At 63.1% G+C, this 55,284-nt stretch carries 59 protein-coding genes and 1 pseudogene (2 of these 60 running past the window's edge); 25 read left to right on the plus strand and 35 right to left on the minus strand.

Features of this window, described 5'->3' with window-relative positions; genetic code table 11:
* The 6 genes from IVB22_RS20830 to IVB22_RS20855 form a co-directional block, all read right to left on the minus strand.
* Nucleotides 1–1,082 carry the 5' portion of an efflux RND transporter permease subunit gene (locus IVB22_RS20830; protein WP_247519155.1) on the minus strand. 2,059 nt of this gene lie to the left of the window's left edge, so 1,082 of the gene's 3,141 nt are visible here — the first part of the coding sequence; the start codon lies at nt 1,080–1,082; the stop codon falls past the left edge of the window.
* A gap of 145 nt (nt 1,083–1,227) precedes the next feature.
* Nucleotides 1,228–2,334, minus strand: coding sequence for an efflux RND transporter periplasmic adaptor subunit (locus IVB22_RS20835; protein ID WP_247519156.1), 1,107 nt, complete (start codon nt 2,332–2,334; stop codon nt 1,228–1,230).
* 239 nt (nt 2,335–2,573) lie between these two features.
* Nucleotides 2,574–2,999, minus strand: coding sequence for a hypothetical protein (locus tag IVB22_RS20840; RefSeq protein WP_247519157.1), 426 nt, complete (start codon nt 2,997–2,999; stop codon nt 2,574–2,576).
* A gap of 68 nt (nt 3,000–3,067) precedes the next feature.
* Nucleotides 3,068–4,240 carry a winged helix-turn-helix domain-containing protein gene (locus IVB22_RS20845; RefSeq protein ID WP_247519158.1) on the minus strand — a complete coding sequence of 391 codons (1,173 nt, stop codon included), beginning with the start codon at nt 4,238–4,240 and terminating at the stop codon, nt 3,068–3,070.
* 76 nt (nt 4,241–4,316) lie between these two features.
* Complete coding sequence (locus IVB22_RS20850) at nt 4,317–4,547, minus strand: hypothetical protein (RefSeq protein WP_247519159.1); 231 nt, start codon at nt 4,545–4,547, stop codon at nt 4,317–4,319.
* A 293-nt stretch (nt 4,548–4,840) separates the two neighbouring features.
* Nucleotides 4,841–5,035 carry a hypothetical protein gene (locus IVB22_RS20855; RefSeq protein ID WP_247519160.1) on the minus strand — a complete coding sequence of 65 codons (195 nt, stop codon included), beginning with the start codon at nt 5,033–5,035 and terminating at the stop codon, nt 4,841–4,843.
* A 278-nt stretch (nt 5,036–5,313) separates the two neighbouring features.
* On the opposite strand from IVB22_RS20855, the gene IVB22_RS20860 reads away from it, so the two are divergent.
* Nucleotides 5,314–5,946, plus strand: coding sequence for an OmpA family protein (locus IVB22_RS20860; RefSeq protein ID WP_247519161.1), 633 nt, complete (start codon nt 5,314–5,316; stop codon nt 5,944–5,946).
* A gap of 14 nt (nt 5,947–5,960) precedes the next feature.
* On the opposite strand, the gene IVB22_RS41975 is transcribed toward IVB22_RS20860, so the two are convergent.
* Nucleotides 5,961–6,680 (minus strand): hypothetical protein, encoded by a 720-nt coding sequence (locus tag IVB22_RS41975; protein WP_374207582.1) that lies wholly within the window; start codon nt 6,678–6,680, stop codon nt 5,961–5,963.
* Nucleotides 6,681–6,804: 124 nt separating this feature from the next.
* Nucleotides 6,805–8,067, minus strand: coding sequence for a phospholipid carrier-dependent glycosyltransferase (locus IVB22_RS20870; protein ID WP_247519269.1), 1,263 nt, complete (start codon nt 8,065–8,067; stop codon nt 6,805–6,807).
* Nucleotides 8,068–8,267: 200 nt separating this feature from the next.
* Between IVB22_RS20870 and IVB22_RS20875 the strand changes: the two genes are divergently transcribed.
* Entirely contained in the window at nt 8,268–9,032 is a 765-nt protein-coding gene (locus IVB22_RS20875) for a FecR domain-containing protein (RefSeq protein ID WP_374207583.1), read from the plus strand.
* A 2-nt stretch (nt 9,033–9,034) separates the two neighbouring features.
* Nucleotides 9,035–10,210, plus strand: coding sequence for a hypothetical protein (locus IVB22_RS20880; protein ID WP_247519163.1), 1,176 nt, complete (start codon nt 9,035–9,037; stop codon nt 10,208–10,210).
* A 114-nt stretch (nt 10,211–10,324) separates the two neighbouring features.
* On the opposite strand, the gene IVB22_RS20885 is transcribed toward IVB22_RS20880, so the two are convergent.
* The 8 genes from IVB22_RS20885 to ggt form a co-directional block, all read right to left on the minus strand.
* Complete coding sequence (locus IVB22_RS20885) at nt 10,325–10,813, minus strand: VOC family protein (protein WP_247519164.1); 489 nt, start codon at nt 10,811–10,813, stop codon at nt 10,325–10,327.
* 35 nt (nt 10,814–10,848) lie between these two features.
* A complete protein-coding gene (locus IVB22_RS20890) occupies nt 10,849–11,271 on the minus strand; it encodes a VOC family protein (protein ID WP_247519165.1) in 423 nt (140 codons plus the stop codon).
* 125 nt (nt 11,272–11,396) lie between these two features.
* Complete coding sequence (locus tag IVB22_RS20895; RefSeq protein WP_247519166.1) at nt 11,397–12,134, minus strand: enoyl-CoA hydratase/isomerase family protein; 738 nt, start codon at nt 12,132–12,134, stop codon at nt 11,397–11,399.
* Nucleotides 12,135–12,174: 40 nt separating this feature from the next.
* Nucleotides 12,175–12,699: a cupin domain-containing protein gene (locus tag IVB22_RS20900; RefSeq protein ID WP_212417726.1), complete on the minus strand. Its 525-nt coding sequence runs from the start codon at nt 12,697–12,699 to the stop codon at nt 12,175–12,177.
* 155 nt (nt 12,700–12,854) lie between these two features.
* Nucleotides 12,855–13,835, minus strand: coding sequence for a D-2-hydroxyacid dehydrogenase family protein (locus tag IVB22_RS20905; protein WP_247519167.1), 981 nt, complete (start codon nt 13,833–13,835; stop codon nt 12,855–12,857).
* Between the two features lie 25 nt (nt 13,836–13,860).
* Complete coding sequence (locus tag IVB22_RS20910) at nt 13,861–14,253, minus strand: FKBP-type peptidyl-prolyl cis-trans isomerase (RefSeq protein WP_247519168.1); 393 nt, start codon at nt 14,251–14,253, stop codon at nt 13,861–13,863.
* A gap of 134 nt (nt 14,254–14,387) precedes the next feature.
* Nucleotides 14,388–15,671, minus strand: coding sequence for an FAD-binding oxidoreductase (locus IVB22_RS20915; RefSeq protein ID WP_247519169.1), 1,284 nt, complete (start codon nt 15,669–15,671; stop codon nt 14,388–14,390).
* Nucleotides 15,672–15,743: 72 nt separating this feature from the next.
* Nucleotides 15,744–17,330 (minus strand): gamma-glutamyltransferase, encoded by a 1,587-nt coding sequence (gene ggt, locus IVB22_RS20920; RefSeq protein WP_247519170.1) that lies wholly within the window; start codon nt 17,328–17,330, stop codon nt 15,744–15,746.
* 204 nt (nt 17,331–17,534) lie between these two features.
* Here ggt and IVB22_RS20925 point away from each other — a divergent pair, with 204 nt between their 5' ends.
* Together IVB22_RS20925 and IVB22_RS20930 are read left to right on the plus strand one after the other, a co-directional pair.
* On the plus strand, nt 17,535–18,287 hold the full coding sequence (locus tag IVB22_RS20925; protein WP_247519171.1) for a rhodanese-related sulfurtransferase: 753 nt from the start codon (nt 17,535–17,537) through the stop codon (nt 18,285–18,287).
* The gene (locus tag IVB22_RS20930) at nt 18,280–18,495 is read left to right on the plus strand and encodes a SlyX family protein (RefSeq protein WP_247519172.1); all 216 of its coding nucleotides are present in this window, start codon (nt 18,280–18,282) and stop codon (nt 18,493–18,495) included. Before IVB22_RS20925 ends, IVB22_RS20930 begins: the two co-directional genes overlap by 8 nt.
* 81 nt (nt 18,496–18,576) lie before the next feature.
* Here the strand turns inward: IVB22_RS20930 and IVB22_RS20935 are convergent, their stop codons facing one another.
* A complete protein-coding gene (locus IVB22_RS20935; protein ID WP_247519173.1) occupies nt 18,577–18,798 on the minus strand; it encodes a hypothetical protein in 222 nt (73 codons plus the stop codon).
* Between the two features lie 199 nt (nt 18,799–18,997).
* On the opposite strand from IVB22_RS20935, the gene hemE reads away from it, so the two are divergent.
* Entirely contained in the window at nt 18,998–19,969 is a 972-nt protein-coding gene (gene hemE / locus IVB22_RS20940) for a uroporphyrinogen decarboxylase (protein WP_374207597.1), read from the plus strand.
* Between the two features lie 100 nt (nt 19,970–20,069).
* Here the strand turns inward: hemE and IVB22_RS20945 are convergent, their stop codons facing one another.
* The 3 genes from IVB22_RS20945 to IVB22_RS20955 all read right to left on the minus strand — a co-directional run bounded on the left by IVB22_RS20945 (nt 20,070) and on the right by IVB22_RS20955 (nt 22,990).
* Complete coding sequence (locus IVB22_RS20945) at nt 20,070–21,683, minus strand: GMC family oxidoreductase (protein ID WP_247519175.1); 1,614 nt, start codon at nt 21,681–21,683, stop codon at nt 20,070–20,072.
* 87 nt (nt 21,684–21,770) lie between these two features.
* Entirely contained in the window at nt 21,771–22,553 is a 783-nt protein-coding gene (locus tag IVB22_RS20950; protein WP_247519176.1) for an enoyl-CoA hydratase, read from the minus strand.
* Entirely contained in the window at nt 22,550–22,990 is a 441-nt protein-coding gene (locus IVB22_RS20955) for a MarR family winged helix-turn-helix transcriptional regulator (protein WP_247519177.1), read from the minus strand. The genes IVB22_RS20950 and IVB22_RS20955 overlap by 4 nt, the downstream gene beginning before the upstream one ends.
* A 210-nt stretch (nt 22,991–23,200) precedes the next feature.
* Between IVB22_RS20955 and IVB22_RS20960 the strand changes: the two genes are divergently transcribed.
* From IVB22_RS20960 to IVB22_RS20995, 8 genes are read left to right on the plus strand one after another with little or no spacing between them, the layout of a single operon-like run.
* Entirely contained in the window at nt 23,201–23,929 is a 729-nt protein-coding gene (locus IVB22_RS20960; RefSeq protein ID WP_247519178.1) for a GntR family transcriptional regulator, read from the plus strand.
* A gap of 52 nt (nt 23,930–23,981) precedes the next feature.
* Nucleotides 23,982–24,953 (plus strand): ABC transporter substrate-binding protein, encoded by a 972-nt coding sequence (locus IVB22_RS20965; RefSeq protein WP_247519179.1) that lies wholly within the window; start codon nt 23,982–23,984, stop codon nt 24,951–24,953.
* A 9-nt stretch (nt 24,954–24,962) separates the two neighbouring features.
* Complete coding sequence (locus IVB22_RS20970) at nt 24,963–25,715, plus strand: ABC transporter permease (RefSeq protein ID WP_247519180.1); 753 nt, start codon at nt 24,963–24,965, stop codon at nt 25,713–25,715.
* Nucleotides 25,694–26,491, plus strand: coding sequence for an ABC transporter ATP-binding protein (locus IVB22_RS20975; protein WP_247519181.1), 798 nt, complete (start codon nt 25,694–25,696; stop codon nt 26,489–26,491). The genes IVB22_RS20970 and IVB22_RS20975 overlap by 22 nt, the downstream gene beginning before the upstream one ends.
* Nucleotides 26,492–26,498: 7 nt before the next feature.
* A complete protein-coding gene (locus tag IVB22_RS20980) occupies nt 26,499–27,296 on the plus strand; it encodes an ABC transporter permease (RefSeq protein ID WP_247519182.1) in 798 nt (265 codons plus the stop codon).
* Between the two features lie 10 nt (nt 27,297–27,306).
* Nucleotides 27,307–27,972 (plus strand): polysaccharide deacetylase family protein, encoded by a 666-nt coding sequence (locus tag IVB22_RS20985; protein ID WP_247519183.1) that lies wholly within the window; start codon nt 27,307–27,309, stop codon nt 27,970–27,972.
* Nucleotides 27,969–28,841 (plus strand): fumarylacetoacetate hydrolase family protein, encoded by an 873-nt coding sequence (locus IVB22_RS20990; RefSeq protein ID WP_247519184.1) that lies wholly within the window; start codon nt 27,969–27,971, stop codon nt 28,839–28,841. The genes IVB22_RS20985 and IVB22_RS20990 overlap by 4 nt, the downstream gene beginning before the upstream one ends.
* A 35-nt stretch (nt 28,842–28,876) precedes the next feature.
* Nucleotides 28,877–29,917: a uroporphyrinogen decarboxylase family protein gene (locus IVB22_RS20995; protein ID WP_247519185.1), complete on the plus strand. Its 1,041-nt coding sequence runs from the start codon at nt 28,877–28,879 to the stop codon at nt 29,915–29,917.
* 7 nt (nt 29,918–29,924) lie between these two features.
* Here IVB22_RS20995 and IVB22_RS21000 read toward each other — a convergent pair whose 3' ends face one another.
* From IVB22_RS21000 to IVB22_RS21030, 7 genes are all read right to left on the minus strand, one after another.
* Nucleotides 29,925–30,536, minus strand: coding sequence for a nuclear transport factor 2 family protein (locus IVB22_RS21000; RefSeq protein ID WP_247519186.1), 612 nt, complete (start codon nt 30,534–30,536; stop codon nt 29,925–29,927).
* Between the two features lie 46 nt (nt 30,537–30,582).
* On the minus strand, nt 30,583–30,852 hold the full coding sequence (locus IVB22_RS21005) for a hypothetical protein (protein WP_247519187.1): 270 nt from the start codon (nt 30,850–30,852) through the stop codon (nt 30,583–30,585).
* Nucleotides 30,849–31,838: a DUF2778 domain-containing protein gene (locus IVB22_RS21010; RefSeq protein ID WP_247519188.1), complete on the minus strand. Its 990-nt coding sequence runs from the start codon at nt 31,836–31,838 to the stop codon at nt 30,849–30,851. The genes IVB22_RS21005 and IVB22_RS21010 overlap by 4 nt, the downstream gene beginning before the upstream one ends.
* Before the next feature lie 189 nt (nt 31,839–32,027).
* Complete coding sequence (locus IVB22_RS21015) at nt 32,028–32,453, minus strand: DOPA 4,5-dioxygenase family protein (RefSeq protein WP_247519189.1); 426 nt, start codon at nt 32,451–32,453, stop codon at nt 32,028–32,030.
* A 76-nt stretch (nt 32,454–32,529) separates the two neighbouring features.
* Entirely contained in the window at nt 32,530–33,090 is a 561-nt protein-coding gene (locus IVB22_RS21020; RefSeq protein WP_247519190.1) for a carboxymuconolactone decarboxylase family protein, read from the minus strand.
* Nucleotides 33,091–33,180: 90 nt separating this feature from the next.
* The gene (locus IVB22_RS21025; RefSeq protein WP_247519191.1) at nt 33,181–33,714 is read right to left on the minus strand and encodes a VOC family protein; all 534 of its coding nucleotides are present in this window, start codon (nt 33,712–33,714) and stop codon (nt 33,181–33,183) included.
* A gap of 65 nt (nt 33,715–33,779) precedes the next feature.
* A complete protein-coding gene (locus IVB22_RS21030) occupies nt 33,780–34,577 on the minus strand; it encodes an SDR family NAD(P)-dependent oxidoreductase (RefSeq protein WP_247519192.1) in 798 nt (265 codons plus the stop codon).
* Between the two features lie 224 nt (nt 34,578–34,801).
* On the opposite strand from IVB22_RS21030, the gene IVB22_RS21035 reads away from it, so the two are divergent.
* Nucleotides 34,802–35,833 (plus strand): LacI family DNA-binding transcriptional regulator, encoded by a 1,032-nt coding sequence (locus tag IVB22_RS21035; RefSeq protein WP_247519193.1) that lies wholly within the window; start codon nt 34,802–34,804, stop codon nt 35,831–35,833.
* A 97-nt stretch (nt 35,834–35,930) separates the two neighbouring features.
* Nucleotides 35,931–36,896, plus strand: a complete 966-nt coding sequence (locus IVB22_RS21040) for a tripartite tricarboxylate transporter substrate binding protein (RefSeq protein WP_247519194.1) — start codon at nt 35,931–35,933, stop codon at nt 36,894–36,896.
* 155 nt (nt 36,897–37,051) lie between these two features.
* Here IVB22_RS21040 and IVB22_RS21045 read toward each other — a convergent pair whose 3' ends face one another.
* Nucleotides 37,052–38,272, minus strand: coding sequence for a cytochrome P450 (locus IVB22_RS21045; RefSeq protein ID WP_247519195.1), 1,221 nt, complete (start codon nt 38,270–38,272; stop codon nt 37,052–37,054).
* Between the two features lie 63 nt (nt 38,273–38,335).
* Nucleotides 38,336–38,545 carry a ferredoxin gene (locus tag IVB22_RS21050; protein WP_247519196.1) on the minus strand — a complete coding sequence of 70 codons (210 nt, stop codon included), beginning with the start codon at nt 38,543–38,545 and terminating at the stop codon, nt 38,336–38,338.
* A gap of 151 nt (nt 38,546–38,696) precedes the next feature.
* Between IVB22_RS21050 and IVB22_RS21055 the strand changes: the two genes are divergently transcribed.
* The 3 genes from IVB22_RS21055 to IVB22_RS21065 all read left to right on the plus strand — a co-directional run bounded on the left by IVB22_RS21055 (nt 38,697) and on the right by IVB22_RS21065 (nt 41,570).
* On the plus strand, nt 38,697–39,335 hold the full coding sequence (locus IVB22_RS21055; protein WP_247519197.1) for a TetR/AcrR family transcriptional regulator: 639 nt from the start codon (nt 38,697–38,699) through the stop codon (nt 39,333–39,335).
* Nucleotides 39,332–40,522 carry a Na+/H+ antiporter NhaA gene (gene nhaA / locus IVB22_RS21060; protein ID WP_247519198.1) on the plus strand — a complete coding sequence of 397 codons (1,191 nt, stop codon included), beginning with the start codon at nt 39,332–39,334 and terminating at the stop codon, nt 40,520–40,522. Before IVB22_RS21055 ends, nhaA begins: the two co-directional genes overlap by 4 nt.
* Before the next feature lie 193 nt (nt 40,523–40,715).
* Nucleotides 40,716–41,570 carry a hypothetical protein gene (locus tag IVB22_RS21065; RefSeq protein WP_247519199.1) on the plus strand — a complete coding sequence of 285 codons (855 nt, stop codon included), beginning with the start codon at nt 40,716–40,718 and terminating at the stop codon, nt 41,568–41,570.
* 4 nt (nt 41,571–41,574) lie between these two features.
* Here the strand turns inward: IVB22_RS21065 and IVB22_RS21070 are convergent, their stop codons facing one another.
* The 4 genes from IVB22_RS21070 to IVB22_RS21085 all read right to left on the minus strand — a co-directional run bounded on the left by IVB22_RS21070 (nt 41,575) and on the right by IVB22_RS21085 (nt 47,670).
* Entirely contained in the window at nt 41,575–44,235 is a 2,661-nt protein-coding gene (locus tag IVB22_RS21070; protein ID WP_247519200.1) for a nitrate reductase, read from the minus strand.
* 12 nt (nt 44,236–44,247) lie between these two features.
* Nucleotides 44,248–44,583 carry a nitrite reductase small subunit NirD gene (gene nirD / locus IVB22_RS21075; RefSeq protein ID WP_247519201.1) on the minus strand — a complete coding sequence of 112 codons (336 nt, stop codon included), beginning with the start codon at nt 44,581–44,583 and terminating at the stop codon, nt 44,248–44,250.
* Entirely contained in the window at nt 44,580–47,039 is a 2,460-nt protein-coding gene (gene nirB, locus IVB22_RS21080) for a nitrite reductase large subunit NirB (RefSeq protein ID WP_247519202.1), read from the minus strand. The genes nirD and nirB overlap by 4 nt, the downstream gene beginning before the upstream one ends.
* Before the next feature lie 196 nt (nt 47,040–47,235).
* Nucleotides 47,236–47,670, minus strand: a complete 435-nt coding sequence (locus tag IVB22_RS21085; RefSeq protein ID WP_247519203.1) for a hypothetical protein — start codon at nt 47,668–47,670, stop codon at nt 47,236–47,238.
* A 23-nt stretch (nt 47,671–47,693) separates the two neighbouring features.
* On the opposite strand from IVB22_RS21085, the gene IVB22_RS21090 reads away from it, so the two are divergent.
* Both IVB22_RS21090 and IVB22_RS41640 read left to right on the plus strand, forming a co-directional pair.
* A complete protein-coding gene (locus IVB22_RS21090) occupies nt 47,694–48,953 on the plus strand; it encodes a NarK/NasA family nitrate transporter (protein ID WP_247519204.1) in 1,260 nt (419 codons plus the stop codon).
* Nucleotides 48,954–48,984: 31 nt separating this feature from the next.
* A complete protein-coding gene (locus IVB22_RS41640) occupies nt 48,985–50,697 on the plus strand; it encodes a bifunctional protein-serine/threonine kinase/phosphatase (protein ID WP_247519205.1) in 1,713 nt (570 codons plus the stop codon).
* Nucleotides 50,698–50,768: 71 nt separating this feature from the next.
* On the opposite strand, the gene IVB22_RS21100 is transcribed toward IVB22_RS41640, so the two are convergent.
* Nucleotides 50,769–52,205 carry an NAD-dependent succinate-semialdehyde dehydrogenase gene (locus tag IVB22_RS21100; RefSeq protein WP_247519206.1) on the minus strand — a complete coding sequence of 479 codons (1,437 nt, stop codon included), beginning with the start codon at nt 52,203–52,205 and terminating at the stop codon, nt 50,769–50,771.
* Between the two features lie 196 nt (nt 52,206–52,401).
* On the opposite strand from IVB22_RS21100, the gene IVB22_RS21105 reads away from it, so the two are divergent.
* Both IVB22_RS21105 and IVB22_RS21110 read left to right on the plus strand, forming a co-directional pair.
* Complete coding sequence (locus IVB22_RS21105) at nt 52,402–53,226, plus strand: SDR family NAD(P)-dependent oxidoreductase (protein ID WP_308200440.1); 825 nt, start codon at nt 52,402–52,404, stop codon at nt 53,224–53,226.
* 146 nt (nt 53,227–53,372) lie between these two features.
* Nucleotides 53,373–54,434 (plus strand): galactose oxidase, encoded by a 1,062-nt coding sequence (locus tag IVB22_RS21110; RefSeq protein WP_247519208.1) that lies wholly within the window; start codon nt 53,373–53,375, stop codon nt 54,432–54,434.
* Nucleotides 54,435–54,644: 210 nt separating this feature from the next.
* Here the strand turns inward: IVB22_RS21110 and IVB22_RS21115 are convergent.
* Nucleotides 54,645–54,958 (minus strand): annotated as a pseudogene (locus IVB22_RS21115) (N-carbamoyl-D-amino-acid hydrolase); the annotation flags it as partial.
* Between IVB22_RS21115 and IVB22_RS21120 the strand changes: the two are divergent.
* The gene (locus IVB22_RS21120; protein ID WP_247519209.1) at nt 54,957–55,121 is read left to right on the plus strand and encodes a hypothetical protein; all 165 of its coding nucleotides are present in this window, start codon (nt 54,957–54,959) and stop codon (nt 55,119–55,121) included. The pseudogene IVB22_RS21115 and the gene IVB22_RS21120 overlap by 2 nt on opposite strands.
* Nucleotides 55,122–55,170: 49 nt before the next feature.
* On the plus strand, nt 55,171–55,284 hold the 5' portion of the coding sequence (locus IVB22_RS21125) for a GTP cyclohydrolase II (protein WP_247519210.1). It continues 1,137 nt past the right edge of the window; 114 of the gene's 1,251 nt are visible here — the first part of the coding sequence; it begins with the start codon at nt 55,171–55,173; its stop codon lies beyond the right edge, outside the window.

Consider the following 55,284-nt stretch of genomic DNA (forward strand, 5'->3'; position numbering starts at 1 on the left):
CCGGTGCGCCAGCCAAGCGCCACGAAGGAGACGAACAGCACAATCGCCAAAGCCTCGATGAAGGAATGCACGAACTCGCCGACGGCGCGCTCGACCACCTTCGGCTGATCGGCGATCTGCTCGACATTGATACCCTGCGGCACGGCCTTCATGAAATCGGCGGTCGCCTTCTCGACCTCCTTGCCGAGTTCGAGGATGTTGGCGCCCTTGGCGGTGACCACGCCGATACCGAGCGCGGGCTTGCCTTCCTGACGGGCGACGAAAGTCGGGGGATCAACAAAACCGTGCGTGACGGTGGCGATGTCGCCGAGCCGGAACACGCGACCGTTGCTCTCGACCGGACTCTCCGCAACCGCCTTGACGCCATCGAGCGCGCCGGTGACGCGCAGCGGCACGCGCTGCGAGGAGGTTTCGACGGTGCCGGCCGGGGTGACGTTGTTCTGCTTGGCGAGCGAATCGAACAGCGCCTGCGGCGTGATGCCGAGCGTCGCCAGCTTGGCATGGGAGAACTCGACGAAGATGCGCTCGTCCTGCGCGCCGTAGAGATTGACCTTGGTGACGCCTTGCACCTTCAACAGCCGCTGCCGCATGCCTTCGGCAGCCTTCTTCAACTGCGCATAGTCGGCGCCGTCGCCGGTCATCATGTAGAGAATGGAATCGACGTCGGAGAATTCGTCGTTGACGGTCGGACCGAGCAAACCTGCGGGCAACTGGCCCTGCACGTCCACCAGCTTCTTGCGCAGCAGATAAAACAGGTAGGGCACGTCCTTGGGCGGGGTCGAATCCTTGAACGTGACCTGCATCGCCGTGAACGACGACTTGGAATAGGTCTGCACCTTCTCGAAGTACGGCAGCTCCTGCAGCTTCTTCTCGATCGGATCGGCGACCTGGGTCTGCATTTCCTGGGCGGTCGCGCCCGGCCAGATCGCCGAGACGTTCACCACCTTCACCGTAAAGAACGGATCCTCGGCGCGGCCGAGCGACTGGTAGGAGAAGAAACCGGCGGCGCCGAGCGCGATCATCAGGAACAGGATCAGGGTCGGATGGCTCACCGCCCAGCCCGAGAGATTGAAGCGCTTCATGTCACTCTCCAACATCCAAAATTGTTTGCAGCGTCATTGCGAGCGAAGCGAAGCAATCCATGCGACCACGGAAGAAAGATGGATTGCTTCGTCGCTTACGCTCCCTTGCGCAAACGCTTCGCGTTTGTCGTAGGCAATGACGAAACTAGAACGACAGCGACGAGACCACCCGGACCTTCTGGGCCGGATCGAGCTTCTGCACGCCGAGTGCGACCACCTTGGCGCCCTCGTTGACGCCGCCGGAGATCACGACGGAATTGCTGTCATAGGCTTTCACGATGACCGGCTTCAGCATCACCGCGCCGGAATCGTCGACGATGTAGAGCGAGGGATTGCTGCCCTGGCTGAACAGCGCCGACAGCGGCAGCTTTGCCACCCGCTCGGTGGCGGCGTCGGCCAGCGTCAGCGTCGCGGTCATGCCGAGCGAGACCTTGTCGTCGGCTTCCGGCAACGAGAATTTTGCAAGATAGGTCCGGGTCGCCGGATCGGCCGACGGCGCGATCTCGCGCAGCTTCGCGGCATATTTCTTTTCCGAATCCGACCACAGCGTCACGGTGGCTGTGCCTGATTTGGCGCGGCCGACCAACGTCTCGGGAATCGCGACCACGGCTTCCTTCTCGGCGAAGCGCGCGACGCGGATCGCGGTCTGGCCGGAGGCCACGACCTGGCCGGAATCGATCAGGGTCGCGGTGACGACGCCGCGGCTGTCGGCCAGCAGCGTTGCATAAGAGAGAGAATTCTTGGTGAGTTCGACCTGCCGCTCGGCGCGATTAAGGCGGGCGCGCGCTTCATCGGCGGCGGCGCGGCTCTGATCCATCTGGGCGTCGGTGGTCCAGCCCTTGGCGCGCAGATCCTTGGCGCGCTGCTCGGCGGCGCCGGCCTGCGCCAGCACGCCGGTGGCGGCGCGGAATTCGGCCTCCGCCTGCTCGGCCTGCAGCTTCAGATCGACCTCATCGAGAGTGGCGAGCGGCTGGCCGATATCGACGGTCTGGCCAACCTCGACCAGGCGCCTCGCGACCTTGCCGGGAACTCGGAAGCCCATGTCCGTCTCGATTCGGGGCCGGATGGTGCCGACAAAGCTGCGCTCCGGCGTCTCGGCCGCGTAATGGACGGTAGCGACCAGCACCGGGCGTCCAGGAGCGGCCGTTTCAGCGGCCTTTTCATTGCACCCAGTCAGCGCAAACACTGCAAAAGCCAACGAGGCTCCTGTCAAGAGCCTGTAATAGCTAGAGAAAATGGACCGGGCAAACATCGGGACTCTCCATCGCAGGACCTGATGAAGAGTATCGAATGCTCACTGATGAATGTCAACATTCGTCAGTAGTCATCATTTCGTGATGGGAAATGGGGTTAAGAGGTAATTGCTTTTCTTAGAACCTGGCGGCAGGACGGCTAAGCCGTGCCCGCCCCCAGTAAAAGTAGCTTGGATGGAGTGCGGCGAAATCCGGACTATGCGGCTACTTCGCTTAATCGGCCGAAACCCGCCATTGTTTATCGGGCGCGGCGAGCTTTCTTGCGCGTCTTCGCAGGAACACTCTTCTTGGCACTCCGCGCAGGACCGGACTTCTTGTTACTCGATTTCTTGCTGGCGGCCTTCCTGGCCATATTCTTCGAGCTCTTGGACTGCGTTGTCCTCGCCTTGGCCGCTCTGGCTTTTGTTGCCTTGGCTGCTGGCGCGCCGCGCCGCTTCTTCGCCGCACGCTTCCGCCGTTCAGAGGCGGCTGCAACCGGCGGCACCATCAGCGGATCGGAAACGAGGCCGTCGGCGGCGAGCGGCACATAGACCGCCGCGCGTTCGTCGGCCCTCAAGCCCGGCTCATCCGCCTTCAACGCCTGGCTTGTGGCTTCCGTCGCGGTGCTTGCGATGCCTTTCACCGTGGCTGTGAACTTTTCCAGAATCGATTTGTCTTTGGCCATGTCGTCTCCCTCAGCTTCCCGACATGGAACTAACCAACCCGGCGCCGCCGGGTTCCTGGACGGAAACCTCACTCCGCCAACTGAAACCGCTCAAAGCGATCAAGTTCTTCCTCGATGCGGCGCTTGTAGTCCTTGCGCGAGGCCCGCGCCGCGCCCTTGCCGACCCAGCTCCATTTCTGCATCAGGAGTTTCTTGTTCTGGCGGTCGGTCTTCAGATCAATGGCGGCGACGATGTCTTGGCCGACCAGGACCGGCAGCGCGAAATAGCCGAACAGGCGCTTCTCCTTCGGCACATAGGCCTCGAAGCGGTGGCCGTAATCGAAGAACAACTCGGTGCGCTTGCGCTGGATGACAAGTGGATCGAACGGCGAGAGAATGTGCACCGGACCATCGTCCGCGTCTGTCGGCGGGCCAGCCTCCAGCACTTCCGGCCGCGCCCAATGCTCCTGCTTGCCGGCGCCTTCAATTGCGATCGGCATCAATTCCTTGCGTCGCACCCGCGCCTCGATCAATCGCCGTACCGCCGCCTTGCTCGGCGCATCGAGATGGCAGATGGAATCGAGGCTGACGACACCTTGCGAACGCAACGCGCGGTCGAGCAGGTAGGCGGTGATTTCGGCCGACCTTGCCGGCTTCGGCGGCTTGTCCCAGCCGAAATGCCGCGTCATCAGTTCATAGGTCTTGAGCATGCCGGTGCGTTCGGAGATCGTCACCTCGCCGGTGTAGAAGGCAAGCTGCAGCGCCCGCTTCGAGGGTTTGCGGCTCTGCCAGAGATGTTCCTTCTCGGTCAGAACGTCGTCCTCGATGTCGCGGATGGTCAGCGCGCCTTCGCGCCGCAGCAGCCGCATCACCTTGCGGGTGTCCTCCGGCTTGACGGAAGCGAACCATCTATGGCCTTCGCGCCGGTGCTCTCGCATCGCCGGAACGAAATAGTGAAAGTCTTTCGCCGGCACATAGGACAGCGCATGTGTCCAGTATTCGAACACGCTCTTGTCGACGCTCTGCGCCTGCCGCAGGTCGGCGCGGGCGTAGCCCGGGATGCGGCTATAGAGAATGTGGTGATGGCAGCGCTCGATGACGTGGATGGTGTCGATCTGCACATAGCCGAGATGGTCCACCGCCGCAGCAACCGCCTGCGGTCCGGCGCCGAACGGCTCGCTGGTATCGAGCCGCTGGGCCTGCAGCCAGATTCGCCGGGCCTCGGTCTTGGTCAGGGGGCGGGGTTCAGTCGCGCGGGGCATCGCGCGGCAATGTAGCGAGATTCGCGCGTGGGGGGAGTCCCGGGTTCCACGATCGCCGGCTCGTGGCGAACTCGCCTCACCGCTTGTGCTGGTCCCCGACACTGCCGGTTGCAATCTCGGCCTCGCAGGAGGCGCGGCCGGGCTGGGGCGCACTGCATTTGTAGACATGGCCGGTGAGACGATCGACCAGCCACGCGCTCTCCTCTGTCGGGCTTTCGAACCCGACATAGCGGCTGCCAAGCGCGTTGATCAGCGTCGACAGCAAAATTGCAGCAGCGATCATCGCCGCGCCGATCAGTGTTGGCATTGAACTTCCGGAACCGGCAGGCTCCGATGCGCTGGCACGATAACCCTGGTACTCACGCTGACGCTTGACTGACTGTAACACCCGCCCCGCCCGTTTGGTTGCCCCGAACGAATTCTTCTTCAGATTTTTTTGTGAGTAGATTTGCTAGGCGCGCATCTGGCCGATTTGTTGTCCAGAGATCGGCGCTGGCGCGACGGCACACAGTTTTCTTTTCTGAAGTCAGCGGCGGGAAGTGATGCAGCGGTCGCTTATCCCCGCAAGACTACGGATGCCACCTTGCTCGCACCGTCCTGTCACCGCAGCGCGTTGTGCTGCGGGACATTGAGATCGTCGGGATCGCTGCGCTTCGGATCGCCGCACAGCGCGAGTAGCCTCCATCGAACTTGACGAAAGCCTGATGCCGAACTCGAGGCGGGCCAGCCGACGCCCGACGTCATGGCGGGGCTACGATCGAGGCCGAAGCGGTTCCTGCCTAGGTAGCGTCTCAAGAAGGTCGATGATCCATCCCGGTCGCCGATCGAAAGGTGATTCAGATCACGCGAGCAATGTTGGACGATCAATCCACCGACGACGTCCCGACACGCAAAATGACGGCTATGGGCTTCAAACACCCTGCGATGCCGGCTCAAAGCCAGCCCTAGTCGGAAAGCTGGCGTTATCAATGTGACTTGAATCACATTGCTCACTTTGAACCCGTCCTATCCTCGCAGCATCAAAACGTCATGCACGCCACCTTTGCAGGGCGTTAACAGTGAGGATTAAGACAATGACGCGCTTTCTTTCCATCATGACTATCGGCGCCACGCTGTCGATGACGACGGGCCTGGCTGTCGCCGGCGACACCGTCTCGGCCGACAAAATCCTGGACGCCCTGAAGCCGAAGCCGGGCGTGACCCGCGGCCTTTCGACCGGCGCGCAGCAGCCCGTGGACGCCGCCGTACAGGCCAAGGAAACCGGCTTCGTCAACACGTTGCGCAACCGCAAGACGCGGTCACTGTCGCTCGGCGAGCGCCAGGAAATTGCGGAACTTGCTGCGATCAAGCCGAAGATCGACCTCGAAATCCAGTTCGACTACAACTCGGCCGACATCAGCAAGGGCTCGGTGACTGCCGTGCAGGAACTCGGCAAGGCGCTCTCTGATTCGAGCCTGAAGGGTTCGACCTTCGTCGTTGCCGGTCATACCGACGCGATCGGCGGCGAGGCGTATAACCAGGATCTTTCCGAGCGCCGCGCCGACACGATCAAGAAGTACCTGACCGAGAAGTACGGCATCGTCGGTTCCAATCTCGTGACCGTCGGTTACGGCGAGAGCAAGCCGAAGGATCCGAATGCGCCGACGGACCCGACCAACCGCCGCGTTCAGGTCGTCAACATGGACACCAAGACCGCCTCGAAGTGAAGTCTTGAATGCGATCATCCGCCTGCCGCTTGCGGCAGGCGGATTTTGAGTTGTCGCAGCCGCGACGCGACGTGACACTCGCCGATCCGTCGCAATCTTAAGACTTGTCGAGAATTTCCCTGATCCTTGCCGCCAGCAAAACCTGGGTAACGGGCTTCTGGAGCAGTGACACGCCGGCATCCAGCCGGCCCTGATGCACGATCGCATCCCGCGAATACCCGGTCATGAACAAGACCCTGAGGCCGGACTGGCGATGATGCAGTTGATCGGCCAACTCGCGGCCGTTTAGGCATGTCCTCGGCCTCGCGCCGGTACATGCCTTCCTGCGCCAGGGCCACTTCAGCGGCACGAAGCTGCGACGGCGAGGGCAGCGCAAGCACCTTCGGCAACAGCGGCCACAGCATCGCCGCGGTCACGATCGACGACGCTGCGGTCATCGCCTTGACGATGCCTTCGATGCCATAGATCGGATACCAAAGCGTGATGATCGACATCACATGGCCGACGCCGCACGCCATGATGAAGAGCGCGAACGCCCAGAACACCCATCCGAAATCGACATCGCGGCGCTTCGAGACGAAGATCGACAGCGCAACCGGAATCGAAAAATAGGCGGAGGCAATGACGATATCCGACGCGACGTGCAGCCAGATCAGTTGCGGTTCCCACAGCAGGCATATTCCGTGCGGTGCGAACATCGATGAATCGAGCAGACGTTCGAAGAAGGCCCACATGCCGTCGTTCCTTAAAACGGGGATTCGAGCGACTCATACAGCGATGAATCTACGGCGAGCCCACAACCCGCACAAGTCGAGCCGCCCTTGGATTGCTCGCTGCGCGCTCGATGCGATGGCCGCGTCAAATCCAGTTCTGGAAGATCATCAGGCGGCTGAACGTCGCCATCGAAGTACCTATGAACGCGGCCGATATCGGCAACATTGCGGCAAAGCTGGCAAAACAGACCGCAACATAGGCCCATAGCAGCCAACCGGGCATGCTGCCGCGTTTCAAGGCATACACCAGCGCAAAACTCGCCGTGGTCGCCGCCGGAAGGTAGTAGTACATGAACCCGAGCGTTCGCGGCAGCAATGCCCATGCGAGGTATGGGCCGAAATAGAACGCCAGCACCAGGAAGGCGTCGACCCGCCGCGTCACGATCCAGTCGCGCAGACAGATCGCGACCGCAATCAGCGCCGGCCACAGGATCAGCGGGTTGCCGAGAAAGACGACGGCTGCGATCCGGTCGTCGCCGATCTTGTCGAAGAGATACCAGACCGGGCGCACCAGGAACGGCCAGGACGGCCACGAACTCATATAGGTGTGGCCGGCGATCGCGGTCGTGGTGTTATCGCTGAAGATCCGCCGTTGCGCTTGCAGAATATCCGGGAACGAAAAACCGTAGAGCGGAATGAACGTCGCGAGATAGACGGCGGCCGGAATGAGCACGAAGCAGAAGGCGAAATGCCACCACCTGAAATCGGGCCAGAGATCGGGCCGGTACCAATCTTCTGGCCGCGCGTCGGCGAACCGGGTACGCCAGCTCTGCAGCAGGCCGATCACGGCGACGATGACGATGCAGACCGCGAGCACGAACAGCCCGCTCCATTTGCAGCCGATCGACAGGCCGAAGCTGATCCCGGCAAGTGCGAACCAAAGATGCGGCCGCTCTTTTCGAAAGCCGTGCATGAACGCCGCGATCGCGAACAGGCTGAAGGTGAGCGCGAAAATATCCAGCATCGCGATACGCGATTGCACGAACAGCATCTGGTTGAAAAAGGCGAGCAGGCTCGCGGCAATGGCCGGTCCTTGCGCTGCGAACAGCGCCAGGCCGCACAGATACACCGCGACGATCGCGAGCGATCCGAACAGTACGCCCGGATAGCGCCAGCCCAGCGGCCCGTCGCCGAACGAATGGATCGACAGCGCGATGAACTGCTTGGCGAGCGGCGGATGCATCGGATTGGGCATCGGCTGTGGCATCACCGGCTCGAGCATCTGCCGCGCCGCCGGCACGTAATGCACCTCGTCGAAATAGAATTTCTCCGGCGTGGTAACGCCGATCAGCATCGCGAAATGCGCGAGAACAAAAAGCACTGCCGCGATGATGCCCGTGCGCAACATCGAATCGGGCAGAATAGAATGTGATGGGGCTGCTGGCTTCACGGACGATCCGACTCGGATTCAGGCACTAGATGACATTGCGGCAAAATTGAGTGTGATAGCTCCGGATTTTTATGTCCATCGCATTGAACGGATTTCGATTTCGCAATCACTAACCGACGGACGTGTAAGCCGCACGAGTGATAATTCTGCCACATCGCATGCGCGCGCGATCGGTACGATGTCGGGATAAATCGATCGGTTTTGAAATGAATTTCTGTAACTGCTTTTTTTCACTATCTGCAATTGGCCTGGTTTCTGTGTTGATGATTGCTCCCGCGCACGCGCAAACGCGCGTGGGCGAAGCGGCAGTCGTCAAGAATGAAGTGCTCCGCGTTGCCGGACCCTCGACCACGCAGATCAAGGTCGGCGATGGACTGGTCCGTGACGAAACCGTGCGCACCGGGATCGACAGCGCAACGCGGCTGGTGATGGCCGACAGCACCAATCTCTCGCTCGGACCCAACGCGACGCTCAAGCTCGACCGCACCGTTTTCGACGACGAGCATCACTACCGCGAAGTCGCGGTGCGCATGACTTCGGGTGCGTTTCGTTTCGTCACCGGCCATTCGGACAAGGCCGCCTACAAGATCACGACGCCGCTGGCGACCATTGGCGTGCGCGGCACCACGCTCGACATCCTGTCACAGCGTGGCCAGACCATCGTCAACCTGCAGGACGGCGCTGCCTCGGTCTGCACGGTCAGCTTTGAATGCATCCAGCTCACCCGCCCCGGCGACACCGCCATCATCACCTCCGGCGGCGGCGGCAGATCGACGATCAAGAAGACCAACAATCCGCCATGGACGTTTGCCGCAACCTGCAGCGCCGCGGCAGGGCTTTGCAGCAAGACGCAATATGCGGATGCGACGCCGGTCATCGTCGATGACGGCAGCGATCCCACCGGTATGCTGTGCGGGCGCTGACCATGGCAAGACGCGTTCGCAGCCTCACTTTATTGGCCGCGCTTGCGGTCATGGCCTTGCTTTCGCTTGTCCAGTCGTCGGCGTGGGCGCAGTCACCCTCGCCGTCACCTTCTCCAACACCGCTGGATGATTGCATCGAGTGCTATTCGCCGACGCCAACGCCGAGCCCGTCGCCAACACCAACACCTTCGGCTTCGCCGACCCCGACGCCGAGCCCATCGCCTACGCCGACACCCTCGGCCTCGCCGACCCCGACGCCGAGCACCAACGCGCCGCCGGCCGCCGTGTCTGGTTCGAACGCCGGATCGATCAACGATCTGGCCGGACAGCGCTTCAACCAGATGATCACCAACCGCGTGCTCGGCAACGTGCTGCTGGGGGTCAACGAGCAGGTCAATTGCAACGATTGCGTCAGCGCGTTCGGTTCGGCGGGTTCGTTCTCGGCCGGCATTCACGGCCGCAAGAACCTGACGCCCAATCTGTCGCTGCTCGCCGGCATCGCCTATGCCCAGTACAATGAAGGCGGCTACAGCGTCACCAGTTCGCCGATCGGCGCGTTTGCGCTGCGTTATGATTTCGTCGACTGGGGATCATCGCGGCCGTTCTTCGATATCGGCACCATCCTGTCGCCATTCCAGAAGGTGCGCTATTCGCGCAGCTACACGACGAGCCTCGGCGCGGTATCGCTCGAAAGTTCGACCACGAGCGAGAATTACGCCGTCTATGGCCGTGCCGGCTGGATGAGCCGGCTGTCGCCGCGCGACGAGGTGGCAGCTTCCATCGAGGTCTGGCAGCTATGGCAGCGGGTGAAGGGCTATATGGATCCCACCACAGCCTTCAATCCGTTCGACGCCTCGATCGCCGATGGCACCGACCGCACCAACCTCGTCAAGGTCGGCGGACAGTGGACGCATCTGTTCGGCTCAAGCGTCGAAGCCAACATCAATGGCGGATGGGTGCAATCCTTCGGAACGCGATCCGGCATCGTCGCCAGCGTGACCGGCGACGGCACGATCGTGCCTGTCATCGGCAATCAGGGCTGGTTCGAATATGGCGGCCGGCTTGGCTTCCGCATTAGCAAGGGCTGGGTCGCCGACCTCTTCCTCAACGGCACCGCCGGCGCGCAGCCCGTCGGCAACACGCTTCACGGCGGCGTGGGTTTGAGGATCAGTTATTAAGAAAATGTAGGGTGGGCAAAGGCGCGCGAGCGCCGTGCCCACCATCTCTCGGCATCGTTGTCGTGAATGGTGGGCACGCTTCGCTTTGCCCACCCTACGAATTCCGCGCCCGATCTACGCCGCGGACTTCCCTTCATACGCCCGCTTCAGTTCTTCGACATCGAGCTTGACCATGCCCATCATCGCCTGCATCGCGCGTTGCGCCCCGGCTGTATCGGAACCGCCGATGTATTTCATCGCCGCGGTCGGCACGATCTGCCACGACACGCCGTAGCAATCCTTCAGCCAGCCACATTGCACGGCCTTGCCGCCGGCCGCCAGCAATGCGTCCCAGAGCCGATCGACCTCGGCCTGATCGGCGCAGTCGATCTTGAACGAGACGGCGTGGGTGAAGTCGAATGGCTTGTTGCCGTTCAGCGCCATGAACCGCTGGCCGGCCAGCGTGAATTCGACCACCAGCACCGAACCGGCCTTGCCGGCAGGACTATCGACGGTGTTCTTTTGGACTTTCTCGATCCGGGAATCGGGCAGCAGTGAGACGTACAGGTTTGCGGCCTCCTCAGCCTCGCTGCTAAACCACAGGCAGGGGGAAATCTTGGACATCGGGAGAACTCCGGGTTGTCACAGGTTTGAAATGATCAGGCTTGGGCCATCGCGGATTGCGCGGCGGCGACATCCATCCACATCACTTCCCAGTGGTGCCCATCGGGATCTTCGAAGCTGCGGCCGTACATGAAGCCATAATCCTGCTTCGGACCCGGATCGGCGCCGCCGCCCGCGCCCTGCGCCTTCCCGACCACGTCGTCCACCGCGTCGCGGCTGTCGGCGGAAAGGCAGATCAGAACCTGGCTGGTAGCCTTGGCGTCGGCGATCTTCTTCGAAGTGAACTGCCGGTACTTGTCGTGAGTCAGCAGCATGACGTGGATGGCGTCGGAAAACACCATGCAGGACGCCGTGTCATCGGAGAATTGCGGGTTCTTTTCGCCGCCGATCGCCTGATAGAAGGCGGTCGAGCGGGCGAGATCGCTGACTGGCAAGTTGACGAAGATCATTTTAGCCATCATCGGGTTCCTTTTTTGGGAGGCTCAAGCCAAGGACGAACGCGCGGAGGCGGGTCCGACATCGATTTTCAAATTATTTTTGGCGGGCAGAAGGCCGTCTGACTGGATTCCCGGAGATCGCCGTCCTACCTGCCCTTGAAGTCGGGCTTGCGCTTTTCGGCGAACGCCTTGACGCCTTCCTTCAGGTCTTCGCTATCCCTGACGGCATCGAGCAGCCGCCGCACCTCGGCAACCCCTTCCAGCGGCCCCTTGGGCATGGCGTCGCGGGCGAGTTTCTTCAGCGCCCGGACCACCAGCGGCGCGTTGGCGGCGATTTTGGCCGCCATCTGCTGGGCGAGTGCGACATGCTGTCCCTTCGGCGCGACCTTGTTCACGAAGCCGATCTGGTAAGCGCGCTCCGCCGACATTTCCTCGCCGACCAGAAGGAACTCCATGGCGATCTTGTGCGGCATTCGCGCCATCACCGAGGAGATGCCGCCGGCGGTGGTGCCGATCTTGCCCTCGGGGTAGATGAAGCGCGTCGTCTCCGATGCCACGCACATGTCCGCCATCTGCACCAGCACGAAGGCGCCGCCGACGACCCATCCGGATGTCGCGGCAATGACCGGCTTGTCGAGTTCGACGCCCAATCCAGGCACCGCGTGCCACATGTTAACGGGGAGATCATTCACGTCGGCGCCCACCGAAAAATACTTCTCTTCGGATGACGCAAGCACCGCAACACGGTCGTCACTTTCGTGAAAGCGGAGCCAGGCCGCGCGCAGCTCGTCGCACAGGGCGTTGTTGAGGGCATTGTGCGCGGACGCGCGATCCATCGTGATGGTGGCAATGTGTCCAGCGCTCTCATAGCGAACAAGCGTCATGGTATTCCCCGCGACATCCGCACGAAGGCGGCCTTCGTTATTACTTCTTCTCGGCGGGATCCCGGTGCACCGGATCGACCCACAGCACGGTCTCTGGCTTTTCCACCGGCTCGATGTCGAGGTTGATCGCCACCGCCTCGCCGTCGCTGCGCACCAGCACGCATTCCAGCACCTCGTCACGGCTGGCATTGATCTCCTGGTGCGGCACGTAGGGCGGAACGAAGATGAAATCGCCGGGACCGGCTTCCGCGGTGAATTGCAGATGCTCGCCCCAGCGCATCCGCGCCTTGCCCTTCACGACATAGATGATGCTTTCGAGATGACCGTGATGGTGCGCGCCGGTCTTGGCGTCGGGCCGGATCGTCACGGTGCCCGCCCATAGTTTCTGCGCGCCGACGCGGGCGAAATTGATCGCGGCCTTGCGGTCCATGCCGGCGGTTGACGGCACGTTGGGATCGAGCTGATTGCCGGGAATGACGCGGACGCCGTCATGCTTCCAGCGCTCGTCATCGCCGTGCGAATGATCGTGATCGTGGGAATGGGTGTGGTCGTGCGTGCCGGTCATTGTGCGCTTTCTCGAAATATCGTTCGTCCGAACGGTATCGAAAACCGGGCCTGCAAACCAGAAGATTAAGGGAGCCGGCGGCGCATAGGCGCCCCGGTTTTCGTCATGGCCGGGGTCTTCCCTCGTCCATCTACGCCCTGGCGCCGTGCTGCGCATCAGCGCCGTCTGGAAATCGCATCCGGATTGACGACATTCGTCGGCGTGCCCGCGGCATAGGCCAGGATCTGGTCGAAAATGTCCGTGAACTGGATTTCGTATTCGTCGCGCGAGACGTAGCCGAGATGCGGCGTGCAGACGACGTTGTCCATGGTCAGCAGGGGATCGTTGACGTCGCGGAGCGGTTCCTTGTCATAGACATCGATCGCCGCCATGCCGGGCCTTCCGGCGCGCAGCGCATTGACCAGCGCGTTCGGCTCGATCAACGGCGCGCGGCTGGTGTTGACCAGCAGCGCCGAGGCCTTCATGCGCGCGAGATCTTCCGCCTTGACGATGCCGCGTGTGGCGTCGACCAGGCGCATGTGCAGCGAAAGCACGTCGCACCGTTCGAAGAAATCAGCCTTGCTGGCGGCGGTCTCGTAGCCGTCGGCACGGGCCTTCGCCATTGCCGGCTCGCGCGCCCACACCAGCACGTTCATGCCGAACGCCTTGCCATAGCCGGCGACGACGGCGCCGATCCGCCCGTAGCCGTAGATGCCGAGAGTCTTGCCGCGGAGCGTATGGCCGACGCCGATCTGCCATTTGCCGGCCTTGAGCGCAGCCATCTGCTGCGGAATGGCGCGCATCGCTGCCAGGATTAGGCCCCAGGTGAACTCGGCGGTCGCATAGGACGGCGTATCGGCGTGCTGGCTGGATGATACGACAATGCCGAGCCGGGTGCAGGTGTCGATGTCGATATGCGGAAAGACGCTGCGCTGGCTGATCAGCTTCAGTTTCGGCAGGCGCTCCAGCAGCGGCGTGCGTATTTGCGTGCGTTCGCGGATCAGCACCAGCGCCTCGGTGTCGCGCAGGCGTTCCGCCAACACATCGACGTCCTGGACGTGATCGTTCCAGATCGCGACGTCGTGTCCGGCCAGCTTGCCGAAGCAGTCGAGGGTGCGCAGCGTGTCGAAATAGTCGTCGAGGATCGAGACCTTCACGATGCGCCTCCCCGTTGCGCGCGGTTTACTTCACCGCCAGCAATTCGACGTCGAACATCAGCGTTGCATTCGGCGGAATGAGGCCGCCGGCGCCGCGCGCGCCATAACCGAGTTCAGGCGGAATGATCAGCGTGCGCTTGCCGCCGACCTTCATGGAGGCGACACCCTCGTCCCAGCCGGCAATCACCCGGCGCTGGCCGATCGGAAACTCGAACGGCTCGTTGCGGTCCACGGAGGAGTCGAACTTCTTGCCCTTCTGGCCGTTCTCGTAGAGCCATCCGGTATAATGCATGACGCAAGTCTGGCCGGACTTTGGCGACGCGCCGGTGCCGACCTTGCTGTCGATGATCTGCAAGCCTGAAGCTGTGGTCATGGGTTTTCCTGCGGTCTGGGCCAAGACCAGCTTGGGCGTGGCCATAGGCGTGGCAACTGCGGCCGCCACGGCAGCACAAGCGGTCCGGATGATCGTGCGTCGGGAAGATCGCATCTTTGGCACCTCGTTCGAGAGACCGACGTCTCTAGCCCAAGGCGGCTCATTTCGATAGCCATTTTTCAGCCGGCAGCCATGTCGCCATCACGATCTATCGCGAAATCGCGCAACAATGGCGAAGTCTTGCCGGCGATCAGATCGCCGATCAGATCCGCGGCAAGAAAACTGAAGGTGATGCCGTTGCCGCCATAACCATACGCCGCATAGACGCCCTTGGCACCGGGGACCGGGCCGATCAGGGGCAAGCCGTCGGACGTCGTGCCGAACGTGCCGGCCCAGCGGAACTCGATGTCGGGCCTTGCGGCAGGCCAGAGCGCCGCGAGCCGTTGTGCGAGTGCGCGCGATTTTTCGGGAATCAGGCGGTCGCGCGGCTCCGATTCGACGATTTCGGCACTATCCTCGCCGCCGACAATGATGCGCCCCGCGTGCGTCGTTCGTGCGTAGAGATAGTCCGTTGCATCCTCCCAGATCAGCACACCGTCGCTCCAGGCATTTTGCGGCTGCGGCGGCGTCGCAATCGCCCAACTCGATGACGCCTTATGCACGGTGGAGCGAACGATGTCGGGCATGACGTAGCCGGTGGCAAGAACAACGGCGCGCGCCTCGATCTCGCGATCGTTGGCAAGGCCGACACTGACCGAGCGCCCAGCGGCATCGAATGCGACGGCTTCTGCCTCGAACAACCGCGCACCGCGGGCAACGGCTGTCCCTAGCATTCCATGCGCGAGCTGCACGGGATCGGCATCGGCCGCGCCTTGGGAGACGATCGCTCCGGCACGCGCAAAGCCAAAGCTGTCGAGCAATGTGCCGTGGTCGAGAAAATCGCCTGGCAGGCCGGCTCGCGCACGGCAACGATGCTCTTCGATCAGACCGGCGCTGCTTTCGTCTGCCGCAAGATAAAGCGACTTCTTGTCCCGCATGTCGCAGGCGATGCCGAGTTGTCCGACCAGCGATTTCAGCCCGGCGACGGCCTCGAAGCTGGCGCGATAGGCCCGCGCCGCGCGCTCGAAGCCATAGGCTTCGCTCAACTGCCGCAACGGCTGATCGATTTCCCACAGCAGCATCGAGGTCGAGGCCGCGGTGCTGCCGTGACCCGGCAACTCGCGATCGATGATGACCACGTCCAGGCCTTGCCGTGTCAGGCGCTCGGCGACCAGCGACCCCGTAATGCCGGCGCCGATAACGAGCGCGTCGCATTTGAGATTGTCGCGCACATAGAGGCGCGAAGGGCGACCTGAGTTCGCAAACCACGGCGAGCGGCCGCCGCGCAGGTCGGCGTGTTCGGAATCATCTGAATCGAGAACACTGATCGCAAACCCCTGACAACAGGCGGCCGTCCACTGCAATGTGAACGGCTCCGCTTCATCGCTTTAACGAAAGCGACAGCCTGTTGTTCCGCGGCTGACGACGCGAAAGGCTCAATAGCCCAGCGCGCAACCGTCCTTGCGGGGATCGGAGCCGCCGGTCAGCGTCCCCTTGTCCCAGTCTATCCAGATCGCCTGGCCGCCACCGAGGGGCCCGACCACGCTGGTGGTCTTGTGACCGATCTTCTTCAAGCCTTCGACGATCTCGGCCGGCACGCTGTCCTCGAGCTGATAGACGCCCTCGTAATGCAGGCCGCGCGGCATATCGATGGCTTCCTGCACGTCGCAGCCATAGTCGAGGATGTTGGTCAGCACATGGCTTTGACCAACCGGCTGATACTGCCCGCCCATCACGCCGAACGGCATCACTGCGCGACCGTTTTTGGTGGCAAGGCTCGGGATGATCGTGTGCAGCGGCCGCTTGCCCGGCGCGATGCAATTGGGATGGCCGGGCTGAATCCGGAAGCCGCCGGCGCGGTTCTGCAGCAGGATCCCGGTCTTGTTGGAGACGATCGCCGAACCGAATGAATGCGCGATCGAGTTGATGAACGAGCAGACGTTGCGGTCCTTGTCGACCACGGTGATGTAGACCGTGGATGGATTCATCGGCGGCGCGACGTTCGGCAGATCGAGCAGCCGGTCCATCCTGATATTCTTGATGTGCTCCTCGGCGAATTCCTTCGCGAGGATGCCGGCAACGTCGACATGCACCTGCTGCGGATCGCCGATATACTGCTCACGCATCATGTAGGCGATGCGCGCGGCCTCCGCCTCGAGATGGAAGCGCTCGATGCTGAGCGGCGCGAATTTGGTCAGGTCGAAGCGGGAGAGGATGTTCAGCATGACAAGCATGGTGATACCGGGACCGTTCGGCGGGCACTGCCATACGTCGTGCCCCTTGTACATCGTGCCGATCGGCGACGTCGTTTCAGTCGAGTGCGCGGCAAAGTCTTCCAGCGTGTGCAGGCCGCCGATGCCGCGGAGCGTCTCCACCATGTCGGCTGCGATTTCGCCGGTGTAGAACGCATCGCGGCCGTTCTTCGCGATGGCGCGTAGCGTCTTGCCCAATTCGGGCTGATGGATCACGTCGCCGGCTACGGCCGGCTTACCGTGCGGCAGCAGGTAGCGCTCGGTATTGGTGCCGTTCTTCAATTTCTCGAACTGGTTCTTCCAGTCGAAGGCGATACGCGGCGCGACCACATACCCTTCTTCCGCAGCCTTGATCGCGGGCTGCAGCAGCGTGTCGAGGCCCATCTTGCCGTGGTCGCGCACGATCGTATCCCAGGCGTCGATTGCGCCGGGAATGCTCACCGAGTGGGCCGACGTCAGCGGAACCGAGTGGATCTTGCGCTCGAGATACCATTCTGCGTTGGCCGCCATCGGCGCGCGGCCGGAGCCGTTATAGGCTGTTATCTTGCCCTCGCCCTTCGGCTGGATCAGCGCAAAGCAATCGCCGCCGATGCCGGTCGATTGCGGCTCGATTACACCGAGCAGCGCGCAGGCAGCGACCGCAGCGTCCGCCGCCGTGCCGCCGGCCCGCATCACATCGATCGCGGTCAGCGCGGCCTCCGGGTGCGACGTCGCCACCATCGCGTTCTGGGCGTGGACCGTCGAGCGGCCGGCGAAATGGAAATTCCTCATCGCGAGTGCTTTCTTTTCAGCGTTTCTTCAATATTTCTTGGGCATCCCGCTGGGGACGATCGGGTGGGTCTTCAGACGGTTCTTTGGCATATTCATCCCCAACTGGGCAATGGCTGGCATGCCAAGGTCCGGCGGTGGCAATACGCGGAATACGCAGGGCTTTACGGGGTTTCCCCTGCCCGGCCTGCCTGATAAACGGTCGCCATGCCGCTCAAGGTCGCCGCCCTCTACCAATTCGCCGCACTGCCGGATTTCCGGGAGCTGCGCGAGCCGCTGCGCGCGCTTGCAGCCGGCCTTGGGATAAAAGGCAGTGTGCTGCTGGCGCATGAGGGGATTAACGGCACCGTTGCGGGCGGCGACGAAGCCATCGACGCGTTCGTCCGGGAGCTGCAGCACGGCCCCCTCTGCGGTGGCCGGCTCGACAATCTTGAACTCAAGTTCTCAAGTGCTTCCGAGATGCCGTTCCAGCGGCTGAAGATCCGCCTGAAAAAGGAAATCGTCACGCTCGGGGATACTGCCGTCGATCCGACGCGGCAGGTCGGCACCTATGTCGAGCCGTCAGACTGGAACGAACTGATTGCAGCGCCCGACACGCTGGTGATCGACACCCGCAACGCCTTCGAGGTGGCGATGGGCACGTTCGAAGGGGCGGTCGATCCCGGTCTCAAGAGCTTTGGGCAGTTCAAGGAATTCGCCGCGCAGAAACTCGATCCGGCGAAGCACAAGAGGATCGCGATGTTCTGCACCGGCGGTATCCGGTGTGAGAAGGCCAGCGCCTATCTGCTGGCGCAGGGGTTTGGCGAGGTCTATCACCTCAAGGGCGGCATCCTCAGATACCTCGAAGGCGTGTCGGAGCAGGAGAGCCGCTGGCGCGGCGAATGTTTCGTATTCGACGAACGAGTGGCGCTGGGCCACGGGCTGCGGCAGCGACAACCGAGCGATGGCTCCCATGATTGATGTCGACGCACTGAACGAGCGCATCGATGCGCTGGAGATGCGGCTGACCTATCAGGATGTGACCATCGAAACGCTGAACCAGACGATCACCGCGCAGTGGATTGAGATCGACAGGCTGACGCGCCAGGTCGCTGAACTGAAGGAGCGCCTTCAGGAAGCCGAAAGCAACGCGCCGGGCCCTGCCAACGAACCGCCGCCGCATTATTGAGATGAGCAGACGAAAGCGGCCTGCCAAGAACAGGCCGCTTTCCACAGTTCTGGTTCACGGCGCTCCCGGCCGAGAACTGCGCTAGCGGAAGACGGCTAGCACCTTGTCCCAGAGCGACCGGTTCTCGGTCTCGGCGTCGACCTTCGACGGCGCCGGTTGCGCGGCGCTCACGGGGTCAGATGCCGGGAACGTGTCGACCAGCCCGGCCTTGAGCTTTTCGTGAGTTTCCCGATCGGCCTTCGCCGCTTCACGGGGATCTTCAGCGTGTTTGTCATGCGCCGCAGGATCGAATTTTTGAGCCATGGGGGTGCCTCCGTGTCTGAGGTAACGCGGCGGAATCACGCCAGTTCCACATCTCGCCTTGGCCAAGGCGAAACCTGCGTGTATCAGAGGCCGGAGACCAGCAGCCCGCGCAGGAACCTTTCGATTGTCCCAGAAATCCGCTGTGAAACCTTTTATCGAAGTGCTGTCCGGCCGCAGGCAGAAGGTGCCGCCTGCGTGGATGATGCGGCAGGCTGGCCGCTATCTTCCCGAATATCGCGAGCTACGCGCCAAGGCGGGGAGTTTTCTCGATCTTTGCTTCACGCCGGGATATGCCGCCGAGGTGACACTGCAGCCGATCCGTCGTTTCAACTTCGACGCCGCGATCATCTTTTCCGACATTCTCGTCATCCCCTACGCGCTCGGCCGCTCCGTGCGCTTCGAGGCCGGGGAAGGCCCGCGGCTCGATCCGCTGGACACGCCGGAGCAAGTCGCGACGCTCGCGCGCCACGCCGATTTCGGCAAGCTCGAGCCGGTGTATGAAGCACTGCGCCGCGTGAGGGGCGAACTCGCGCCCGATATTGCGCTGATCGGCTTCTGCGGCGCGCCGTGGACGGTCGCGACCTACATGGTTGCGGGACAGGGAACACCCGACCAGGCGCCGGCGCGGATGATGGCCTATCGCCATCCCGAGGCGTTCGCTGAAATCATCGATGTGCTGGTGGAGAACTCGATCCAATATCTGCTCGGCCAGCTCGAGGCCGGCGCGGACGCGTTGCAGATCTTCGATACCTGGGCCGGCGTGCTGCCGCCGCGCGAATTCGAGCGCTGGTCGATTGAGCCTGCGAAGCGCATCGTCGCAGGCGTGCGCGCAAAAGCGCCTGACGCGAAGATCATCGGCTTTCCCCGCGGAGCCGGCGCACTGCTGCCGGCCTATGTGGAAGCGACCGGCGTCAATGCGGTTAGCATCGACTGGGCGGCCGAGCCGTCATTGATCCGCGAGCGCGTGCAAAGCCGCGTCGCGGTGCAGGGCAACCTCGACCCGCTGGCGCTGATCGCGGGCGGCGCGGCGCTGGATCGCGCCGTCGACGACGTGCTGGCGAACTACGCGCAAGGGCGACTGATCTTCAACCTCGGCCACGGCATCCAGCCCCAGACCCCGATCGCCCATGTCGAGCAGATGCTGAAGCGGGTGCGGGAGTATAAGGGGTAGCTCTCGTAGCCCGGATGGAGCGAAGCGCAATCCGGGAAAGGTTTCTCCGCGGCGAACAACCCCGGATTACGCTGCGCTTCATCCGGGCTACGATCATTCGCTACCTTGCGTCCTCCAGGATCATATCCGACGCCTTCTCCGCGATCATGATGGTCGGCGCGTTGGTATTGCCCGACATCAGGTCCGGCATGATGGACGCATCGACCACGCGCAGGCCTTCGATGCCGCGCACGCGCAAGCGCTGGTCGACGACGGCGAGTGCATCGCTGCCCATGCGGCAGGTCGAGGTTGGATGATATACCGTGCTGCCGGTGCGGCGGCAGAAATCGAGCAACTCGTCGTCGCTCTGCACCTTCGGACCGGGATCGACCTCGGCGACCGCGTAGGCCTTCAGCGCCGGCGCTGCGAGAATCCTGCGCAGGATGCGAATGCCGTCGATGAAGGCGCGGCGATCGGTTTCGGTCGCGAGATAGTTGATGCGGATTTCCGGCGGCACGGACGGATCGGCGCTCCTGATGCGCAGCGAGCCGCGGCTTTCGGGACGCAACTGGCAGACCGAAGCGGTAAAGCCGGAAAGCGCGTGCAGCTTCTCGCCCATCTTGTCGGTCGAGAACGGCAGGAAGTGAATCTGGATATCGGGCGAGGCCAGCCGCGGGCTGGTCTTGAAGAATGCGCCCGAGGTGCCGGCGGCAATCGTCAGCGGCCCTTTTCGCAGGGCTGCGTACTGAATGCCGGCCATCATCCGCCGGAGCGGATTGTTGACGACATCGTTCAGCGTGACCTTTTGCGCGCAGCGCGTAATCAAGCGCACCTGCAAGTGATCCTGCAGATCATTGCCAACGCCGGGCGCGTCGAGCACGATCTCGATGCCGTGCTGCTTCAAGAGATCCACAGGTCCCACGCCGGAGAGCTGCAGCAATTGCGGCGAGTTATACGCGCCGCTGGAGACCAGGATTTCCTTGCGCGCCCGCGCCGTGCGCACGCGGCCCTCCTGCTTGTATTCGACCGCCTTCGCGCGCCGCCCCTCGAACAGGATGCACCGCGCCAGCGCCGAAGTCTCGACGTGCAAATTGCTGCGGCTCTTCGCCGGACGCAGATAGGAGAATGCCGTGCTGGCGCGGCGGCCGCGTCTTGTCGTGGTCTGGAAAAATCCCGCCCCTTCCTGCGTGGCGCCGTTGAAATCCGGATTGGTCGGGATACCGGTCTCGGCCGCGGCGACCACGAAAGCTTCCGACAATGGATCGTGATGCCGCCAGTCCGACACCGGCAACGGCCCGCCCGTGCCATGATACTTGTCGTCTCCGCGCTGCTGGTTCTCGGCCTTCTTGAAATAGGGCAGCACGTCGTCGTAGCCCCAGCCGGCATTGCCGCGCTGGCGCCAGCGATCGTAATCCTCGTGCTGGCCGCGTACATAGAGCAGGCCGTTGATCGAACTCGAACCGCCGAGCACTTTACCGCGCGGTTGGAACACCTGCCTCCCGTTCAATCCAGGTTCCGGCTCGGTCTGGTACATCCAGTTGACGGATTTTTCCTTGAACAGCTTTCCGTAGCCGAGCGGCACGTGGATCCAAAGATTGGTATCCTTCGGCCCAGCCTCCAGCAGCAACACGGAATGTTTGCCGTCGGCACTCAGGCGATTGGCGAGCACGCACCCGGCCGAGCCGGCACCGACGATGACGTAGTCGAATTCGGAAGCTTCATTGTTCTTGTTCATTTGTTTCCCCCGCACGCAACCCGAAACAGGTAGCGGGACCGCCACGGGCGGTCAATCACCTCCCGGTGGCGGACGAGGAGAAAGCGATTAGGCCGGCTGTTTTGCAAGTTTCAAAAAGTCCGGCGGCCGGCGTTCGGCGAAAGCCATGAAAGCCTCGCGCGCCTCCATGGTCTTCAGGCGGGCCGCGAACTCCTCGCTTTCCGCCTTGATCTGCGCCATCAGCAGTTCCGGATTGCGCATCAGCCGTTTCGTTGTACTGACGGCTCCAGCCGGCTGTTTCGCCAGTCGCGATGCGAGCGCCTTCGCTTCCGCATCGAGCTTGTCGAGTGGCACCACGCGGTTGGCGAGTCCCCACGCGAGCGCGGACTTGGCGTCGACGGGTTCGCCGAGCGCGAACATCTCAAAGGCGCGCGCGTACCCGATGCGGAGCGGCATCAGCAGGCTGGAAGACGCTTCCGGCACCAATGCCAGATTGACGAATGGCGTCGACAACAGCGCATTCTCCGCCAACACGACCAGATCGCAATGCAACAACATCGTGGTGCCGATGCCGACGGCGCGTCCCTGGACGGCGGCGACCAGCGGCCGGCTCGATGTTGCGAGCGCCTGCAGGAAACGCCCGACATGCCGCTCGCCCTGAACGGCACCTGATGCAATGGCGGCAAACTCGCCGACGTCGTTGCCGGCGGTGAACATGTCGCCCTCGCCGCGGATCAGCAGGACGCGGACGGATGGATCAGTCTCCGCGCCTTCGATTGCATCGGCCAGCGCGCCGTACATCGCGTTCGTCAGCGCGTTCTTCTTGTCGGGGCGGGCCATCGTCAGGCTCAAAATCCCGCCGCTCTTCTCGATCTTGATGTGCTCGGTCATTCATCTTCTCCTCTGGGAAATCTGGTTTGCATGGTTGTGAGCCAGCGCGCGACGACATCGATCTCGGCTTCAGTAAATCCTTCCGTGAGGCGCGCGTTGACCTCGACGAGTCCCGCTTTCGACTGCGCCATAGCCGCGCGCCCGGCCGGCGTCAGCCAAAGCCGCCATGCCCGGCCGTCGTCCGGATCGGCGCGACGCTTGATCAGATTCGCCGCCGTCATCCGGTCAACGAGCCCGCTGATGCCGGGCGGACCGAGGTCGAGCGCCGCACCCGCCTCTCCCATCAGCGCGCCGTCGCGCTGCCCCAGGATGAACAGCAAGCCGGACTGCGCCGCCGTGACCCCGCTGTTTTGGGTTCGTGCCGCCATCCAACGCTGCAGCCGGCGCTGCGCGACGCTGAGCAGGAACACGAGCCGGTGCTCGCGACGGGAGGTCATTTCGACGAAACCAATTTATTTCGCACGCGAACTATCTATCTCGCTCCCGGCAAATTGTCACGACGATTTTGGAGACCTGCGGCGCCACGCATCCAAGAACCGTCACCACACGTGAGCCGACCTGCCTCAAATCGCAGCGAAGGCAGCAGATTAGAGAAAAAATCGATTTTCGATTGACGACATCCTCTTGCCTCGCCAATCTGCGCCGCCATGAGCAGTATCGGGTTGAGTTTTGGTGAGAGCCTTGCCGACGAACGGCCTCGAAGCCTGACATCAGCCGTTCAGGAACGGCTGCGCGCGGATATTCTCTCGACCCGGCTGCTGCCCGGCCAGAAGCTGCATATCGCCGGTCTCGCAAAACAGTTTTCGGTCAGCCTCGCCGCGGTTCGCGAGGCGCTGTCGCGGCTGGTCGCCGACGGGCTGGTACAGGCGTCCGATCAGCGCGGCTTTCGCGTCAGTCCGGTATCATCCGCCGATCTGCGCGACGTGACGCAAACCCGCGTCGATATCGAAGGGCTGGCGCTAAAGCGCTCGATCGAGCGCGGCGACGCGGCATGGCTTGCCTCGGCGGAGAAATCGTTCGTGGCACTGTGCGCCGTTCCTCACACCTATCCCGACGATCCGACCCATCACTATGAGGAATGGGTGCTGCGGCACCGCGTCTTCCACCGCACGCTTGTGAATGCCTGCGGATCGCAATGGCTGCTCGGGTTTCGCGATGTGCTGCACGAGCAGAGTGAGCGCTATCGGAGGCTCGCGATCCGGCGCAACACCGAAAAATCCCGCAACGTGGAAGCCGAACACGCCGCAATCGTGCATGCCACGCTCAAGCGCGATGCAGATGCCGCAGTCGCTGCACTCTCGAAGCATTTCATGACGACCATGCATCTCGTCGAGCTCGCTACACCGAAACCGTTCGAAGGTGGCGATATCGCCTGATCGAACGCTCGAAGACCAAACCAATCAAGAAAAAGCAAAGGGAAACGTCACAATGAAGATCACGCGACGCCACATCCTGGCAACAGTCACCGCAGCCACCGTGCTTGGCGCTTCAGGCATGGCGCAGGCCGCCGACACCGTCCGCATCGGCCTTCCCACCAAGACCTACTGGCCGACCACGATCGCGGAAACCGCGGTACGCCAAAAACTGTTCGAGAAGGAAGGCATCGCGGCGGAGCTTACGATCTATCGCGGCGGCGCCGAGACGTTCGAGGCGATGGCAGCGGGAGCCGCCGACGTCATTCTCGACGCCACCTCGCTGGTGTCGGCCGGACGCAAGAAGGGCGTGAACTCCAAAGTGCTCGCCAACGCCGCCATGGGTTACTATGGCTGGCAGTTGATGACGCTTTCGAAATCGCCGCTCGGCGTCAATGATCTAAAGGGCAAGAAGGTTGCGATCACCTCTGCGGGCTCCGGCTCCGACCTGCTGGCGCTGTGGACCCAGCAAGACAAGAAGATCGAATTCACCCGCGTGCCCGTCGGCGGCGGCGGGCTGGTGCCGAACCTGCTCGCCGGTAATGTCGATGCGGCCGTGGTCTATTCGCCGCTGAGCTTCCAGATCTCCAAATCAGGCGAAGCGCGCACCATCCTCGACTTCTCCAAGGAAGTGCCGCCGAACCTCGCCGCCGGCTGGATCGCGCTCGACAAATACGTGCAGGACAAGCCGCAGATGGTGCAGAAGACGCTGAACGCGCTGTACGGCGCGCTGATGTTCATGCGCGCCAATAAGGATGCCTCCGTCAAGCTGATCACCGAACTCTATGAAATCCCCGCCGAGATCGCGGCGCTGGAGTATGAGAACACGATTATGAAGCTGGAAACCGACGGCAGCATGGAGGGTGCGAAGATTCCGGAACAACTCCAGCTCGCGCTCGACATGGCCAAGGCCGGCGGCATGAAGGATCTTGGGCCCGCCGCCGAGATTATCTCGACGCAGTTCAAGCCGGTTCCGACCAAGCCCTGAGGCGGCGCGATGCGTGGGTTAGGCGTAAAGGCGGCGCGGGTCGCCATCGTGGTGGCGCTGTTTGCGATATGGGAAATCCTGTCGCGCAGTGGCATCGTCAATCCACGCCTGCTCCCTTCCGCCTCCGACACGCTGGCAACGCTCGGCGATCTGCTGCAGCGGGCGAGCGTGCGCAAGGACCTCGCCGTCACCGCGACCGAGGTGGTGACCGCGTTCGCGCTCGCCGTTCCTGTCGGCGCGCTGATCGGCTTCCTGATCGCGGAGAACCGCTATTTTGCCGACGTGGCAAAGCCGCTGCTGTTCTTTGCCTTCAGCATCCCGAAATCGATCTTCCTGCCGATGTTCATCCTGGTGTTCGGCGTCGGCTTTGCGCAGAAGGTCGGCTTCGGGTTCTTCTCGACCATCTTCATCGTGATCATGTCGACCACAACGGCGGTGGAGTCGGTCAAGGTCGAGCATCTAACGGTCGCCCGCTCCTATGGCGCGACGCCGATGCAGACCGCCTTCCGCGTCTATCTGCCGAGCATGCTCCCCGTTCTGCTGGAGGCGCTGCGGATCTCGATGATCTTCAATCTCACCGGCGTGATCCTCGCCGAAATGTACGCCTCGCGCGACGGCATCGGCCACCAGATCGCGACCTGGGGCGAGAATTTTCAGATGAAGCAATTGCTGGCCGGCGTGCTGATGATCGCCGTGATCGCGATCACCTTCAATGAACTGGTCAGATGGGTGGAAACACGATGCAGCCATTGGCGAACATAACCCCGCTGAAACCGGCCGGCGCGGTCGAGGTCCGCAATGTCGGGCAGATCTTCAAGACAACGACGCAGGACGTCGTCGCGTTGGAAGACGTCTCGCTCGACGTCAAGCCCGGCCGCTTCGTCGTGCTGGTCGGCCCGAGCGGCTGTGGCAAGTCGACGCTTCTGATGATGATGGCCGGCCTCCGCCAGCAGACCTCGGGCACCATCACCATCAGCGGCGCGCCGATCCCCGAGCCTGACCCGAACCGTGTCGGCGTGGTGTTTCAGGAAGCCAGCCTGTTTCCCTGGCTGACGGCGGAAGAAAATGTCGAATTTCCGCTGGCGCTGCGCGGCGTCACCAAAAGCGATCGGCGCGCCAGGGCGCAGGATGCGCTAAAGCTCGTCGGCCTCGACGGCTTCGGCAAGCGCCATCCGCACGAATTGTCCGGCGGCATGAAGCAGCGCGTCTCGATCGCGCGCGGCCTGGTGCAGGACCCGCCAGTGCTGCTGATGGACGAGCCGTTTGCCGCGCTCGACGAACAAACCCGGATGACCATGGGCGACGAACTGCTGCGGATCTGGGCGGCCACCGGCAAGACGGTGGTGTTCGTCACCCACAGCCTGACCGAAGCGGTCTATCTCGCGGACGAGGTGATCGTGATGTCGCCGCGGCCCGGCCGCATCGTCGATCACCTGCAGGTCTCGCTGCCCCGCCCGCGCACTTATGAAATGCTAAGCGGCGACACGTTCGGCAGCCTGCGCGACCGCATCTGGCGGCATATCCGCAAATCGGCATGAGGCTGACATGACCGCAGCAACGCTTCGCAGATTGATCGTGGTCGGCCTGATTGCGCTGTGGGAAATCCTGCCGCGCGCAGGTCTCATTCCCGAGCTGTTCCTGCCGTCGCTGTCCTCGACACTCGCGGCCGGCTGGAACGAGGCGGGCGAATACGGCCATGCCCTTGCCGTCACGCTCTACGAGGTCGCAATCTCGATGGCGTTCGCCTGCGGCGGCGGCATCCTGCTCGGCGCCATCGTCGGCAGCCTGCCGCGGCCGCGCATCCTGATCATGCCGATGGTATCGAGCCTCTATGCGGTGCCGCTTGTCATTCTCTATCCGGTGTTCACCGTCTGGCTCGGCATCGGCTCGGAATCCAAGATCGCGTTCGCCTCGATCTATGGCTTTCTGCCGACGATGCTCGCCACCGCGGCAGGTATCCAGACCATAGATCCGCAATTGCTGCTGGCCGCGCGCAGCATGGGCGCGACGCTGAGCCAGCGGTTGGTTCGCGTCATCATTCCGGCAGCGATCCCGACCGTGCTGTCGGGGCTGCGTGTCGGCGGTGCGCTGGTCATCGTCGGCGTCGTCGTGTCCGAGATGCTGATTTCGTCTGCCGGCATCGGCTATTTGATTTCGCGCTACCGCACCATTCTCGACAGCCCGCACGTCTTTGCCGGCGTCCTGCTGGTGCTGGCGATGGCGATTGCCTTCAACGCCGCCATCAAATGGATCGAGCGCAAGGCCGCGATCTGGCAGACCGGCACCCGCGCCGGGCAGAACGCCGCGGAAGAAATCACACCCACCCTGCAGCCTGCCACCTGACGGAGTGCGCGTGTTCGACCTGACGCTGACATTCGACAACGGTCCCGAGCCCGGCGTGACGCCGCGCGTGCTCGACATTCTGCGCGAACGCGGCATCCAGGCGACCTTCTTCGTGATCGGCGAAAAGCTTGGCGACCCCGAACGCCAACGGCTGGCGGCGCGGGCACATGACGAAGGCCACTGGATCGGCAATCACACTTTTACGCACACGGTGCCGCTCGGGCAGCACCGCGGCGCGGAGACAGCGCAGAACGAGATCGGGCGAACGCAAGAAGCGATCGGCAATCTTGCGCACCCACAGCGCTGGTTCCGGCCGTTCGGCGGCGGCGGCCATCTCGACGAGCGGCTGTTGAAACCTTCCGTGGTCGAATATCTCACGCGCAACAAGCATAGCTGCGTGCTCTGGAACGCGATCCCGCGCGACTGGGACGACCCCGACGGCTGGGCCGATCGAGCCCTGGAGCAGTGCCGGTCGCAGCCGTGGAGCCTCATGGTCCTGCACGACCTGCCCAGCGGCGCGATGAACCATCTCGAACGCTTTATCGACCGCGCCGGGAAAGCCGGCGCGCGTTTCCATCAGGACTTTCCGCCCGATTGCGTTCCGATCCGTTCGGGCGAAATCGTACGATCCATCGCACCCTATGTTTCCTCTATCGAAGAAGGTACCGAAGAATGAAGATCGCGAGTTTCAAGGCAGGTCCGACGGCGACATACGGCCTGGTGACAAATGCCGGCATCATCGACGCCGGCAAGCGGCTGAAGGATTGGCCAACCCTGAAGACGTTGCTCGCGAACGGATCGCTCGATGCCTTGGGCGCGCTGCAAAGCGAACGGCCGGACTACGCGTTCGCCGAAATCGAGCTGCTGCCGACCGTTCCCGATCCGGACAAGATCTTCTGCATCGGCGTCAACTATGCCACGCATCTCGCCGAAAGCGGCCATCCCACGCCGCCGCACCCGATGATCTTCACCCGCTTTGCCAACAGCCAGGTCGGCGGCGGCCAGCCGATGATCCGGCCGCTGGAGTCGGAGCGGTTCGATTACGAGGGTGAGATGGCCGTCATCATCGGCAAGGCCGGCCGCCGCATTTCGCGCGAGACAGCGCTGGCGCATGTCGCAGGTTATGCCTGCTACAACGACGGCAGCATCCGCGACTGGCAGCGCCACACTTCGCAATTCGCGCCGGGAAAGAATTTCGTCGGCACCGGCGCATTCGGGCCGTGGATGGTCACGACGGACGAAATCCCCGATATCAGCAAGCAGACCATCGCGACCCGCCTCAACGGCGTCGAGGTACAGGCAGCACCAATCTCGGACCTCGTTTTCGACGTCCCTGCCCTGATCGCCTACTGCTCGACCTTCACCGAGCTCGTCCCCGGCGACGTCATCGTGACCGGCACCACTGGCGGTGTCGGCGCCTACCGCACGCCGCCGCTCTGGATGAAGGATGGCGACGTGGTCGAGGTCGAGGTGTCGGGCATCGGCGTGCTGCGCAATCCCGTCAAGGATGAGGTTGTGGCTGCTGCGGCGACGCGCGCCGCCTGAAGTGAGCGACAGAATAAAAGAGCGAGGAGATACTCATGAACCTGCCAAAGCACCTGCTGCCGACCACCGTTGTCGGCAGCTACCCGCAGCCGGAATGGCTGGTCGATCGCGCGATGCTGTCGAAGGTGGTGCCGCGCACGCGCCTGCATGCGATGTGGCGGCTTCCGGCCGAGCACCTGGAGGAGGCGCAGGACGATGCTACCATCGTTGCGATCAGGGACATGGAGCGCGCCGGCATCGACATCGTGACCGACGGCGAAATCCGCCGCGAGAGCTACTCCAACCGTTTTGCCACCGCGCTCGAAGGCATCGATGACGAAAATCCGGCGATGATCACCTCGCGCAGCGGGCACCAGACGCCGGTGCCGCGCGTCACAGGCCCGGTGAAACGCCGCGGTCCGGTCGAGCTGCACGACATGGAATTCCTGCGCCAGAACACTGATCGCGCAGCCAAGATCACCCTGCCCGGCCCGTTCACGATGAGCCAGCAAGCCAAGAACGAATTCTATAAAGACGACGAGGAACTGGCGATGGCGTTCGCCGCCGCCGTCAACGCCGAAGCGCTCGACCTGCAAAAGGCCGGCGCCGACGTGATCCAGCTCGACGAGCCCTGGGTGCGCAACAATCCGGACCTTGCCCGCCGCTACGCGGTAAAGGCGATCAACCGCGCGCTCGAAGGCATCACCGTGCCGACCGTGGTGCACCTGTGCTTCGGCTATGCCGCCGTCGTGCCCGGCTCGACCAAGCCGGCCGGCTATTCCTTCCTTGCCGAACTCGCCGACACTAATGCCGAGCAGATATCGATCGAGGCGGCGCAGCCGAAGCTCGATCTCGGCGTGCTCAAGGATCTGTCGTCGAAGAAGATCATGCTCGGCGTGCTCGACCTCGGCAATCCCGAGATCGAATCCGCCGATGTGGTGGCCGACCGGATCCGCAACGGGCTGAAGCACGTCGCCGCGGATCGACTTGTCGTCGCCCCCGACTGCGGCATGAAATACATGCCGCGACATGTCGCGTTCGGAAAACTGAAGGCGATGTGCGACGCAGCCGCCGCCGTCCGCAAGGAGATCAGCTAAAGGGAGATCAGCTGAGCGGCTTGCCCCGCAGCCACGCCGCTCCGCGCGCGTACAAAGCCTCGACTTCGGGGCCCTTCAGGCCGGGCATGTCGCGCTTCACCGTATAACCGATGCGGGTCTGCAGATAAGCGAGATGCCGGTAGCCCGGTGGAAACTGCTCAAGCAGCGCCTTGTCGAGGACGGGCGCTGTACCCGGCGTGACGGGGTCCATGCGGTCCTTCTCATAGATCGGCTGGCGCAGCACGATGCCCCAGCGCCCCCCGCGCTTTTCGAGGAAATCGTAGAACCGCCCGGTGCAGAGCACGTCGCACAGCACGCCCTCGACCTCGGCGCGCTGCGAGATCGTCATCTTGGTCTGCGAGATGGCACGGTCTCCGGCGAGGTCGACCGAGATGCCGCCGAGGAAATGCAGGATACTGACACCCTTGGCCCAGGCCTGCTTGCTGATTTCGATGAACTCGTCGCCGGTGCCCTGTGTCCAGGTCGCCATCATGCGGCCGTCGGGATGCCAGACCGTGCGAAAACGTTCCCAGTCGCCGGCATCGCGCCAGATCGCCCAGTTCTGCAACAATTCCCGGATCAGGCGATCGTCTTCAATCTCGGCGTGACTTCCGGGCATGCGGGCGTTTCCTTTGGAGGTATTTCTCAGGCAGCTATCGGCGCCTTCACAACAGCTTCGCTCGGACGAACAGCGCACGCAGGGCGTTGGTCGCCTGCACGGTCAGCATCGCGTTATCAGCGGCGCTCCGCAGTGCACTGACAGCATCGGCGTGCAGCGCGCGGAATTCGATCCATTCGATCGAGCTGAGATTGGTGATGAAGCGATAGGCCTGGCCGACGTTGGCGATCGACACCGTCTTGCCGTTCAGGTTGATCTTGAAGACCGCGCGCAGCGGCGTGTCGGAAGCGGCGGCATCGCCGGCGGCTGCGCTCATGACGGGGACGGTGAGCGACGCGACGCGGTGAGGCCTTCACGGAGGTTCGGCACGACGACGAGCCGCTTGACCTCGCCGTTCTTATACGCCGCGAGGAAGCGATCGTAATCCTTGATCGAGACGCAGCCGTTGGAATCGCCGTTGGGGCCGAGCAGGTAGCTATGCACGAGCAATCCCGTTCGCCCATGCATTTCGTTTTCACCCACCGGCGTCATGCGCAGCGCTTCGACGCCATGAAACGGCTTCTCGCGCGGCTTCAAATCGTAGACGTTCGGCGGCGTTGCACCGACCATGCGCTTGTCGACAAACGCCGGATTGTCCATCAGGCTGCCCAGTCCTGAATGTGCCTCAAGCTTGGAGCCGTTCGGCAGGTACACCGTGCGCGCCGAAATATCGTAAACGGCGGTCTGGCCGTCATAGCCAAGCGCCGTCAGATCCTTGCGCTCGCTGAGCAGCCCATCGCCCGGCGTCAGCGAGGCCAGCGAGAAGCGCATCGGCACCAGATCGGCGAGCTTCTCGAACATGGTGCGGTTATCCGAGGAAACCGGCGCCGGATCGTTTCTCACGGACTGAAGATTGGCCAGGACCGGGCGGGAGCGCGGCAGCGGAATCGCAACTTCGACCGACGGCGCGGGTTGTTCGGGTTGAACGTTCTCGACATCGCGCGGCTGCACTCCCAGCGAGCTTTCGATGTGCCCGAACGCCGCATCGAAATCCGGGCGCTCCGAACGGGCGGCGGGACGCCAGGGGTAGTTGACGGCCAGCGAACGGCGCACCGAGCCCGAGCCGAAGCGCTCGTCGAACGAGGAAGTGCTGCCGACATTCGCAGATGCGGGATTGATCCAGGCGGCCGGGTCGAAATCGGTTACCCACGCGGCCAGCCCCAGCGCCATGGCAAGTGCCGCTGTGCCGAATGCCGCTTCGCGGAGCAAACGGGTACCGCGGCTCGAAGCAGGCCCGGCTTTGCTGGTCGTCCTTCTATCCATCCGTCCCCGGCTCGGCGCTTCGGAATCACGTCTGATTCCTAATGGATTCACCGAATAAGTCCCACCATAATGCAAACGAAAGTAAGGCATAATCGAGACAGTTGCTCGGCGCCATCATGACCGGCGGAATCCCCGGATTCAAGCCATGTAATGATAAGCCGGGCCGGGACTTTTCCGGCGAGGCCACACTCAGGGCCGCAGAACCGGATTGGTATTCGGTGCGGGCGCCTCTTCCATCTCCGCGTGCTCCGGCAGCTTGTCGGCATGCACCGCGAGCACCGGCCCGATCCAGATCGGATCGGCCTCATGATCCCGTCGCGGGTTGGTCGTATTCGGATGGACCAGAACGCTTAGATTGCCATGATTGAGCATCAGCCAGGGCACCAATTCGGGGAATATCTCCCGGGCAAAGGCCACCTGGTACATGGCCTGATCGTGCGGGCCGACCTTGACGTCGTGCCACCGTCCGAGCGTGACCGAGAAGCGCTCGCCGATCCAGGCCCGCAACTGCTCGGCCTCGGCCCGCGTGGTCGCCGGATCGTAATAGATATGGGCGTGGTAGCTCGCGATCTCGCCCAATGGTCGCGGACCGCCCGTCCCCGGCTCACCCGTCATTGCATGCTCCGCGCCATCGTTGCCCTCGAACCGCTCGATGATCGCTGCAACCGGCGGCGTGGTCAATGTGGCCCGGTCAGCCCGACCGCTTCCTGCTGCTCTCGAAGACGGTCATACCGGCGGCCGGATCGAGGTCAACCTCGGTTGCCTCCGTCAGGCGCGCCATCGTCATGTAGAAGCCGATCGCCAGGATCGACTCGACGATCTCCTGCTCGCTGAAATGCTGGCGCATCGCGGCGAACACCGGTGCGGCGACGCGCACGTTCTCGATCACTTCCCGGCCGAACGCCAGCAGCGCCTGTTCGGCGGCATTGAATGCGGCGTCCTCGTACTTGCCTTGTTCAATGCAGTCGACCTGCTTTTGCGTGACGCCGACGCCGAGCGCGATCGGCACATGCTGCCGCCACTCATAGGCGCCATGCTCCCACTGCGCGACCTGAAGAATCAGCAATTCGCGATTGATATGGCTCAGTTTTTGGCGATGCAGGATCGAATTGGCGAACCGCATCGCCGGAATGAAATTGGCTTCCGCATGCGCCATCATTTTGAAGATGTTCAGCACGACCGGCATCCTGTCAAAGGACGCGCGCACGTCGCCGCTGGTTGCCGCCGGGTCGATCAGGGGAAGTCTTGCCATCCTCTTGTTTCCTTATGTTTGCCGTTACTTTTTACCGCTGAAGACCTGCCGCTGTCGCTCAAGCTTTATCCAACACGAGCCGCGCATCACTCAGCGTCCGCCGACTTCGCGGATCGGATCGGAGCCGTCCCAACCAGCGGCGACCTTGCGGATGTGCTCGAAGAAACTCCCCTTGCTGCCGCTGATGTCGGATATTTCGACAATGGTGCCGGGATGGGCTTGCGTATCGAAATAGGCAAAGCGACCCTTTTCACCGCCGATCTGGCCTTCATGTCCGATCTTGTAACCAAGCGACAGCGCGCGGTCGTACAGGGCCTGATAATCACGGGTCCAGTACGACATGTGCTGCAAGCCTTCGCAGCCGGAGTCGAGAAACTCCTTGTACATCGAGGGCGCGTCGTTGCGCTGCTGGATCAGCTCGATCTGGAGATCGCCGGAATTGGCGAGCGCCACGCTCATTTCCATGGCGGAGTCCCGGCCGCGGTGGCGGAAGTAATCAGTCTTGACCTTGTCGATATAGTACCAGGGCCCGACGCCCATCACGTTGACCCAGTGATCCATGGCGGCGCGGATATCCCGCACGACATATCCGTTCTGGCAGACGGCACCAAAGATACGGCTCATGATGACCTCCCGTGTGTTGGTCGGCGGACACCCTTCCCGCCTCTCATTCTTCTCGGTCCCGGCGCTCAGCCGATCGACCTGCCGCCGTCGATGACGAGTTCGGTGCCGGTGACGTAGCGGCTCTCGTCGCTGGCGAGCCACAGGATGCCGTTGGCGATATCTTCAGGCGCGGCCTTGTAGCCGAGCGGGACGGCGCGCTCGGTGAGCTTGTCCAGCGTCGGTCCGCGCTCCCGTCCGCCATTCGAGCCGTCCTCGACGGTGCCGATCAGCGTGTCCCAGATCGCGGTTTCGGTGATGCCGGGGTGTAGCGAGTTGACGCGCACGCCATCCTTGGCGGCTGCGCATTCCAGCGCGACCGATTTCGTGAACAGCCGCACGCCGCCCTTGGTCGCGCAGTAGCCCGAGACGTTCGGCGACGCCTTGATTCCCGCGATCGAGGAAACGTTGATGATGCTTCCGCCGCCACCTGCCCGTATCAGCGGGAGCGAATGCTTTACGCCGAGGAAGACGCCGTCGAGATTGACGGCTACCTGCCGCTTCCAGTCGGCGAACGCCATGTCGACCACGGGACCCGAGAGGCCTATCCCGGCATTGTTGACGAGAACGTCAAGTCTGCCGAACCGCGCCCGGGTCCGGGCCACGATCGACTGCCAGTCCTCCTCGCGCGTCACGTCGTGGTGGTAGTACTCGCACTCGCACCCCATGGCGCGCAATTCGCGCAGCAGGCCCTCGCCCTTCTCGTCCTGCAGATCGGTTGCGACGATCTTGGCGCCCTCGCGCGCCAGCACCAGGGCTGCGCTTCGTCCGATGCCGTTGGCGGCGCCGGTCACCAGAGCGACTTTTCCTTCGACACGCCGCGTCATGCCTCGGTCCCGTTTCCCGCCTGCGGCCATTCGGCCGGTTTGTTGTCCCGGGACCAGCAGCGCGCTCGCCCTGTTCCCGGCATTCCTGGAAACGTTTCCATACTCTGCCTCATATTGATGTTCAAGATAGTTCTTTATGGGCATCTGGCTTGTATATCGTTTCCAGAATGCGCTAGAATTTCGCCCACTTGCGCCCAAGCGGCGATGCTCAAGGGAGCCCAGCAATGTCGTTGCGCCAGCCTGCACGCGCCACAATCCGCGACGTCGCAGCCCAGGCCGGCGTATCGGTCAGCAGCGTCAGCCGCGTCATGAACGGCGAGCCGCACATCAGCCCGGAATTGCACGCCCGCATTATGCGGGCGGTGAACCGCCTGCGCTTCGAGCCGCATTCGGCGGCGCAGGCCTTGCGTTCGCGCGAGAGCAAGACGATCGGCTGCATGGTCTCCGACCTCTCCAACCCGCTCTACAGCGAGATGATCAACGGCGCGGAGGAGGAATTCCAGCGCGCCGGCTATGTGCTGATGCTTGCGGCTACCCGGCACGAGCAGGACCGCGAGACGGCATTCATCTCCGCGGTGCGCCGGCGGCGGATGGACGGATTGCTGCTGTTCGCCGGCGACAATGCCCATACCGACTTCACCGGCGCGCTCGCAAACCTGGACCTGCCCTGCGTGGCGATCGATCGCGAGGTGCCGGGCGTCCCCTCGGTGCGCGCGGATCATCGCGGCGGCGGCCTCGAAATCACGCGCTATCTCATCGGACTCGGCCATCGCCGCACCGCGCTTCTCACTGGACGCGCCGCGCTGCTGCCGAGTTCGGAGCGCCTTGCCGGCTATCGGCAGGCCCATACTGAGGCGAAGCTCGACGTCGACCCCGACCTGATCCGGCCGCAGACGCAGGGGTCGAGCATTGCATTCAGCGACGTCTGCCAGTTGCTGCAAGGCCCCGACCGTCCGACCGCGATCATTACGTTGGGCACGCACATGCTGGCCGGCGTGATGGACGCGCTTGCCAGCAACGGCCTCCGCTATCCCGACGACATGTCGCTGGTGTGCATCGGCGACACCGATCTCGCTCGGCATGCAACGCCGGGCATCTCGGCGCTGACATGGGATCTGGACCAGATGGGCCGGGTCGCCGCCAACATCCTGCTCGATCGGATTCGCGGCGGCGACGAGCCCCGCAAGATCCGGCCGATCTACCTGCCGACACGTTTCATCCTTCGGCACTCCGGCGCCAAGCCGCGCGCACCCTGATTGCGCGACGGCTCTGCCGATCTCCACGCCCGGCGAAGACGCCTGGCGACGACCTACCAAAAGAAAAAATAAAACGGGAAGCCCAGGGAGTGAGTAAATGAAGTTACGCGCGATAATGCTTCTGCTTGCGCTCGCGTCGTTGCCATGTTCGGCCGGCGCCGAAGACGCGGCCGAGTACCCCTCCAAGAAGATCAAGATGCTGCTGCCGTTCGGGGCCGGTGGCGGCGGCGACGTGCTCGGCCGGCTGCTGGCCGACCGGATGGGCAACCGTCTTGGGCAAACCATTTACGTCGAAAACCGCACCGGCGCCGCAGGCACCATCGGCGCGCAGCAGGCGGCGACCTCTCCGCCCGATGGCTACACCATCACGATCGGCGGCATGACCACCCATGTACTCGCGCCGGCCGTCTATCCGAACCTGCCCTATGATCCGATCAAGGATTTTACCACCATCGGCCGCATCGGAACGTCGTCCATTCTTCTCATAGCGACGAAGGATTTTGCGGCCAACGATCTGCGCGGCCTGACCGAGCTATCGAAAAAGGGCGAGCCGATCCAGTACGGAAGCTGGGGCGTCGGCTCGACCGGGCATTTCTGCGGCGAAATCCTCTCCCAGAAGGCGGGCGTCCGCCTGCAGCATGTCCCGTTCAGCAGCGCGGCGAAGCTCGCCAACGACCTGATGGGCGGGCACATCTCGGTGGGGCTGGTCGACATGGCGACCGGGACGCCGCTGGTGAAGGATGGAAAGCTGAAGGCGCTTGCGGTCTGCGGCGGACGATCTCCGAGCCTGCCTGACGTGGCGAGCTACAAGGAGCAAGGCGTCGATTTCGAACGGAGCCTGTCCTGGGTGATGTACGCGCCCGCGGGCGTTACCGCTTCCGTTGCGCAAAAAATTTCTGGCGCGCTGAAGGCGGCGCTCGCCGAGCCCGACATCACCGAGAAGCTGCTGGCGCTCGGCATCTCGGCGGACTTCATCGCCGGAGATCAGCAGCGCGACATCAACGCGCGCGACATCGAAGCCTGGAAGAAGGTCGCCAGCGACGCGAAGATCGAGGTCAAGTAGCGGTAGGCGTGTCCCGGACGCGGTGCAGCGCCTGTTTGGCGCTGCACCGCAGAGCCGGGACCCATCTCAACGCACGGGAATAGGTCCCGGCTCAGCAGCGCAGCACTTCGTGCCGCGCTGCGTCCGGGACATGATACCCATCTGACACAGAACGCTCAGCTCGCCTTGCCAAACAGCATGGGCAACTGGCGCGGGCCGCGCACGGTGCCTTCCGACCAGGTGACCTTGCCGGCCGGATCGAGCCTGAAATCCGGAATCCGCTTCAGCCACTCCTCAATCGCAACCGTCATTTCCATGCGCGCCAGATTGGAGCCGACGCAGCGGTGAATGCCGAGGCCGAACGCGGCGTGGCGATTTTCCTTGCGGTCGATCACCACCTTTTCGGCATCGGGGAACATCGCGGGATCGCGGTTGGCGGCCGGGAACGACAGCAGCACCATGTTGCCGGCCTTGACCGGGCAGCCGCTGATGGTGGTTTCCTTCATCACCTCGCGCGCCATCGTCACCGGCGAATAGGCGCGCAGCAGTTCCTCGACGGCCAGCGGCATCAGTTCGGGCTCGGCGACAAGGCGCTCGCGGTCCGCCGGCGTCTTCGCCAGATGCCATAGCGAGGAGCCGATCGCGCTCCAGGTGGTGTCGATGCCGGCGATCAAGAGCAGCCGCAGCGAGCCCAGCACATGCTCATCCGCCAGCGGATTGCCGTCCTTGTCCCTCGCATTCATGAGCGTCGAGATCAGATCGTCGGTCGGATTCTTTTTGCGATGCTCGATGTGGCCGGCGAAATAGCCGGTCATCTCCCTCACCGCATCCATCAGCGCGTTGTCATCCTTGATGCCGAGTTCGAGGATGCCGTGAATCCACTTGATGAAGAGATCGCCGTCCTTCTCGGGGATTCCGAGCATGTGCGCGATGGCGCGGACCGGAACATGCTTGGTGTATCGCGCGGCGGCATCGCATTTGCCGTCGGCAATGAACTCGTCGATCAGTTCGTTGCAGATGGCGCGCACCCGCGGCTCGAGTTTCTTCATTGCGTCCGGCGTGAACGGCGGCAACAACAATTGCTTGGCCGGCTTGTGCTCGGGCGGATCGGAGGTGATCGGCGGCGCCCGCGCCGTGATTTCCGGGCGAACGTCGCGCACGATGACGCGCCGGGAAGAAAAGTGGTCGGTGTCGTAGGCGATTTCCTTCACCGCCTGGTAGGTGGTCGGCATGTAGCAGCCGAGGAACCGCTCGGTGTGCACGACCGGCGAAGCCTCGCGCAATTTCTCCCAGATCGGAAACGGGTTTTCCGTCCAGGTCGGATCGGTGTGGTCGAAATCGTTGACCCAGTCGGTGACCGGGGGATGTTCGGGCATGATGCTGGCGGAATCGGACATCGGAGCAATTCCTCTGCTTGTTTCGTTCAGATCTAGTTGGGCTAAATCGATCTCCGGACCGAACTATTCCTCGGTCACCTCGATCGCGATTTCAGGACAGTTGGTCTGAGCAAGCCAAGCCTTGTCCTCCAGGCCCGCAGGCACGGAACCGTCGCCGACTTCGTGCGCGTTGCCGAATTCGTCGAGGTCGAACAGTTCGGGTGCCAGTGATTTGCAGCGCGCGTGGCCCTGACATTTGTCCTGGTCGACGCGGATTTTCAGCTTTCCAGCCATCGCAGCGTTTCCCTTTTGTGGCGCGCATTGTCTCGCACGGCCTTCCTTCGGCGCGACGGCGCAGACCCGCCGGCTCACCGCGAAGTTATATCGTATTACATTCGCGACACCGTTGTGCTGTCAAGTCAAAAGTTATAGATCATGGAACTGAATGCCGCCTCGACCTGCACGCAAAGCGCTCAACGCCTATCACCATGGGGATCTCCGCGATGCCCTGGTTCAGGCCGCGTTGCACGAAGTCGAACTCGGCGGCCCCGAGGCGATCAGCATCAGCGCGCTTGCCAAGAAGCTCGGCGTCTCGCAGCCGGCGCCCTACAAGCATTTTGCCGATCGCGAGTCGCTGCTGACGGCGGTGACGGCCGAAGCGTTCCGCCAGTTCTCAGCCATGATGCGTACGGCGATCGAAAAGCCGTCGAAGCAGTCGAAGCTGTCGCGCTTCGCGCAGCTTACGCTGGATTTCGGCCTGCGCCGCAACGGCATCTATCGCCTGATGTTCGCGTCGCGAACCATGGCATGCGCGCCGAAAGGCAGCGAGCTGCACAGCGCGGCGATGGAAACCTTTGAACTCCTGGTGGAGGCGCTGGAGGTCCCTGCCGTAGGCCTCTTGCGCGAGCGCAGCGCCCTGAAGGTCTGGGCCTCGCTGCACGGCGTGGTCATGCTCGCCGAACAGGGATTGCTCACCGGCCAGGTTGCCCATGTCAGCCGGGAAGAACTGGTCGAGGACATCGTCGAGGAAACCAAGCTCGCGTTGTCGGTCGCCATCAGTGCGGCCGGCAAAGCCGACCGATGACAGCCAAGGCGCCGACGGCTGCACCTCACGCTGCAGACAACACCGACCTCTATGGCGGCATCGCGCTCGGCATAGCCGCCGCCGCAGCCCTCATCGTCGCAAACTCGCCGCTCGGACCGCAGTACCAGGCGCTGTTGCATACGGCCGGCGAGGTGCGGATCGGATCGATCGGACTGAGCAAGACGCTCGAACATTGGATCAACGACGGCTTGATGGCGGTGTTCTTTCTGCTGGTCGGCCTCGAGATCAAGCGCGAAGCGATGGAGGGCGCGCTGGCGAGCGCAAAGCAGGCGGCATTGCCCGTAATCGCCGCGTTCGGCGGCTTTGTCACGCCTGCCGCGATCTTTGCCGCGATAAATTGGGGCGACGCCCATGCGTTACGCGGCTGGGCCATACCGGCAGCCACCGACATCGCTTTTGCGCTCGGCGTCTGCGCCATGCTGGGAAGGAAGGTGCCGGCTTCGCTGAAAACTTTCTTGTTGGCGCTCGCGATCATCGACGACCTGATGGCCATCATCGTCATCGCGATCTTCTATACCGCCGACCTTTCGGTTCTGGCGCTGGCGCTCGGCGGGCTTGGCATCGCCGCGCTCGCGATCCTCAACTTGCTGGGTGTACGTAGAGCGTCGTTCTATCTGATTGCCGGATTGTTCACCTGGGTCTGCGTACTCGAATCCGGCGTGCATGCGACGCTGGCCGGCGTCGCCGTCGGTCTCGCGATGCCCCTGACCCGGCATGACGGCCACAGCCTGCTCGAAGAGACCGAACACGCGCTCAAGCCGTGGGTTATTTTCGCCATCGTGCCGATCTTTGCCTTCGCCAATGCAGGCGTATCGCTACACGGGCTGACCTTGTCAAAGCTGGCGGCGCCGATCCCACTAGGCATCATCGCGGGGCTTTTCATCGGCAAGCAGATCGGGGTCTTCGGCGCTTCACTGCTTGCCATCAGGCTGGGCCTGGCGGCGATGCCGGAAGGGGCAACGACAGCAAAACTCTATGCCATGGCTATCCTGACCGGTATCGGCTTCACCATGAGCCTCTTCATCGGAACGCTGGCCTTCAACGACGAAGCGATCCTGACGCAAGTCCGGCTCGGCGTTCTCGTGGCTTCGCTGCTCTCTGGCCTCGTCGCCGCACTGCTTTTTGCGGCCCTCAGCCGATCGAACGGAGTTCCGGCTTCGCGATAGACGGCGCAAACGCGCCACACCCGCCATGAGACCGAAGCCCGAATGGCAGCCGCCGCTTGTATTCGCCACGGGCAAATGGTCTAGCTTGTCCAGTCAAGGGCAACGCCGGTTGAGCACGAGCTTTACCAGATCCACCGCACCGCGCCGTCTGAAACTCGCGCTAGCGCGATCCGTCAGAGGCGTAGCGCTCGGCATGCTGGTGTCGTTTTGCGTTACGGGCCTTGCCCTTGGAAAGGACGATGGCGACGATGAGGAAGATGCGGCCAAGGCAAAACCGGCCCTGCCGAACTTCTACCTCGATATGCGAACCATCTACTCGACACTGCCCGCCGGCTCGCTCTCGATCGGATTCAGCACGCCTCCATTGCTATCGAGACTAACAAACCTTTCCTCGCTCCGAACCCTTACCTCGCCGTCAAGCCAAAGCCTTTCGGTCGACCTGCCCCTGACCGTCGATGTCAACGATCAGCTCTCGGTCTATGGCGGCATCAGCGGAGCCACGTCGCAGGCGGGGACCGATCCCTGGACGACGTTTTCGATCTATGCCTTTACCATTGGATTTCAGGCCGACATTTATCAGCAGAACGGCGGAATGTTTCCGACCATCACCGTTCAAGCCAACGCGACGCGATCGACTTCGGATTCGCCGCTGGCTACGACGGCCTACAACACCATCCTCGAGGCCGGCTATGCGCTGAACGCGGATGAGACGCGCGGGCTGCTCGCGGGCATGCAATACACGAGAGTCCTGGTCGATACCCCGTTCGCCCGCGTCAGCCCCGACATCATGGGCTATGTCGGCGGCTATTATCAGTGGGACAACAACTGGAAGTTCACCGGCCGCTTCGGCGTGCAGCACTTCGGCGGCGCGCAGCTTCTGAACCTGACGCCGTTTCCCGCATTCACGCAGCCGATCCTTCGGCTCGACCTCGACCGCATGGATGACGACGACAATCGGCTGTTCGGCATCACCGCGCAGATCGCCTGGACGCCGAAGCCGGCGTACCAGCTAACGCTGCGAACGCCGCTCTACGCGATCAAGAATTAGCGGCTCATGCGGGCTGTGAATCCCGCACGGTCGCGCCGCGCAGCAGCTTGCTGATCTCCGGCTTGCAGGCACCGCAATTGGTGCCGGCCTTCAGGCACCGGCCGACGTCGTCGACGCTGGCCGCCCCCTTTTTGATTTCAGCCGCGATCTGATACTGACCGACGCCGAAGCACGAGCAGACGATCGGCCCAACGTCCTGGCCTGCATCCAGCGGCTGCCCCGTCAGCAGCGACATCCGCGCATTTGGCGACAATGCCTGCTCTGCGAACAGCCCCGATAGCCACGACCGCGAGACCAGCTTGTGATCGGGGGCGATAAACACGCAGCCCTCCAGCCGGCCGTCGCGAACGGCCGCGTAACGATAACGACCGGCCTTCGGATCGCGATAGGCGATCCACTCGATGTCGTCATACCCGACGCGAAGCTGCGCCCGCGCCCAATCGCGCCAGCTCGGCGGCCGCTCGTCGCCGGCGAGTTCCATCCGCCAGCAGGTCCCTGAAAGCCCGCCGACCCAGTAGCCCGCTTCGGGACGCTCGATCTCCTGGCGGCTGAGGATGAAGGCGTGCCATTTCGGCAAGTAAGCTGCCGCCTTGACCGGCGTGTGCTTGGACTCCGGCTGTCCGGAGATCGGATCGGTCGCTGGATTGACCAGCGCGTTGACCCGGCCGTTGCCGGCATACTCGCCGTTCCAGTGCATCGGCACGAACACGCAGCCGCGCCGCTGTTCGGCAGTGACGACAACGCGCGCGACCATCTCGCCCCAGGGACTGGTCAGTTGCGCGAGCCCGTCATTCTCGACGCCGACCATGCGTGCATCGTCGGGATGGAATTCGGCGCAAGGCTCGAAAACATGCGCCAGCAGCCGCGCCGATTTTCCCGTCCGTGTCATGGTGTGCCATTGATCGCGGACCCGCCCGGTATTGAGCACCAACGGATAGTCCCGGCTGGTCGCGTTCACGGCGGGACGCGGCGTCACCGGCACGAAACGCGCCTTGCTGTCGGCCGTGAAGAATTTTCCGGTTTCGAACATCCGCGGCGTGCCGGTCGGATATTCGCGCGTTACCGGCCACTGGATCGGGGTAAGCGCATCGTAGGCGCGATCGTCGAGCGTATTGAGGGCAGACAGATCGAAATCGCGCGTCCCTTCATTCTCGAAACTGGAGAGTCTCGCGTGCTCGCGGAAGATCGCGGCAACGCTCGGATAGTCGAACCCCGAAAAACCCATGCGCCTGGCGACGTCGCAGACCGTCTGCCAATCGGCCCTTGCAGCACCGGGCGCCGGCAGGAACCGCCGTTGCCGGGAGATGCGGCGTTCGGAGTTGGTGACGGTGCCGTCCTTTTCGCCCCAAGTCAGCGCAGGCAGCAATACGTGGGCATGACGCGTGGTGTCGGTATGGCGCATGCAATCGGAGACGACGACGAGCTCGCATGCATCGAGTACGCGGCGCGCGCGATCGGCATCCGGCAGGCTGACCAGTGGATTGGTGGACATGATCCAGACCGCCTTGATGCGCCGATCGGCGATCGCATCGAACATGTCGACGGCCTTGAGGCCCTGCTTGTCCGCGACAATTGGTGACTGCCAGAAGCGCTGGACAATATCGCGGTGTTTCGGGTTCTCGATCTCCATGTGGGCGGCCAGTTGATTGGCCAGCCCGCCGACTTCGCGCCCACCCATGGCGTTGGGCTGTCCGGTCAGCGAGAACGGCCCCATGCCCGGTCGCCCGATCCGCCCGGTCAACAGATGGCAGTTGATGATCGCGTTGACCTTGTCGACGCCGCTGCTCGACTGATTGACGCCCTGCGAATAAAGCGTGACGACCCGCTCGGTTCTGGCGAACCAGTCGAAGAACAACGCCACCGCACCTTCGGCCAGGCCGCAGATTTCGGCAGTCTGCGCGACCGTCTGGCCGGCGACCTGCCGCAGCGCGGCTTCGGCACCGGTGGTGGATCCATCCACGAACGCACCGTCGATGGCATTGGTGGACGCGAGGTGCGCGAGCAACCCGTTGAACAGCACTGAATCGCTGCCCGAGCGAAGCGGCAGGTGCAGGTCGGCTTCCTCGCAAGACGCGGTCCGCCGCGGATCGATGACGACGATGCGGCACGCGGGGTTGTTGGCCTTGGCGGCCACCATGCGCTGGTAAAGGATCGGATGGCACCAGGCGGCATTGGAGCCGACGAGGATCAGTAGATCGGCGGTTTCGAGATCCTCATAGCAACCCGGAACGGTGTCGCTGCCGAACGCGCGCTTGTGACCCGCCACGCTCGACGCCATGCACAGCCGGGAATTGGTGTCGATGTTGGCGGTACCGATGAAGCCCTTGGCGAGCTTGTTGATGACGTAATAGTCCTCGGTCAGAATCTGGCCGGAGACATAGAAAGCGACCGAATCCGGCCCGTGCTCGCGGACGATTCTGGCAAAACCCTCCGCAACATGATCGAGCGCCGTATCCCAACTCGTCTTCTGCCCGTTGACCACAGGCGCGAGCAGCCGTCCCTCGAGGCCGATGGTCTCGGCGAGCGCCGAGCCTTTCGCACACAGCCGTCCGAAATTGGCAGGATGCAGCGGATCACCCCGGACGGTCACCGTACCAGCGGGATTCCTGTCAGCGATGACGCCGCAGCCGACGCCGCAATACGGACAGGTTGTCTTCACTGGCACGGGCGATCACCCTCACTCGGCAGGCGCGGCCACCGCCGCCTGGACGCAAAGCCAGACGATGTCATTCTCCACCTTGGTCGGATGCGCGCGCGTACATCCCTCGTCAGGCGCGACCGCCGTACCGCTCCTGAGCTCAATGACGAAATTGTGCAGCGGACAGGTGACGCGCTTGTTGTGGACGATGCCTTGCGACAACGGTCCGCCCTTGTGCGGACAGCGATCATCGAGCGCGAACACCTCGTCGTCGGCGGTCCGAAATACCGCAATGTCTCCGGAGGCCGTTCGCACGACGCGCGAGCCGAGAACAGGAATATCGTTCAGCGTCCCGATTTCGATCCAGTTTGTCATGCGAGTTCCAGCTCCGCGAGCGGGGTGAATTCGTTGCGATCGACGCCGCGTTTGGCGCGCGCCGCCCAGGGATCGCTTTGCGAGAATTGCTGCGAATAGGCAAAGCGGCTGAACAGGGCTTTGCGGTTGGCAACATCGTCGACCACCTGCTTGCGGATGGCGTCGAGGCCGACCCGATCGCACCACTTGTACATACGCTCCAGATACCAGCCCTGCTCGCGATAAAGCTGCGTCAACGCGACAATGACTTCGAGCGTCTCTTCCTCGGTCGCTACCTTGCCCAGGAACTCGGTTCCCTTGATGTGAAGACCGGCGGCGCCGGCAAAATGGATCTCGAAGCCGGAATCGACGCAGACGACGCCGACGTCCTTGCAGGTCGCCTCCGCGCAGTTACGCGGACAGCCTGATACCGCAAGCTTCACCTTGGCTGGCGTCCACGAGCCCCACATGAATTTTTCGAGCTTGATGCCGAGGCCGGTCGAATCCTGCGTGCCGAAACGACACCATTCCGAGCCGACGCAAGTCTTCACCGTGCGCAATCCCTTGGCATAGGCGTGACCGGACACCATGCCCGCATCGTTCAGGTCCGCCCAGACCGCGGGCAAGTCCTCCTTCTTCACGCCGAGAAGATCGATGCGCTGCCCACCGGTGACCTTGACGGTCGGAATCTTGAACTTGTCCGCGACGTCGGCGATGGCGCGCAATTCATCCGGCGTCGTGACACCGCCCCACATCCGGGGCACGACCGAATAGGTCCCGTCCTTCTGGATATTGGCGTGAACCCGCTCGTTGATGTAGCGCGACTGCTGATCGTCGCGATACTCGCCGGGCCAGGTGGCGAGCAGGTAATAGTTCAGGGCCGGCCGGCAGGAGTGGCACCCGTTCGGCGTCTTCCAGTCCATGAACTTCATGACGTCGGGGATGGTCTTCAACCCGTTCTCGATGATGACGCGGCGCGCGTCGTCATGGCTGTGATCGGTGCACGCGCACATCGGCTTGACCTTCGGGGCCGCCGAATAGTCGCCGCCGAGCGTGAAGGCGAGCACCTGCTCGACCAGGCCGGTACAGGAACCGCAGGACGACGATGCCTTGGTGTGGGCACGCACGTCGTCGATCGTGAACAGCTTCTTTTCGCTGATCGCCTTGACGATCGTACCCTTGCAGACGCCGTTGCATCCGCAGATTTCCGCGTCGTCGCTCATGGCGGCGACCGAGTTCTTGCCGCTATGGCCCCCATCGCCAAGATTGGCGGCGCCGAACACCAGCCGCTCGCGCATTTGCGAAACATCAGTGCCGTCGCGCAGATGCTGGAAGTACCACGGACCGTCGATGGTATCGCCATAGAGCACGGCGCCGATGATTTTCTTGTCGCGCAGAATGATACGCTTGTAGACGCCGCGGGAAGCGTCCTGCATGACGATCTCTTCCTTGTCCGCGCCCGGCGCAAAGTCGCCGGCGGAGAACAGGTCGATGCCCGTCACCTTCAATTTGGTCGAAACGACCGATCCGTCATAGGTGGCAAAACCCTTCATCGCGAGGTGGTTCGCGCAAACCTTGGCCTGGTCGAACAGGGGAGCCACGAGGCCGTAGGTCTGGCGACGATGCTGCACGCATTCGCCGACCGCATAGATTCGCCCGTCATAGGTCTGCATGGTGTCGGAGACGACGATGCCGCGCTCGCAATAGAGGCCTGCCTTGCGCGCCAGTTCGAAATTCGGGCGGATGCCGACCGCCATCACGACCAGATCGGCGGGGAGCTCCTCGCCGTCGGCGAAGCGCACGCCGGTCACGCGATCCTCACCAAGGATCGCCTGCGTCTGCGCGGGCATCTTGAATACCATGCCGCGCTCTTCCAGCGACTTGCGCAGCAATCCGCCCGCGACCTGATCGAGCTGGCGCTCCATCAGCGTGTCGAGCAGATGCACGACGGTGACGTTCATGCCGCGCTTCATCAGGCCGTTGGCGGCTTCGAGGCCGAGCAGGCCGCCGCCGATCACGACGGCGTTCTTGTAGCTCGTCGAGGCCTGGACCATACGCTCGACGTCCTGAATGTCGCGAAAGCCGATGACGCCCGGGAGGTCCTTGCCCGGAAGGGGCAACATGATCGGGTTCGAGCCGGTGGCGATCAGCAGGCGATCATAGGGCACCCGCGCGCCTTCCACGGTGACGACTTCGCAGGTGCGCCGATCGATCATCTCGATCATTTCGCCCTTGCGCAACGTGATACCGTTATCCTCGTACCACTGCTCCGTGTTGAGCATGATGTCATTGACCGTCTTCTCGCCGGCAAGCACCGGCGACAGCAGAATCCGGTTGTAGTTGCCGTAGGGCTCGGAACCGAAGACGGTGATGTCATAGAGATCGGGCGCGCGATCCAGCAGCACTTCCACCGTGCGGATGCCGGCCATGCCGTTCCCGATCACTACCAACTTTTGCTTGTTTATTTTCTCGAGCATGCTCTGCCTTCTGATCCAGGATCCGATGGTCCCCATTCGGCGACGCAGCTCTGCATCACCGATTGGCGAGAGGTATTGATGATTGGGATGCGCCCATCGGCGGGCAAAGGATCGTCGACTATGACGATCGAGATCTTACGTATTCAAGAGACGTGCCAACATCCGACCCGTAACTTTCCGGGCGCAACGCGCGGCTTCAGCCGATGAATCGCTGATTGGCGGCGCTTTCGCGCGGCTGAATGCACAAAAAATCAGCCACTCGGGCTATCCATTGTGCACAGCACCAATGCTTAACCATGAACCGACGTTCATTTGCCCGCGGAAATGCCACGCCACGGAGAGGCGGACTTTCAGGAGCGTTTTTCCGCTGATATTCGGCACCGCATAATAAAACACCAAAATGCGCGTTCGAGCGGCTGTTTTTGCCAACAATCGGAGCAGCGACCGCTTGATGGCCGGTTGTCCACGCGTGGCAAAACGCTGCAAATGCAGACAAAGCGGCGCGCTCGTTTTTCTGGCACACGAATTGCTGACGTTGCGACACCAGAGTGTGTCTCAACGAAGAGACGACCTCTCGCTTTCCAAAATTCAATCCCTTTGTGCCGAGATCACCGCGCTTGCGCGGTGTCACGCGCCGATGTTCGAGGCTGCTCGATGAAGTTTGCTGAATTCAAGAAGGCTGGCCACTGGCCCACGCTGCTCGCCGCCTTCCTCTATTTCGACATAAGCTTCATGGCTTGGGTCGCGCTCGGTCCGTTGATCGTCTACATTGCGCAAGACATGAACCTTGCCGTCGACGAGAAGTTCACGCTCGTCGCCATCCCGGTGCTGGCCGGCGCGCTACTGCGGGTTCCGATGGGCATCCTCGCCGACATCATCGGCGCCAAGCGGACCGGAATCATCGCGCAAGTCGTCGTCATCATTGCAACGGCCTGGGTTTGGCACTTCGGCCTCAACAGCAAGCTTGCGATCGAGGTCTTCGGTCTCGCGCTCGGCATCGGCGGCGCGTCGTTCGCAGTGGCGCTGCCGCAGGCAAGCCGTTGGTATCCGCCGCAATATCAGGGCGTAGTGATGGGGATCGCCGGCGCCGGCAATATGGGTGTCGTGCTCGATACGCTGTTCGCGCCGACGATCGCCGAGCATTGGGGCTGGCAGGCCGTGTTCGGCGTGCTGCTCGTTCCGATGCTGTTGATCCTCGCCTACTACGTCTTCGCCGCCAAGGATGCGCCCGGAGATCGGAAACCGATTTCGCTGAAGGCTTATGGCACCTTGCTGCGCGATCCCGACAGTCGCTGGTTCATGTTCTTCTACTTCATTACCTTCGGCGGTTTTGTCGGGCTGGCCAACGCGTTGCCGCTGTATTTCACCGTGCAGTATCATGTGTCCGGCGTCGCGGCGGGCCTGCTGGTGGGCTTGATTGTCGCTTTCGGCTCAGGCTTCCGGCCGGTCGGCGGCATGATCGCCGATCGCATCGGCGGCATCCGTTCATTGTCGATATTGTTTGGGGTCGTCGTGGCGGCGTACCTCGTCATCGCCTTCATGCCGGAAGGGCCGGCCGCATCGACGCCTGGGGGTTGGTCGCTCACCCAGCTGCCGCGCATTGCGTGGGTATCAGTGTTGCTGTTCTCGATCGGCGTGCTCGCGCTCGGCATGGGCAATGGCGCGGTGTTCCAGCTCATTCCGCTCCGCTTCCGTCACGAGATCGGTATGATGACGGGCATGGTCGGCTGCGCCGGCGGCATCGGCGGTTTCTTCCTTGCCAAGGCGCTCGGCGTCGCCAAGGGAATGACCGGCGGATTCGGCCCCGGCTTCCTGTTTTTCGGCTTGCTGGCGTTGCTTGGTTTCCTGGGACTTGCCATGGTCAAAGTCCGCTGGCGCACCACATGGGGCGCCGCATCGGGAGCGCGGGTCTGACGACGCGCTGCTAACTTGACAGGCCGCGCGGGTGACGATCGGTTCGCAACGAAATCTCGGAGTTCGCGTCGGCTTCGTCAGCGAGACCGGCAAGCGCTCCGCCAATGAGGATTACGTCGCGACCTGCCTCGGCCGGTCCGGTGTGAGCAACCGCGACATCGTCGCTGCTGTCGCCGACGGCGTCGGCGGACACAAGGGCGGGCGCGAAGCCGCCGAGCTCGCGGTTCGATGCTTCATCGACGCCTATTATTCCCTCCCGGAAACGCTCGGCGTGCGCCGCCGGGCCTCGCGTTCGCTGGAAGCCGCCAACAGCTGGATCTACACGCAAGGCCGCACCGATCCTCTACTCAGCGGCATGAGCTGCGCCTTCTCCTCGATCATCCTGTCGCGGCGGCAGTGCCACATCATTCACATCGGCGACACCCGCGCCTATCGCCTGAGCGAGGGACGCCTGGAGCGGCTGACCACGGACCACATCGCCGGACGCGGCGATCTCGCGCATCTGCTCAACCGCGCCATCGGCTTCGAGGACTTCGCCCGCTTCGATTACGCCACCGTCGGACTGCGCCAGCACGACAGGATCCTGATCTGCAGCGACGGTGTTCATGGCGTGCTGGCCGATCATCGGCTGCAGGTGCTGTTGAGCGAGCGCACCTCGCCGGAAGAATCCGCGCGCGCACTGGTTGACGCGGCGCTGGATGCCGGCTCCAGCGACAACATGACCGCCCTGGTGCTCGACGTCGTCGACCTGCCGCCCGCCGACCGCGACGAACTCACCCATTCGATCGCTACGCTTCCGATTTTGGACCTGCCTGAAACCGGCGACGCCATCGACGATTTCACGCTCGGCGAAATATTGTCGGATGGTCGCTACAGCCGGCTGTTCAAGGCGATCGACAAGCGGCAGGGCCGCGAACTCGTGCTGAAGTTTCCGCATCCGCGCGTGGCCAGCGAGGGCTCCTATCGCCTCGCCTTCGTCCGCGAGGCGTGGGTCGCGGCGCGCGTGCGAAGCCTGTGGATCGGAGAAATCGTCGAACTGCCTGCCGAACGGCAGACCCGTCTCTATTCGGTGATGCCGCTTTACGAAGGCGAGACGCTGGAACAGCGGCTCAATCGTTCGCCGCAGCTTTCGCTAAGCGAAGGCATCGGGATCGCGACCAAGCTGGCGCGCGCGGTCGCCACTCTGCACCGTGCCGGCATCATCCATCGCGACATCAAGCCCGACAACGTGATCCTGCTGAAGACCGGCGGATTGCGCCTGGTCGACCTCGGCGTCGCGCGCGTGCCGCTGCTCGAGGACTTTCCGGCTGAGGATATTCCGGGTACGGCGAGCTATATGGCGCCGGAGCTGTTCGGCGGGCGGCCCGGCGACGAGTTTTCGGATCTTTATGCGCTCGGCGTCACCGTGTACCGGATGTTCACCGCCGCCTACCCTTATGGAGAGATCGAGCCGTTCTCGCGGCCCCGCTTCGGCAAGCCCGCTTCCCTCTCCCGCTATCGCCCCGATCTGCCAGCCTGGCTGGACGCGGTGGTCGGCAAGGCGCTCAACGTCGATCCGGCCCAACGCTACGGCGATGTCATCGAATTCTCGCACGAACTAGAGAACGGCGCGATGTGGGCGAAGCCCGCCGCCGCGTCACGGCGTTCACTCTACGACCGCGATCCGCTCGTTTTCTGGAAGAGCCTGTCCGCAGGCCTGATCGTGCTCGTCATCCTGCTTCTGGCATGGTCGGTACATCATTAGCCCGACGCTCCGGTGGAGCGTCGGGCTATGTCACGTCAGCGAAGCAAACCGCGTTGGCTTCGCGATCTGGCTCACACCCCGGTCTGGGTGATGAACTTGGTGTTGAAATACCCGTCCATCGCCTCGGTGCCGCCCTCCGAGCCGTAGCCGGAATCCTTGACGCCGCCGAACGGCACTTCAGGCAGCGCGAGGCCAAAGCTGTTGATCGAGACCATGCCGGCTTCGATGGCGGCGCCGATCGCGGTTGCCGTCTTGGTCGAACTGGTGAAGGCGTAGGACGCTAGGCCAAACGGCAAGCGGTTGGCTTCCTCGGCCACCTCGTCGAAGGTCGAGAAGCGGGAGATCAGCGCCAACGGCCCGAACGGCTCCTCGTTCATGGCACGCGCATCTTTCGGCACATCGCTGACCACGGTCGGCTCGTAGAAGTATCCCTTGTTCCCAACGCGGTGGCCGCCAGTCTCGAGCTTGGCGCCCTTGCCCACGGCATCCTGCACCATGCCCTCGATGGCGGTGACGCGGCGCGGATTGGCGAGCGATCCCATCTTCGAATCCGGATCGAGGCCGTTGCCGACTTTCATCGACTTGGCGCCTTCGACGAACTTGTCGACGAACTCGCGGAACACGTCGTCCTGCACCAGCATGCGGGTCGGCGAGATGCAGACCTGGCCGGCATTGCGGTACTTCGCCGCCGCCAGAATCTTCGCCGCGGAGGATACATCGGCATCCTTGAACACGATGGCCGGCGCGTGGCCGCCCAGCTCCATGGTGGCACGCTTCATGTGCAGGCCCGCCAGTGCGGAGAGCTGCTTGCCCACGACGGTCGATCCGGTGAAGGAGATCTTGCGGATCACCGGATGCGGAATGAGATATTCCGAAATCTCCGACGGCACGCCATAGACCAGGTTGATGACGCCGTCGGGCACGCCAGCGTCGACGAACGCCTTGATTAGTTGCGCAGGCGACGCCGGCGTTTCCTCCGGCGCCTTGACGATGATCGAGCAGCCGGCCGCAAGGCCCGCGGAGAGCTTGCGCACGACCTGGTTGATCGGGAAATTCCACGGCGTAAAAGCCGCGACCGGGCCGACCGGCTCCTTGACCGCGATCTGGTAGATGCCCGGTCCGCGGGCCGGGATCACCCTGCCATAGGCGCGCTTGGCTTCCTCGGCGAACCACTCGATGACGTCGGCGGCGGCCATGGCTTCCATCTTGGCTTCGGCCAGCGTCTTGCCCTGCTCCATCGTCATCAGCGGCGCGATCTCGTCATTGCGCTCGCGCATGATTTGGGCCGCCTTGCGCATGATCCTGCAGCGCTCGAACGGCGCCACCGCCCGCCAGACCTTGAAACCCCTGGCGGCTGCTTCCAGCGCCTCGTCGAGATCGGCACGGTCGGCATGCGCGACGGTGCCGATGGTCTCCTCCGTCGCCGGATTGAGCACGGCGATGGTCCTGCCCGATTGGCTCGGCCGCCATTTGCCGTTGATGAACAGTTGGGTATTGGAATATGCCACGAGACTTGCTCCCTCTTTTATTGTCGCCGGACGGCGAATGGGCCGGCTGAAGATCCGGCGCCTTTATGATCGAAGCCCGGCCGGATTGCAAAGCCGATTCAAATGGGTACGGCCCTGCGACCGGCGCAGAGCGCGTCCGCTTGCGAAGCGCCTCGATCTCGCCGCAGACTGATCTTTCACATCAGGAGACGACATGATGGCACCACACGACGCCGCGCAGGCGCTGAAGGGCAAGGTTGCGCTGGTCACCGGCGCAGGCCGCGGGCTTGGCCGGGCGTTCGCCGAACGGCTCGCGAGCCTGGGCGCCGATGTCGCCATCCATGGTATGCGCGAGCATGGCCCGGCGGAATATGGCGAGGGATCGACGCTGACGGCGGTCGCCGCCGACGTTGCAGCGGCGCATGGCGTCCGCACCATCCGCGTGCTCGGCGATCTCACGCAAGGTGGCGACATTGCGCGGGTGATCGAGACCACGACGAACGAATTGGGGCCGATCGACATTCTCGTCCACAATGCCGGCGGCGACATCGCCGCCGAGGGTGGCAAGCCGGATCCGAACGACGCGGTCGGTATCCGCGAGGAGGACGTGCGCGCGGTGCTCGACCGCAACCTGCTCTCAACCATCCTGACCTGCCAGGCGGTCGCGAAGGAAATGATGCCGCGGCGCCAGGGCCGCATCGTCACCATCGGTTCGGTCGCGGCCTTCAAGGGCCGCACCAACGGCTCGATCTATGCGGTCGCGAAAGCAGGCATGACGCATTACACGCGCTGCCTCGCCGACCAGCTTCGATCCTACGACATCACCGTGAACTGCATCGCGCCCGGCGACACCCGCACCGGCCGCTTCATGGGAACGCGTGCCGTGGATCAGGAGAGGTTGGTCGAAACCGGAACGCTGGACCGCATCGCGACGGTGGACGAAGTCGCACGGGTGGTCGAAGTGTTTGCAGGACCGCTGGGGGCATTTGTGTCCGGCCAAGTGCTGCGTGTGGATGGCGGAGGACAGTGTTGGGCGGCGTGAGGGCACTGTGACCATGTCTCCCGCTTGCCGCCACCGCGAGTACACAGCAGTAGCTAATGGATGCCACTCTTGTGAGACCGGTCGTCTTGTGCCGCTACGGGAGCTCAAATAGGCTCAAAGGAAATTCCAGAGAACGGGAGATCAGCATGGGCCTTGACCGTCGCCTTGTGCTCGCCGGCGGACTCAGCGCCATCGCTTCGGCGACATGGGCTCAACACGAACATCATGCTGGCCAGTTCGAGCGGCTCAATCAACCGGGCCGCATCGACCTGCCCGACCTGCACCGGCAACATGCAGTGGTGGATAGTCCTGCCCCTCCAGCCGCAGCAAAGGGACAATGGCGGTCAAGAGCACCTCTGCCGATCCCGCGCACGGAGATGGCTTGGGCGACGGAGTATCGAGGCCGCGTCCATCTGGTCGGCGGCTATGCCGAGCAACGGGTCGATCGGCCCTATCATCACGCCTATGATCCGACCGCAGACAAGTGGGAGACGCTTCCCGAACTCCCGCGCGGGGCCAATCATGTCGGTGTGGCGACGCTGGGCGATCGGCTCTACGCGTTCGGTGGCTTCACAGAGCAGAACCGCACGCCGCACGATGGAGTCTTCGCGTTTGACGGTGCGCGTTGGCATTCCCTGCGGCGCTTGCCGGAAGCCTGCGGCGCCATCGCCTGTGTGACCTTGGGCGATGCCATTCACCTCGTCGGTGGAGCCATCGGCTCTGACAACCGCCGTTCCGTTGATTGGCACCTCGTCTATAACCCTCGCGAGGACCGCTACAGCCGTCGTCAGGCAATGCCACTTGGGCGCGACCACACAGGAGCGGTCGCTGTTAACGGCGTTATTCACCTGATCGGCGGCCGGGTAGACACCTTCCACACCAACTCGAACTTGCATCACTCCTACGATCCAAAGACCGATGAATGGAGCTTTCGCGCTCCCATACCGACTGCCCGGTCGGGACATGGCACCGTTTGGCTTCGCAACCGGATCTTCTGCATGGGTGGCGAAGGCACCAACCGCGTCTACGGCCAGAACGAGGCCTATGACCCCTTAACAGATCGATGGGAGAGCTACGCGCCGATGCTCACACCCCGGCACGGCATGGGCGCGGTCGTGATCGGCGACGCGATCTATGTGTCCGGAGGCGGTCCCCAGATGGGCGGAGGCGTGAAGAGCGCGATCAATGAAGAATTCAGGATAGGCTAGGTATCGAGGTTGAGTCGCCGCGAGTGACGGCATCATCTGAAAACCCAACAAACGATCCCGCGTCGCGACGATGCGTGGCCATCTGGCCAATAACATCATTGCCGACATTGCCAGGCAAAAGAAGTCCGCTCGAAAAAAGAAGCCCTGACCGGGCGCTGCTTGCGCGCAACGACAATGTCGACGCCGTCAGCGGTCTGCACCTTGGCCGCAGGTGTTGAAATGATGCCCATCCGGCGCCAGTTCGGCGTAGCCAAAATTCATTGCGATCCGGTGGCTCGCTCGAACAACGGCCTTGCCATCATATTCGGCATCTCGCGTTCGAACCACGTGTCGACATCGGCCTGGTTCTCCATGTCCCAGCGCGGAAAGAACCTGGCGAGGGGCAGCTCCGGATAGACGATCAGATCAGCGCCCCTCGCCGTGGCTTCATCCATCAGCGCGATCATGCGCTTGACGACAGCTTCGCGGCTATCGGCTTTCTAAATCAAGCCCAATTGCGCGGCGCCAGCGTTGATGACGCGCATGGATAACTTTCTGGATATTAACCAGCAGCGCCCCTCTGCGCTGAAAGGGTTAACAGCCGAGCAGCTTGGCGGCGCGGGCGTTCAAATCGGCGTTGTACCCGCTCGAAATCTGATTATACTACTGTCTCAGCCGCAACCGCTGCTGAGATTTAATTATTGGTGACCGGGCCCGTCTATCTAGGCGGGCCGTCGCCGTTTCAGGGTTCGTGGCGATGACTCGCTCCAATCGGATTGATCATATTCGCATTACGTCGCACCCGGCACCGGGTGCCAAACTCAAATTCCCGATCGCCTGGGGTGCACCCAGCGCGCGCGAACGCGGACCT

The organism is Bradyrhizobium sp. 190 (assembly GCF_023073415.1).
Lineage (GTDB): Bacteria > Pseudomonadota > Alphaproteobacteria > Rhizobiales > Xanthobacteraceae > Bradyrhizobium.

What these genes read in the sequence shown, in the direction of transcription:
- IVB22_RS20975 (WP_247519181.1), top strand. Translation starts at nt 25,694, where the DNA reads ATGCAGCCATTGGCGAACATAACCCCGCTGAAACCGGCCGGCGCGGTC.
- IVB22_RS20950 (WP_247519176.1), bottom strand. Translation starts at nt 22,553, where the DNA reads ATGACCGAGCACATCAAGATCGAGAAGAGCGGCGGGATTTTGAGCCTG.
- IVB22_RS20845 (WP_247519158.1), bottom strand. Translation starts at nt 4,240, where the DNA reads ATGCCCCGCGCGACTGAACCCCGCCCCCTGACCAAGACCGAGGCCCGG.
- IVB22_RS20960 (WP_247519178.1), top strand. Translation starts at nt 23,201, where the DNA reads ATGAGCAGTATCGGGTTGAGTTTTGGTGAGAGCCTTGCCGACGAACGG.
- nirD (WP_247519201.1), bottom strand. Translation starts at nt 44,583, where the DNA reads ATGACAAACTGGATCGAAATCGGGACGCTGAACGATATTCCTGTTCTC.
- IVB22_RS21065 (WP_247519199.1), top strand. Translation starts at nt 40,716, where the DNA reads ATGCTGGTGTCGTTTTGCGTTACGGGCCTTGCCCTTGGAAAGGACGAT.
- IVB22_RS21025 (WP_247519191.1), bottom strand. Translation starts at nt 33,714, where the DNA reads ATGAGCCGTATCTTTGGTGCCGTCTGCCAGAACGGATATGTCGTGCGG.
- IVB22_RS20945 (WP_247519175.1), bottom strand. Translation starts at nt 21,683, where the DNA reads ATGAACAAGAACAATGAAGCTTCCGAATTCGACTACGTCATCGTCGGT.
- IVB22_RS21105 (WP_308200440.1), top strand. Translation starts at nt 52,402, where the DNA reads ATGGCACCACACGACGCCGCGCAGGCGCTGAAGGGCAAGGTTGCGCTG.
- IVB22_RS20965 (WP_247519179.1), top strand. Translation starts at nt 23,982, where the DNA reads ATGAAGATCACGCGACGCCACATCCTGGCAACAGTCACCGCAGCCACC.
- IVB22_RS20935 (WP_247519173.1), bottom strand. Translation starts at nt 18,798, where the DNA reads ATGGCTCAAAAATTCGATCCTGCGGCGCATGACAAACACGCTGAAGAT.
- IVB22_RS20990 (WP_247519184.1), top strand. Translation starts at nt 27,969, where the DNA reads ATGAAGATCGCGAGTTTCAAGGCAGGTCCGACGGCGACATACGGCCTG.
- ggt (WP_247519170.1), bottom strand. Translation starts at nt 17,330, where the DNA reads ATGAGGAATTTCCATTTCGCCGGCCGCTCGACGGTCCACGCCCAGAAC.
- IVB22_RS21000 (WP_247519186.1), bottom strand. Translation starts at nt 30,536, where the DNA reads ATGCCCGGAAGTCACGCCGAGATTGAAGACGATCGCCTGATCCGGGAA.
- IVB22_RS21045 (WP_247519195.1), bottom strand. Translation starts at nt 38,272, where the DNA reads ATGTCCGATTCCGCCAGCATCATGCCCGAACATCCCCCGGTCACCGAC.
- IVB22_RS20895 (WP_247519166.1), bottom strand. Translation starts at nt 12,134, where the DNA reads ATGACGCTTGTTCGCTATGAGAGCGCTGGACACATTGCCACCATCACG.
- IVB22_RS20925 (WP_247519171.1), top strand. Translation starts at nt 17,535, where the DNA reads ATGCCGCTCAAGGTCGCCGCCCTCTACCAATTCGCCGCACTGCCGGAT.
- IVB22_RS21040 (WP_247519194.1), top strand. Translation starts at nt 35,931, where the DNA reads ATGAAGTTACGCGCGATAATGCTTCTGCTTGCGCTCGCGTCGTTGCCA.
- IVB22_RS20880 (WP_247519163.1), top strand. Translation starts at nt 9,035, where the DNA reads ATGGCAAGACGCGTTCGCAGCCTCACTTTATTGGCCGCGCTTGCGGTC.
- IVB22_RS20835 (WP_247519156.1), bottom strand. Translation starts at nt 2,334, where the DNA reads ATGTTTGCCCGGTCCATTTTCTCTAGCTATTACAGGCTCTTGACAGGA.
- IVB22_RS20930 (WP_247519172.1), top strand. Translation starts at nt 18,280, where the DNA reads ATGATTGATGTCGACGCACTGAACGAGCGCATCGATGCGCTGGAGATG.
- IVB22_RS21090 (WP_247519204.1), top strand. Translation starts at nt 47,694, where the DNA reads ATGAAGTTTGCTGAATTCAAGAAGGCTGGCCACTGGCCCACGCTGCTC.
- IVB22_RS21110 (WP_247519208.1), top strand. Translation starts at nt 53,373, where the DNA reads ATGGGCCTTGACCGTCGCCTTGTGCTCGCCGGCGGACTCAGCGCCATC.
- IVB22_RS20955 (WP_247519177.1), bottom strand. Translation starts at nt 22,990, where the DNA reads ATGACCTCCCGTCGCGAGCACCGGCTCGTGTTCCTGCTCAGCGTCGCG.
- IVB22_RS21050 (WP_247519196.1), bottom strand. Translation starts at nt 38,545, where the DNA reads ATGGCTGGAAAGCTGAAAATCCGCGTCGACCAGGACAAATGTCAGGGC.
- IVB22_RS21010 (WP_247519188.1), bottom strand. Translation starts at nt 31,838, where the DNA reads ATGGATAGAAGGACGACCAGCAAAGCCGGGCCTGCTTCGAGCCGCGGT.
- nhaA (WP_247519198.1), top strand. Translation starts at nt 39,332, where the DNA reads ATGACAGCCAAGGCGCCGACGGCTGCACCTCACGCTGCAGACAACACC.
- IVB22_RS21035 (WP_247519193.1), top strand. Translation starts at nt 34,802, where the DNA reads ATGTCGTTGCGCCAGCCTGCACGCGCCACAATCCGCGACGTCGCAGCC.
- IVB22_RS21015 (WP_247519189.1), bottom strand. Translation starts at nt 32,453, where the DNA reads ATGACGGGTGAGCCGGGGACGGGCGGTCCGCGACCATTGGGCGAGATC.
- IVB22_RS41975 (WP_374207582.1), bottom strand. Translation starts at nt 6,680, where the DNA reads ATGTGGGCCTTCTTCGAACGTCTGCTCGATTCATCGATGTTCGCACCG.
- IVB22_RS21020 (WP_247519190.1), bottom strand. Translation starts at nt 33,090, where the DNA reads ATGGCAAGACTTCCCCTGATCGACCCGGCGGCAACCAGCGGCGACGTG.
- IVB22_RS20980 (WP_247519182.1), top strand. Translation starts at nt 26,499, where the DNA reads ATGACCGCAGCAACGCTTCGCAGATTGATCGTGGTCGGCCTGATTGCG.
- IVB22_RS21120 (WP_247519209.1), top strand. Translation starts at nt 54,957, where the DNA reads ATGGATAACTTTCTGGATATTAACCAGCAGCGCCCCTCTGCGCTGAAA.
- IVB22_RS20850 (WP_247519159.1), bottom strand. Translation starts at nt 4,547, where the DNA reads ATGCCAACACTGATCGGCGCGGCGATGATCGCTGCTGCAATTTTGCTG.
- IVB22_RS21005 (WP_247519187.1), bottom strand. Translation starts at nt 30,852, where the DNA reads ATGAGCGCAGCCGCCGGCGATGCCGCCGCTTCCGACACGCCGCTGCGC.
- IVB22_RS20870 (WP_247519269.1), bottom strand. Translation starts at nt 8,067, where the DNA reads ATGTTGCGCACGGGCATCATCGCGGCAGTGCTTTTTGTTCTCGCGCAT.
- IVB22_RS21030 (WP_247519192.1), bottom strand. Translation starts at nt 34,577, where the DNA reads ATGACGCGGCGTGTCGAAGGAAAAGTCGCTCTGGTGACCGGCGCCGCC.
- IVB22_RS20890 (WP_247519165.1), bottom strand. Translation starts at nt 11,271, where the DNA reads ATGGCTAAAATGATCTTCGTCAACTTGCCAGTCAGCGATCTCGCCCGC.
- IVB22_RS20900 (WP_212417726.1), bottom strand. Translation starts at nt 12,699, where the DNA reads ATGACCGGCACGCACGACCACACCCATTCCCACGATCACGATCATTCG.
- nirB (WP_247519202.1), bottom strand. Translation starts at nt 47,039, where the DNA reads ATGCTCGAGAAAATAAACAAGCAAAAGTTGGTAGTGATCGGGAACGGC.
- IVB22_RS20860 (WP_247519161.1), top strand. Translation starts at nt 5,314, where the DNA reads ATGACGCGCTTTCTTTCCATCATGACTATCGGCGCCACGCTGTCGATG.
- IVB22_RS20970 (WP_247519180.1), top strand. Translation starts at nt 24,963, where the DNA reads ATGCGTGGGTTAGGCGTAAAGGCGGCGCGGGTCGCCATCGTGGTGGCG.
- hemE (WP_374207597.1), top strand. Translation starts at nt 18,998, where the DNA reads ATGATGCGGCAGGCTGGCCGCTATCTTCCCGAATATCGCGAGCTACGC.
- IVB22_RS20910 (WP_247519168.1), bottom strand. Translation starts at nt 14,253, where the DNA reads ATGGCCACGCCCAAGCTGGTCTTGGCCCAGACCGCAGGAAAACCCATG.
- IVB22_RS21055 (WP_247519197.1), top strand. Translation starts at nt 38,697, where the DNA reads ATGCCGCCTCGACCTGCACGCAAAGCGCTCAACGCCTATCACCATGGG.
- IVB22_RS20875 (WP_374207583.1), top strand. Translation starts at nt 8,268, where the DNA reads ATGCGCGCGCGATCGGTACGATGTCGGGATAAATCGATCGGTTTTGAA.
- IVB22_RS20995 (WP_247519185.1), top strand. Translation starts at nt 28,877, where the DNA reads ATGAACCTGCCAAAGCACCTGCTGCCGACCACCGTTGTCGGCAGCTAC.
- IVB22_RS20885 (WP_247519164.1), bottom strand. Translation starts at nt 10,813, where the DNA reads ATGTCCAAGATTTCCCCCTGCCTGTGGTTTAGCAGCGAGGCTGAGGAG.
- IVB22_RS20840 (WP_247519157.1), bottom strand. Translation starts at nt 2,999, where the DNA reads ATGGCCAAAGACAAATCGATTCTGGAAAAGTTCACAGCCACGGTGAAA.